Annotated in this window: 47 protein-coding genes and 1 pseudogene; 25 read left to right on the forward strand and 23 right to left on the reverse strand. The window is 72.4% G+C overall.

The features are described 5' to 3' along the window. Positions 1 to 94: 94 nt before the first annotated feature. The 3 genes and pseudogenes from ACIBJF_RS20640 to ACIBJF_RS20650 all read left to right on the forward strand — a co-directional run. Positions 95 to 373, forward strand: a pseudogene (locus tag ACIBJF_RS20640) (TIM barrel protein); the annotation flags it as partial. 180 nt (positions 374 to 553) lie between these two features. Beyond that, entirely contained in the window at positions 554 to 1,735 is a 1,182-nt protein-coding gene (locus ACIBJF_RS20645) for an acyltransferase family protein (RefSeq protein WP_399175444.1), read from the forward strand. 251 nt (positions 1,736 to 1,986) lie between these two features. Further along, a complete protein-coding gene (locus ACIBJF_RS20650) occupies positions 1,987 to 2,757 on the forward strand; it encodes a class I SAM-dependent methyltransferase (RefSeq protein WP_399175446.1) in 771 nt (256 codons plus the stop codon). 148 nt (positions 2,758 to 2,905) lie between these two features. Here the strand turns inward: ACIBJF_RS20650 and ACIBJF_RS20655 are convergent, their stop codons facing one another. From ACIBJF_RS20655 to ACIBJF_RS20690, 8 genes are all read right to left on the reverse strand, one after another. After that, positions 2,906 to 3,148: a chaplin gene (locus tag ACIBJF_RS20655; RefSeq protein WP_399175448.1), complete on the reverse strand. Its 243-nt coding sequence runs from the start codon at positions 3,146 to 3,148 to the stop codon at positions 2,906 to 2,908. A 140-nt stretch (positions 3,149 to 3,288) separates the two neighbouring features. Then, complete coding sequence (locus ACIBJF_RS20660) at positions 3,289 to 5,568, reverse strand: catalase (RefSeq protein ID WP_399175449.1); 2,280 nt, start codon at positions 5,566 to 5,568, stop codon at positions 3,289 to 3,291. A 496-nt stretch (positions 5,569 to 6,064) separates the two neighbouring features. Beyond that, entirely contained in the window at positions 6,065 to 7,528 is a 1,464-nt protein-coding gene (locus ACIBJF_RS20665; RefSeq protein WP_399175451.1) for an aminotransferase class I/II-fold pyridoxal phosphate-dependent enzyme, read from the reverse strand. Between the two features lie 167 nt (positions 7,529 to 7,695). After that, a complete protein-coding gene (locus ACIBJF_RS20670) occupies positions 7,696 to 9,867 on the reverse strand; it encodes a discoidin domain-containing protein (RefSeq protein WP_399175453.1) in 2,172 nt (723 codons plus the stop codon). Between the two features lie 110 nt (positions 9,868 to 9,977). Beyond that, a complete protein-coding gene (locus tag ACIBJF_RS20675) occupies positions 9,978 to 11,333 on the reverse strand; it encodes an FAD-binding protein (RefSeq protein WP_399175455.1) in 1,356 nt (451 codons plus the stop codon). A 129-nt stretch (positions 11,334 to 11,462) separates the two neighbouring features. Then, positions 11,463 to 12,278, reverse strand: a complete 816-nt coding sequence (locus ACIBJF_RS20680; RefSeq protein WP_399175457.1) for an inositol monophosphatase family protein — start codon at positions 12,276 to 12,278, stop codon at positions 11,463 to 11,465. Positions 12,279 to 12,355: 77 nt separating this feature from the next. Continuing rightward, positions 12,356 to 14,149, reverse strand: coding sequence for an RICIN domain-containing protein (locus ACIBJF_RS20685; protein WP_399175459.1), 1,794 nt, complete (start codon positions 14,147 to 14,149; stop codon positions 12,356 to 12,358). Positions 14,150 to 14,297: 148 nt separating this feature from the next. After that, positions 14,298 to 15,479, reverse strand: coding sequence for an FAD-dependent oxidoreductase (locus tag ACIBJF_RS20690; protein ID WP_399175461.1), 1,182 nt, complete (start codon positions 15,477 to 15,479; stop codon positions 14,298 to 14,300). Positions 15,480 to 15,583: 104 nt separating this feature from the next. Between ACIBJF_RS20690 and ACIBJF_RS20695 the strand changes: the two genes are divergently transcribed. The 8 genes from ACIBJF_RS20695 to ACIBJF_RS20730 all read left to right on the forward strand — a co-directional run bounded on the left by ACIBJF_RS20695 (position 15,584) and on the right by ACIBJF_RS20730 (position 22,704). Further along, positions 15,584 to 15,907 (forward strand): ribosomal protein L7/L12, encoded by a 324-nt coding sequence (locus ACIBJF_RS20695; RefSeq protein ID WP_399175463.1) that lies wholly within the window; start codon positions 15,584 to 15,586, stop codon positions 15,905 to 15,907. A gap of 80 nt (positions 15,908 to 15,987) precedes the next feature. Further along, positions 15,988 to 16,995 (forward strand): Ppx/GppA family phosphatase, encoded by a 1,008-nt coding sequence (locus tag ACIBJF_RS20700; protein ID WP_399175464.1) that lies wholly within the window; start codon positions 15,988 to 15,990, stop codon positions 16,993 to 16,995. Positions 16,996 to 17,135: 140 nt separating this feature from the next. Beyond that, positions 17,136 to 18,086, forward strand: a complete 951-nt coding sequence (locus tag ACIBJF_RS20705) for an ABC transporter substrate-binding protein (protein WP_399175466.1) — start codon at positions 17,136 to 17,138, stop codon at positions 18,084 to 18,086. Beyond that, on the forward strand, positions 18,083 to 18,883 hold the full coding sequence (locus ACIBJF_RS20710) for an ABC transporter permease (RefSeq protein ID WP_399175468.1): 801 nt from the start codon (positions 18,083 to 18,085) through the stop codon (positions 18,881 to 18,883). Before ACIBJF_RS20705 ends, ACIBJF_RS20710 begins: the two co-directional genes overlap by 4 nt. Beyond that, entirely contained in the window at positions 18,880 to 19,725 is an 846-nt protein-coding gene (locus tag ACIBJF_RS20715) for an ABC transporter permease (RefSeq protein WP_399175470.1), read from the forward strand. Before ACIBJF_RS20710 ends, ACIBJF_RS20715 begins: the two co-directional genes overlap by 4 nt. Continuing rightward, positions 19,722 to 21,329: a benzoylformate decarboxylase gene (gene mdlC, locus ACIBJF_RS20720; protein ID WP_399175472.1), complete on the forward strand. Its 1,608-nt coding sequence runs from the start codon at positions 19,722 to 19,724 to the stop codon at positions 21,327 to 21,329. The genes ACIBJF_RS20715 and mdlC overlap by 4 nt, the downstream gene beginning before the upstream one ends. 3 nt (positions 21,330 to 21,332) lie before the next feature. Further along, entirely contained in the window at positions 21,333 to 22,085 is a 753-nt protein-coding gene (locus ACIBJF_RS20725; RefSeq protein WP_399175474.1) for an ABC transporter ATP-binding protein, read from the forward strand. Positions 22,086 to 22,395: 310 nt separating this feature from the next. Further along, on the forward strand, positions 22,396 to 22,704 hold the full coding sequence (locus tag ACIBJF_RS20730) for an acetyl-CoA synthetase (RefSeq protein WP_399175476.1): 309 nt from the start codon (positions 22,396 to 22,398) through the stop codon (positions 22,702 to 22,704). Positions 22,705 to 22,746: 42 nt separating this feature from the next. Here ACIBJF_RS20730 and ACIBJF_RS20735 read toward each other — a convergent pair whose 3' ends face one another. From ACIBJF_RS20735 to ACIBJF_RS20745, 3 genes are all read right to left on the reverse strand, one after another. Then, the gene (locus ACIBJF_RS20735; RefSeq protein WP_399175477.1) at positions 22,747 to 25,386 is read right to left on the reverse strand and encodes a glycosyl hydrolase; all 2,640 of its coding nucleotides are present in this window, start codon (positions 25,384 to 25,386) and stop codon (positions 22,747 to 22,749) included. A gap of 106 nt (positions 25,387 to 25,492) precedes the next feature. Beyond that, on the reverse strand, positions 25,493 to 26,617 hold the full coding sequence (locus ACIBJF_RS20740) for a GNAT family N-acetyltransferase (protein ID WP_399175479.1): 1,125 nt from the start codon (positions 26,615 to 26,617) through the stop codon (positions 25,493 to 25,495). Between the two features lie 286 nt (positions 26,618 to 26,903). Next, positions 26,904 to 27,776 (reverse strand): helix-turn-helix transcriptional regulator, encoded by an 873-nt coding sequence (locus tag ACIBJF_RS20745; protein ID WP_365331127.1) that lies wholly within the window; start codon positions 27,774 to 27,776, stop codon positions 26,904 to 26,906. A gap of 140 nt (positions 27,777 to 27,916) precedes the next feature. Here ACIBJF_RS20745 and ACIBJF_RS20750 point away from each other — a divergent pair, with 140 nt between their 5' ends. The 8 genes from ACIBJF_RS20750 to ACIBJF_RS20785 all read left to right on the forward strand — a co-directional run bounded on the left by ACIBJF_RS20750 (position 27,917) and on the right by ACIBJF_RS20785 (position 36,024). Next, positions 27,917 to 28,705, forward strand: a complete 789-nt coding sequence (locus ACIBJF_RS20750; protein WP_399175481.1) for an SDR family oxidoreductase — start codon at positions 27,917 to 27,919, stop codon at positions 28,703 to 28,705. A gap of 58 nt (positions 28,706 to 28,763) precedes the next feature. Continuing rightward, the gene (locus ACIBJF_RS20755; protein WP_399175483.1) at positions 28,764 to 29,693 is read left to right on the forward strand and encodes an SDR family oxidoreductase; all 930 of its coding nucleotides are present in this window, start codon (positions 28,764 to 28,766) and stop codon (positions 29,691 to 29,693) included. Positions 29,694 to 29,719: 26 nt separating this feature from the next. After that, complete coding sequence (locus ACIBJF_RS20760) at positions 29,720 to 29,935, forward strand: tautomerase family protein (RefSeq protein WP_356311786.1); 216 nt, start codon at positions 29,720 to 29,722, stop codon at positions 29,933 to 29,935. A gap of 47 nt (positions 29,936 to 29,982) precedes the next feature. Beyond that, positions 29,983 to 30,414 (forward strand): PaaI family thioesterase, encoded by a 432-nt coding sequence (locus ACIBJF_RS20765; protein ID WP_399175486.1) that lies wholly within the window; start codon positions 29,983 to 29,985, stop codon positions 30,412 to 30,414. A 263-nt stretch (positions 30,415 to 30,677) separates the two neighbouring features. Next, positions 30,678 to 33,239, forward strand: a complete 2,562-nt coding sequence (locus ACIBJF_RS20770; protein WP_399175488.1) for a TIM-barrel domain-containing protein — start codon at positions 30,678 to 30,680, stop codon at positions 33,237 to 33,239. A 124-nt stretch (positions 33,240 to 33,363) separates the two neighbouring features. Then, the gene (locus tag ACIBJF_RS20775; RefSeq protein WP_399175490.1) at positions 33,364 to 34,572 is read left to right on the forward strand and encodes a carbohydrate-binding protein; all 1,209 of its coding nucleotides are present in this window, start codon (positions 33,364 to 33,366) and stop codon (positions 34,570 to 34,572) included. A 128-nt stretch (positions 34,573 to 34,700) separates the two neighbouring features. Next, on the forward strand, positions 34,701 to 35,471 hold the full coding sequence (locus ACIBJF_RS20780) for a polysaccharide lyase family 7 protein (protein WP_399175492.1): 771 nt from the start codon (positions 34,701 to 34,703) through the stop codon (positions 35,469 to 35,471). Positions 35,472 to 35,562: 91 nt separating this feature from the next. Next, positions 35,563 to 36,024: a hypothetical protein gene (locus ACIBJF_RS20785; RefSeq protein ID WP_399175493.1), complete on the forward strand. Its 462-nt coding sequence runs from the start codon at positions 35,563 to 35,565 to the stop codon at positions 36,022 to 36,024. Positions 36,025 to 36,057: 33 nt separating this feature from the next. On the opposite strand, the gene ACIBJF_RS20790 is transcribed toward ACIBJF_RS20785, so the two are convergent. Next, on the reverse strand, positions 36,058 to 39,432 hold the full coding sequence (locus ACIBJF_RS20790) for a pyruvate carboxylase (RefSeq protein WP_399175495.1): 3,375 nt from the start codon (positions 39,430 to 39,432) through the stop codon (positions 36,058 to 36,060). A gap of 171 nt (positions 39,433 to 39,603) precedes the next feature. Continuing rightward, positions 39,604 to 40,458 (reverse strand): hypothetical protein, encoded by an 855-nt coding sequence (locus ACIBJF_RS20795; RefSeq protein WP_399175497.1) that lies wholly within the window; start codon positions 40,456 to 40,458, stop codon positions 39,604 to 39,606. Between the two features lie 751 nt (positions 40,459 to 41,209). Here ACIBJF_RS20795 and ACIBJF_RS20800 point away from each other — a divergent pair. Continuing rightward, positions 41,210 to 42,199, forward strand: a complete 990-nt coding sequence (locus ACIBJF_RS20800) for an aldo/keto reductase (RefSeq protein WP_399175499.1) — start codon at positions 41,210 to 41,212, stop codon at positions 42,197 to 42,199. Between the two features lie 126 nt (positions 42,200 to 42,325). Beyond that, entirely contained in the window at positions 42,326 to 43,462 is a 1,137-nt protein-coding gene (locus tag ACIBJF_RS20805; protein ID WP_399175500.1) for an iron-containing alcohol dehydrogenase family protein, read from the forward strand. Between the two features lie 63 nt (positions 43,463 to 43,525). Here the strand turns inward: ACIBJF_RS20805 and ACIBJF_RS20810 are convergent, their stop codons facing one another. Next, entirely contained in the window at positions 43,526 to 43,888 is a 363-nt protein-coding gene (locus ACIBJF_RS20810) for a DUF6343 family protein (RefSeq protein WP_399175502.1), read from the reverse strand. 377 nt (positions 43,889 to 44,265) lie between these two features. Between ACIBJF_RS20810 and ACIBJF_RS20815 the strand changes: the two genes are divergently transcribed. After that, entirely contained in the window at positions 44,266 to 45,525 is a 1,260-nt protein-coding gene (locus ACIBJF_RS20815; RefSeq protein ID WP_399175504.1) for an MFS transporter, read from the forward strand. A 177-nt stretch (positions 45,526 to 45,702) separates the two neighbouring features. Here the strand turns inward: ACIBJF_RS20815 and ACIBJF_RS20820 are convergent, their stop codons facing one another. The 3 genes from ACIBJF_RS20820 to ACIBJF_RS20830 are packed head-to-tail and all read right to left on the reverse strand — an operon-like array spanning position 45,703 to position 47,404. After that, entirely contained in the window at positions 45,703 to 46,446 is a 744-nt protein-coding gene (locus ACIBJF_RS20820) for a metallophosphoesterase (RefSeq protein ID WP_399175506.1), read from the reverse strand. Continuing rightward, positions 46,443 to 46,721, reverse strand: a complete 279-nt coding sequence (locus tag ACIBJF_RS20825) for a hypothetical protein (protein ID WP_399175508.1) — start codon at positions 46,719 to 46,721, stop codon at positions 46,443 to 46,445. Before ACIBJF_RS20825 ends, ACIBJF_RS20820 begins: the two co-directional genes overlap by 4 nt. Next, entirely contained in the window at positions 46,718 to 47,404 is a 687-nt protein-coding gene (locus tag ACIBJF_RS20830) for a hypothetical protein (RefSeq protein ID WP_399175510.1), read from the reverse strand. The genes ACIBJF_RS20825 and ACIBJF_RS20830 overlap by 4 nt, the downstream gene beginning before the upstream one ends. 304 nt (positions 47,405 to 47,708) lie before the next feature. Between ACIBJF_RS20830 and ACIBJF_RS20835 the strand changes: the two genes are divergently transcribed. After that, on the forward strand, positions 47,709 to 48,860 hold the full coding sequence (locus tag ACIBJF_RS20835; RefSeq protein WP_399175512.1) for a PP2C family protein-serine/threonine phosphatase: 1,152 nt from the start codon (positions 47,709 to 47,711) through the stop codon (positions 48,858 to 48,860). Between the two features lie 221 nt (positions 48,861 to 49,081). On the opposite strand, the gene ACIBJF_RS20840 is transcribed toward ACIBJF_RS20835, so the two are convergent. The 4 genes from ACIBJF_RS20840 to ACIBJF_RS20855 all read right to left on the reverse strand — a co-directional run bounded on the left by ACIBJF_RS20840 (position 49,082) and on the right by ACIBJF_RS20855 (position 52,116). Then, positions 49,082 to 49,582 carry a hypothetical protein gene (locus ACIBJF_RS20840; protein WP_365331157.1) on the reverse strand — a complete coding sequence of 167 codons (501 nt, stop codon included), beginning with the start codon at positions 49,580 to 49,582 and terminating at the stop codon, positions 49,082 to 49,084. A gap of 178 nt (positions 49,583 to 49,760) precedes the next feature. Next, a complete protein-coding gene (locus ACIBJF_RS20845; protein ID WP_399175514.1) occupies positions 49,761 to 50,246 on the reverse strand; it encodes an SRPBCC domain-containing protein in 486 nt (161 codons plus the stop codon). A gap of 143 nt (positions 50,247 to 50,389) precedes the next feature. Then, positions 50,390 to 51,181: an SAM-dependent methyltransferase gene (locus tag ACIBJF_RS20850; RefSeq protein ID WP_399175515.1), complete on the reverse strand. Its 792-nt coding sequence runs from the start codon at positions 51,179 to 51,181 to the stop codon at positions 50,390 to 50,392. 59 nt (positions 51,182 to 51,240) lie between these two features. Next, complete coding sequence (locus ACIBJF_RS20855; RefSeq protein WP_399175517.1) at positions 51,241 to 52,116, reverse strand: helix-turn-helix domain-containing protein; 876 nt, start codon at positions 52,114 to 52,116, stop codon at positions 51,241 to 51,243. Between the two features lie 488 nt (positions 52,117 to 52,604). Between ACIBJF_RS20855 and ACIBJF_RS20860 the strand changes: the two genes are divergently transcribed. Both ACIBJF_RS20860 and ACIBJF_RS20865 read left to right on the forward strand, forming a co-directional pair. After that, complete coding sequence (locus tag ACIBJF_RS20860) at positions 52,605 to 53,459, forward strand: ATP-binding protein (RefSeq protein WP_399175519.1); 855 nt, start codon at positions 52,605 to 52,607, stop codon at positions 53,457 to 53,459. 372 nt (positions 53,460 to 53,831) lie between these two features. Beyond that, complete coding sequence (locus tag ACIBJF_RS20865) at positions 53,832 to 54,485, forward strand: GNAT family N-acetyltransferase (protein ID WP_399175521.1); 654 nt, start codon at positions 53,832 to 53,834, stop codon at positions 54,483 to 54,485. A 115-nt stretch (positions 54,486 to 54,600) separates the two neighbouring features. On the opposite strand, the gene ACIBJF_RS20870 is transcribed toward ACIBJF_RS20865, so the two are convergent. Continuing rightward, the gene (locus ACIBJF_RS20870) at positions 54,601 to 54,864 is read right to left on the reverse strand and encodes a hypothetical protein (protein WP_399175523.1); all 264 of its coding nucleotides are present in this window, start codon (positions 54,862 to 54,864) and stop codon (positions 54,601 to 54,603) included. A gap of 37 nt (positions 54,865 to 54,901) precedes the next feature. Then, positions 54,902 to 57,070: an acetoacetate decarboxylase family protein gene (locus ACIBJF_RS20875; protein ID WP_399175525.1), complete on the reverse strand. Its 2,169-nt coding sequence runs from the start codon at positions 57,068 to 57,070 to the stop codon at positions 54,902 to 54,904. Positions 57,071 to 57,355: the final 285 nt, after the last annotated feature.

The following is a 57,355-nucleotide window of genomic DNA, read 5'->3' on the forward strand; positions in this document are numbered from 1 at the left end:
CCTCGAGGGTCTCCTCCGGTATCGCCATGACAGCCCATCTACCATGCCACACAGTGAAGTTGAGCCGACGCCAGCAGTTATTTGCTTACAACTCCGTGACAAGCTGCGGCACGTGCACATCGCGGACTCCTTCAACCACAAGGGGTCCTCCGGCCTGCGGTACATCCTGAACCCGCCGGGCACCCCGGCCCGGATCCACCAGCACCTGGACATAGGGCAGGGCGAGGTCGACTGGGACGCCTTCTTCGGCACCCTGCGCGAGCTGGGGTTCGACGGCGTGGCCACGGCCTGTGTGTTCGCCTGGGAGGAGCGGGCCAGGGAGTCCTCGGCGTTCATGCTGGAGCGGATCACCAAGGAACTGGCCGCGAGCTGATCAAGGCGGGACGTGGGGCGTCACTCGTACGGGTGCACCCGGTCCAGGCGTCCGTGGCAGAGGGAGGCCGCTGTCGTTCGGCAGCGAGTGTGATGTTTGCCATGTGACGTGATGGATCAGAGGCGAACGGGCAACATACCCCTTCACGCCCCACGCCAACCCTCTGCGGCAGGTGATTCGATGACAACGGCGACGACCCGGACGATCCGGACGACGCCGAACGCCAGTGCCGGCGACACGACCGCCAGGGATTCCCCAGCCGCCGCCATGCCCTCGCTGCCGTCCCTCACGGGACTGCGGTGGATGGCGGCACTGCTGGTGTTCGGACTTCATGTGAACAACTTCGGCTACTTCGGAGGCACCGGTGGCCGCCTCGTGTCCTGGGGATTCGGGGCCGGCGCCACCGGTGTGTCGTTCTTCTTCGTGCTCTCCGGCTTCGTCCTGACCTGGTCGGCGCGGCCCCGTGACAGAGTGCTCGCCTTCTGGCGGCGGCGCATCGCGCGCATCTATCCGGTGCACCTGGTCACTCTGGCCCTCGCCCTGGTCATGACGTACACGCTCGGGAACCAGCCGAGGCCGACGCCGAAGCAGACGCTGTCCAATCTGCTGCTGCTGCATTCCTGGTGGCGCCCCTGGTGGCAGACGCTGAACCCGGTCAGCTGGTCCCTCGCCTGCGAGGCGTTCTTCTACGCCTCCTTCCCGCTGCTGTTCCTGCTGCTGCGCCGGCTCGGCGCGCGCGGTTCGGCAGCGCTCGGCGCTCTGGCGGTGGTGGCGGTCTTCGTGCTGGCCCGGGCGGACGCCCACCACTGGTGGAGATACGCGCTGTACTCCTTCCCGGCGGTCCGGCTGCCCGAGTTCGTCCTCGGCGCTGTCACCGCGCGGCTGGTGCTGCTCGGCCGGTGGCGGGGGCCCGGTCTCGAGGCCTCGCTCGCCCTGGCCATCATCGGCTACTTCCTCGTCCCGCAGGTCGCACCCGGCTACTCGGCCACCGTGTGCACCATCGCCGGGTTCACGCTGCTCATCCCGGCCGCGGCCGTCGCGGACGTACAAGGGCTGCCCTCGCTGTGGCGGCGCCGGCGGCTGGTGCGGCTCGGCGAGCTGTCGTTCGCCTTCTACATGATCCATCTTCTGGTGCTGCAGTCCGCCACACGGTTGCTCGGGACCAAGCCGCACTTCGGTCTGCTGGCGGGGATCGCCGTGACCACGACCGCGTTCACGGTGTCGCTCGGGCTGTCCTGGCTGCTGTACGAGGCGGTGGAGCGCCCGGCGAGACGCCTGCTGCTGCGCGGGCGCCGCCGCCCGGCCGCACAGCAGGATGCGGCACAGGCCGGCGGCGAGGCCCCGGCCGCGAGACGGGACTGAGCCGGTCCCCCTGCCTGTCGCGGACGCTCCCGGGCAAGCGGACGGGAAAGTGCCCCCGGCTCGATCGAGGAAGGCCGCGTGCCGGTGTGCCGTGGGGCTCGCAAGGCCCGTCCGCCGCCCCTCTGGGGCAGGCCCCTCGCCTCTCCTGCGCCGGCCGCTCACAGGCCCGCCGGTGCCCTCGGGCCGAGCCCGGCGACCTGGCCTTCCGCCGTCGCCGTCCCTAGGTTCTGGGCATCGGGAAAGGGGGCCGGATGGACCGGGACATCCGCACGGTGGAAGACGTACTGCGACTCCTGGACGGGCTGTTCGCGCCGGAGGCCGACCGGTGGACGCGCGGCGCGGCCGCATGGTGGGACGGCTTCTATGCGGAACGGGACAAACCAGTGCCGTTCTTCGCGGCGAAGCCGGACGAGAACCTGGTGTCCTACCTGGAGCGCGGTCTGATCGCGCCGGGGCGGGCCCTCGACCTGGGCTGTGGCCCCGGCCGCAATGCCTCGTACCTCGCCGCGCACGGCTTCGAGGTGGACGCCGTCGATCTCTCGCCCGCCGCGATCGCCTGGGCCGAGGAGCGGGCGCGGGAGGTGGGGCCGGGCGCCGCGGGAGCAGGCGCCCGGGTGGGAGGCGTCCGGTTCCACTGCGGGGACGCGTTCACCCTGACGGCGGACGGCACGAGCGAGCTGCCCGGCCCGTACGACCTGGTCTACGACTCCGGCTGCTTCCACCACCTGCCACCGCACCGCCGGGTCAGCCATCTCGCGCTGCTGGAGCGTGTGCTGGCGCCCGGCGGGCATTTCGCGCTCACCTGTTTCGCCGCAGGGCGGATGGGGTCCGAGCTCCCCGACGCGGCCTTCTACCGCGAGCCCGGCCTGCACGGCGGTCTCGCCTACACACCCGAGTCACTGCGGCGGATCTTCTCCGATCTTCAGGAGGTCGAACTGCGCCCCATGCGGCAGGAACCGGCGGGCTCCGCGCTGTTCGGGGAGGAGTTCCTCTGGACGGCGCTGTTCCGCCGTCCCACCTGACCGGCGTCCTTCCACCCCCGGGGGTGGTGCCGGCCGGCGCTCGACGAGTTGCCCGCCCCCATCGCGCCAAACGTGCGGTGAGCATCTTCCCGGGGCCCGAACAGCCGTGCGCCGGCTCCCGCGCATGGGAGCCGGCGCACGGGCGGCGTCACCGGTTGGCGCAGGCGCTGCCGGCGGCCGGGTTCAGCAGCCCGATGAGATTGATGCTGTCGCCGCACGCGTTGACCGGGATCTCGACCGGCACCTGGATGACATTGCCCGAGACGAGACCAGGGCTGTTGACGGCGCTGCCGGTCGTCGGGTCCGGGTCCGCGGCGAAGGCGGTCGCCGAGCCACCCATGGCAAGGACACCCGCGAGAACGGCCGTTGTGGCGAAGCTGCGAAGACGCATGATCTGCCTTACTGGTTGACGGAGGGGCGCTTCCATCGGACCCGCGACCCACGCCGTCCGCCTGTTCTGGTACGCCGTTCGGGGCCGGACCAGGCGGACAGCCGCGAAGTGCCGTTCGGTGACCCCTGCCTGGGGGACCGTCAGGCGGTCGACGGGAAGCGGTCCCAGACCCGGTGGGAGCCGAGCAACTGGGTGAGCTGCTGCAGGACCGTCGTGGCGCCGTCGCCGGCGATCACACCGGGCGCGTCGGCGGGGATGCCGGCCGCCTCCAGCGCGGTCTCCCCGCCCTTGGCGGCTCCGATGGCCTTGCCGTGCCGGTACGCCTCCGTCAGCAGCAGGCCCACCCGCGGGTCGGGAGTGCCGTTGCCGCCGGTGGGCAGGCCTGCCTTGGCGTCCCGGGCGCCGTAGGCATCGACGCCGATGCCCGGGGCACCGGCCACGAGCAGCGCGTCGAACTCAACGGAGCGTGCCGTCGCATAGGTCCGCTGGACGGCCGGGCCGTCCGGGCCGGAGCCGAGGGTGCCGCCCGTGGGTGCGACGACGAGCGGGACCATGCCCCCGTCCAGCACCTCCTGGCGTACGGCCTGTACGCCGTCCAGGTCGCCGTCGGGGCCGGTGATGATGCCGATGACCCGGCCGTCGGTGGGCCAGGTGCGCCCGACCTGGGACAGGGCGGGGCTGGGCTCGACGTCGGCCAGGGGAACGCTGGGTGCGGGGGCGGGCAGGCCGAGGCCGGTGGCGACGCCCGCGCACAGGTCCGGGTCGATGTTCGCCAGCACCTGCAACGCCCGTTCCCTGATGGCCTGTTCGTAGCACTTGGCGAGTTCGAAGGTGTAGGCGCCGATGATGTGCTCGCGCTCCACCGGGCTCATGCTGAGCCAGAACCGGCGCGGCTGGCTGAAGTGGTCGTCGAAGGACGCCGGTGCCTCGCGGACCTTCGTCGCCTCCGGCACCCGGACCGGCGCCTCGACGAACGCGCCCGCGTCGGCGCCGGCCGTGAACGGGCAGCCGCCGTCCAGGGAGTTGGGCCGGTAGGGGGCCACGCCCTGGTGCACGGCCGTCTGGTGCATTCCGTCGCGCAGCATGTCGTTGACGGGCGCGTGCGGACGGTTGATCGGGATCTGCGCGAAGTTGGGGCCGCCCAGCCGGGTGATCTGGGTGTCCAGGTAGGAGAAGAGCCGGCCCGCGAGCAGCGGGTCGTCGGTGATGTCGATGCCGGGGACGAGGTGGCCGGGGTGGAAGGCGACCTGCTCGGTCTCGGCGAAGAAGTTGAGCGGATTACGGTTGAGGGTGAGCAGGCCGATGGGCTGCACGGGGGCCAGTTCCTCGGGGACGATGTTCGTCGGGTCCAGCAGGTCGATGCCCTCGAACGTCTGGTCGGGGGTGTCGGGGAAGGTCTGGATGCCGAACTCCCACTCGGGGTAGGCGCCCGCCTCGATGGCGTCAGCGAGGTCCCGGCGGTGGAAGTCCGGGTCCACGCCGTTGATGATCTGGGCCTCCTCCCACACCAGCGAGTGCACGCCCAGCTTCGGCTTCCAGTGGAACTTCACCAGGGTCGTGCCGCCGGCGGCGTCGACCAGGCGGAAGGTGTGGATCCCGAAGCCCTCCATGGTGCGGAAGGAGCGCGGGATGCCACGGTCGGACATGTTCCAGAGGGTGTGGTGCGTGGCCTCGGTGTGCAGGGTGACGAAGTCCCAGAAGGTGTCGTGGGCGCTCTGGGCCTGCGGGATCTCCCGGTCGGGGTGGGGTTTGGCGGCGTGGACGACGTCCGGGAACTTGATCGCGTCCTGGATGAAGAAGACCGGGATGTTGTTGCCGACCAGGTCGAAGACGCCCTCGCTGGTGTAGAACTTCGTCGCGAATCCGCGGGTGTCGCGGACGGTGTCGGCGGAGCCCCGGGAGCCGAGCACGGTGGAGAAGCGGACGAACACCGGCGTCTCCACGCCCTCGGCGAGGAAGGCCGCCTTCGTCACGTTCGCCGCCGTGCCGTAGCTGCGGAAGATCCCGTGCGCCGCGGCGCCGCGGGCGTGGACCACGCGCTCGGGGATGCGTTCGTGGTCGAAGTGCATGACCTTTTCCCGCAGATGGTGGTCCTGCAGGAGGACCGGGCCGCGGGGTCCCGCCTTGAGCGAGTGGTCCGTGTCGTACAGCCGCGTGCCCTGGGCGTTGGTCAGCCGGCTGCCGCTCTGCGCCATCCGTGCCTGGTCGGCGCCGGTGGGCTGACCGGTGGGCGAGACGGTCTCCGGGCCGGTCTGGTCGGGCTTGGGCGGGAGTGGCTCATGGGGTTCGGTCGGCTCGGCGACCGACGGGGACCGGGCACCCGGCTTTCCGGGGAGGCCCTGCTCCGGGCCCGCGCCGTCGCCCCGCAGGACGTCCGTCGCCTTCTCCGCCGCTCGCTTCAAGGGGTTCGTCTCGCTCATCGCTCTGCTTCCTTCGCTGGTCACGGGGTGGGCCCGGCACCGGCGAAGCGGGGCGTGCGACGCGCGGTGGCCACGCCCGGACATACGGCCGACGACCTGAACAAATGTGGTGAAAGAGGTCGACGCGGTCCTCGTACCGAGGTCCCCGGGCCGGAGCGTCCGAAACCGGGAATCGCGGCGGATTTCCGGTCGGGGTGAAGTCGGGCCGTCTCCCATCGAGTTGCCGGGGCGGCAGGCCCGCCGGACGCGTCGTCCGGGCCCGGGGACCGTCGAGCAGGGCCAAGTGCCCCCTGCCGAGGGTGTCTTCGTCAGGAGGGCCGCCTTCTTGACCCGGCAGGCAGGCACCCGGCCGCCCGCACACGCCACCTTAGGCGCTGGCCCCGGCCCCCGCAGTCCGAAAGGGCCCGGTCACGGGGCACGGACGGCGGGGCAGAGGACCGCCGGCGGCCGGCCAGGGAGCATCCCCGGCCGCGCCCCGGCACCCGGACGGGACCGGTCACGGTCGCGGTGTGACGCGCAGGGTCTCCAGCGACGGGTCCGCCGCGTCGGCGATGAGGAAGCCGTGCGCCACTCCGCTGCGCAGGTAGTCCAGCACCTCCTTGGTGATCACCTCGCCGGGCGCCACGACGGGCACCCCGGGCGGATAGGGACTGATCATCTCGGCGGAGATCCGGCCCACGGCCCGCTCGGCGGGCACCTGTTCGGTGGGACCGAAGAACGCCTCGCGCGGCAGGACGGCCTGTTCCAGTTCGAGCGTCCGGGGCTCGGGCAGCCGGACGGCGGGCCGCCGTTCGATCGAACCGGCGTTGTCGACCAGCGAGCGCATGGCGTCCAGCAGGACCTTCTCGGTCTCGTCGTCGTCGGCGTGGGTGATGGAGGCGCTGATCCGGCAGCTGTCCGAGCCGCCCACGTCGACGTGCCGGTGCGTCCGCAGCCACTCGGCCGCCTGCATGCCGCTGATGCCGAGGTCCCGGACGTCCACGACGATCTTCATCGGGTCGAACTCGGCCGCCAGGCCCTCCTCGATCACCTCGCCCCCCATGATCCGCAGCCCCGGCAGTTCCCGCAGCTCCGCCCGGATGCGCTCGGCACGGTGGACGGCCGCCTCCAGCAGCTCATGGCCCCGCTCGACCATCTGCCGCCGCCAGCCGTCCAGGGCGCCGTACACCAGGCAGGAGGCGCTGGTCGTGCCGAGCAGGTCCTCGCGCTGCTTGAGCACCTCGGGCTGCACCCGGTCGTGCTGGAGGTGGAAGACCGAGCTCTGCTCGATGGCACCGCCCATCTTGTGCACGCTGGTGACGACCAGGTCGGCGTCGGCGTCCATGCCCCAGGCCGGGAGGTCCGGGTGGAAGGGCAGATGGGCGCCCCAGGCCTCGTCCACGATGAGCGGTACGTCGTAGGCGTGGCAGGCGTCGGCGACGCCCCGGATGTCGGCGCAGGTGCCCCAGTCGGTGGGTGTGATCAGCAGCATGCCCTTGGCGTCGGGGTGCTCGCGCAGCCGGGCGCGGACGTCGTCGGGCTCCGGCGGATGGGCCATGTGCCGCTCGGTGTCGAACTTCGGGTGGACCCAGATCGGCTCCACACCGTTGATGATCACCGCCGCGACGACCGACTTGTGCGCGTTGCGCGACAGCAGCAGCTTCTCCCCGGGGCCCGCGACCGAGCACATCGCGGTCTTCACGGACAGGGAGCTGCCGCAGGTCGAGAAGAAGGCGTGCTCGGCGCCGACCGCGTCGGCCATCAGCTCCTGCGCCTGTGACAGCACGCCCTGGGACTCCCGGCGGTCGTCCAGGCCGTTGAGGTTCAGTACGTCCGAGCGGAAGACGTCGATGCCGAGGACCTCGGCGACCCTGGGGTCGGTGCCGCGGCCCTGCTTGTGCCCGGGCGGTCCGAACACCACGTCTCCGCGGCGCCGGAACTCCTCCAGGGCCTCGAGTACGGGTGCGCGCGAGTGATCCATGAGTGTCCTCTTCCTCGGCGGGCATGCGGAGGGTGCGGCTCCGTCCGTACGGGCCGCACCGTCCGTGTTGCACTCGCGGCGCACTCGAAACCCCCGGGCACCTCCTCGGCCGCCCGGGCGGGCAGCTCATGACCTGCGCGATCAGGAGCTGCCCGCCCCGGCACGGGTCACGGGAACGACGTCACCTTGGAGGGGACGGTGCTGGTTCCCGAGGTGGGTGCGCCGGTGCTGTCGACCACGTGGGCGTACTGGCCCTTGCCGCCGAGGGAGATCACCAGCAGATCGTGCATCCTGATGCCCGGGCCGGTCGGGACCTGGAAGCCGTGGGCCTGGACGATGGACGGGTCGGCCGTGTAGTTGCAGTAGCTGCCGAGTCCCCAGGCCTCGTGGGCGGTGACGGAGTCGGCGACCTTGTAGGCCGCGTAGCCGACGATGCCGTCATGGGTGATGGCGGCGGCGTCGGGGGCGTCGTACGCCTTCTCGTTCTGGAAGAAGATCGTCCGGCCGCGTTCTCCGTTCCAGTAGACGTCGTACTTGTTGAAGTGTTCGACGAACAGGCCGGTGGCGAGCACGTCGTCGCCGTTGACCCGCAGGCCGTAGTCGGCGCGGTTGGTGTCCCAGCCGACGCCGCTGCCGTGGTCGGCGCGCCAGATCCAGGTGTGGTCGATGATCGCGTCGTCGCTGTCGACCACGAGCGAGTTGGTGGCCAGGCCGGGCCCCGCGCCGCCGATGCGGAAGAACACGTCCTGCACGGTGGTGGGGTCGGCCGAGTGGTCGGCGGTGGAGCCGGGCGTGCCGATGCGCAGCAGCGTGTCGGAGTCGACCGGGCCGGCGTCGATGAGGAAGCCGGCGAGCCGTACGCCGTCGACGTCGGCCACGTGCATCGCGTCGACGCCGTTGTCCGGGACGAGCGTGGCCAGTCCCAGGCCGAGGACGACGGTGTCGGGGCGCGTGACGTCGATGGTCCGGTCGAGGTGGTAGACGCCGGGCGTGAAGAGCAGGTTGAGGCCCTGGGCGAGGGCCGCGTTGATGGTGGCGGCCGTCGCTCCCGGCTTGACGACGTAGAACCGGTCGAGCGGGAGGGAGGTGCCCGGCGTGTTCGGCCAGGAGACGCCGCGTGCGTTGGTGCGTCTGCCGGGGACGAACACCTTGTAGCCGTTGCCGTCCAGGTAGAGGAACGGCTTCTCGCGGGAGACCGGGGTGGTGTCCAGGGTGGTGTACGGGCCGCTGTCGAAGTCGGTCGCGGGGGCGCCCTGGACGCCGGAGAAGGTCATGTTCCAGACGCCGTTGGTCCAGCCGCCGACCGAGCTGTCGCGGGTGTACCACTGCTGCTGGGAGTACGGGCCCACCGTGCCGTCGATCTTCGAGTCCGCGATGTAGCCGCCGGAGGCCCAGCCGTAGCCGGTCGGGGCGAGGTTCATGCCGCCCTTGACGTGGATGCGCCGGAAGGGCGCGGCCTGGGCGACGGCCCAGCGGTCGGTGCCGTTGGAGGGCGTGATCGCGAGGTTCTCCGCCGAACGCCAGAAGTTCTGCGTGGCGTTGCCGTTGGACCAGCCGGCGTCGACGGTGACGTCGCCGTTGATCTGCGTGTCGTCGGGGTTCAGGCCCAGTCCGGAGATGGAGGTGTAGAAGCCGAGCTGGGCGTTGATGTTGTCGTACGTGCCCGGCTTGAGAAGGAACTGGTAGCGGCCGGTGCCGAACTGGGCGGACTCCTGCTGATGGAAGACGTCGTCGAACTTCTGCTGGAGGTCGGGCGTGGAGGGGTCCACGACGATGACGTTCGGGCCGAGGTCGCCGCCGCCCTGGATCGGGCCGGTCGCGGTGGTCGTGGTGTGCACGGCCATCTCCCAGAGGGAGTAGCCGTACCCGGTGCCGCGTGCGGTGCCGTACATGCGGACGTACCGGCCGGTGCCGCCGACGTCGTACGACGCCGTTCCTCCGCTCGCGCCGGTGACGGTCTTGAGGGTGGTCCAGTTCTGGCCGTCGGTCGAGGCCTGGAGCTGGAAGTCCTTGCCGTAGGCGGTCTCCCAGTTCAGGTCGATCCGGCACAGGTCCGTGACCGCGCCGAGGTCGACCTGGAGCCACTGCGGGTCGCTGAACCCGCTGGACCAGCGGGTGGAGGTGGTGCCGTCGAAGGCGGCGGAGGCGGGTGTGCCGGCGTTCTCGGTGGAGGACGCCGTGGCCGGCCGTCCCTGGGCGGCGTCGGCCGTGTCGCAGGTCTGCGTCCCGGCCGCGGCGGCCTGGGTGTGGGCGAGGGGCGGGGTGATCAGCGCGGCCAGGGCGGCCAGGGCGACACCCAGGTGTCTCGGTCTCGTGCGGCTTCCGTTCCGGCTTCTCATCTGGCGGCTCCCATGGAAAAGCGGCTCAACTGGGCGACCTTACAGCTTAGTTCATGTTTTGATTTAAGTGGTGAGGCAAGCGGGCGGCAAGCCTTCGGAAGTCAAAACCTTCAGAACCGCAGGCCGTGTCCGCGTGCCAGGACGAGATGCGGGTCGAAGCGCCGTTTCGCGGCGGCGAAGGCCGGCCGGCTACTGCCGTAGTGGTCCCGCCAGTCGGCGTCCGACATGGGCAGGGCGTTGACGGGATAGGCGACTGCACCCCGGGAGCGGGCCCGTTCGTACGCGGCGCGGTTGGCCGCCACCATCGCCGCGACCGCCTCGGGACTGCCGGGCGGTGCCGTGCGCAACAGGGCGAACAGATACAGGACTTCACCGGAGGGACGACGGAAGAGGGGCGCCCTCAACCGGTCGGAGAGCAGCGGGTACAGCAGGACGAGGCCGGTGTCACGCAGATCCCGGAAGGCGGGGTCGGCGAGCACGGCGCGGACGACGGACTCGGCGCTGTCGTGCGGAGGCAGCAGATTGAGCCACGGGTGCGGATACAGCCACTCCCCGGTCTCCCGCAGGACTTCTTCGTCGGTGTCCACGCGAAGGGCGAACTCGCCGTATCCCAGGTCCTCCGTCTCCAGCGCGGCGCGGTCGTGCCCGAGTCCGTCGAGAAGGGCGGCGTCGTCGGGCGGGCAGGGGCCGTCGTACGGGGCCACGGCCTCGATCATGTACTGCCAGCCGTGCTTACCGGCCGGCCGCGCCTGGCCCTCCAGATGGGTGAAACGCTGTTCCTCGGCGAGTCTTCGCTGGTCGGCGAGGTAGTGGGCGAGGCCGGCGTAGTACAGGCAGTAGCGGCGGACCCGGTCGGGGGCCGGGACGAGGCGCAGGGTGGCGGCCACGATGACGGCACACTGGCCGAGTCCGGCGAGCACGGCGTGGAACAGCTCCGGATCCCGGTCCGGTGAGCAGACCCGGTGCTCCCCGGCCCCGGTCACCACCTCCAGCTCCAGGACCTGGTCCGCGACCAGGCCGTGCCGGTGACCGGCCCCGCCGAGTCCGCCCGCCGACAGGACACCGCCGACACCCGCGCCGAGGTAGTCGGTGAGGACCGGCGGGGTGCGGCCGTGCGGCAGGGTGGCGGCCAGCACCTCCCGCCACAACGCGCCTGCCTGCACGGTGACTTGGCCGTGGGCCACGGGACCGACCCGGTTCATCGCCCGCAGGTCCAGCACGATCCCGCCGCCCGCCTGCCCCTGCCCGTACATCGAGTGGCCGCCGCCGCGCACGCTCACCGGGACACCCCGGGGTCCGGCGAACTCCAGCAGGTCCCGGATCTCGGCTGCGGACCGTGGGCGCAGGACCGCCAGCGGCGGGGCCGACACGATGTGCCCGAAGTCCTGGGCGGCCTCGCGCAGGGTCTCCGAGCGGGTGTCCAGGGCCTGTTCGAAGCGGGTGGCGAGGTCGGCGGCCAGGGTCATGCGGGCATCACACCAGACGAGCGGCGACCGAGTCGAGAAGGCGCGGCGGGCTCGGCCGCGCCTGTCCGCGCCTCGGCGGAGGGTTTCAACTCGGCCCGTATGCACGTCCCTTGACGCCGAGCACCTCGGCTAACTCCCCTCGCCCCTCTGGTTCTTGACGAGCTCCAGCAGCGCGGCGTGGGTCTCCGCGTCGGCCGCCGCGACGAGCCCGCCCGCGCCGCTGAGCACGGGCTCGCCGTACAGGCCGGTCACCGTGCAGCCCGCCGCCCGGCACAGGGCGATCCCCGCCGCGAAGTGCACGCTGTCGCGCAGGTCGCCGTCGGTGACATAGGCGGCCCGGCGTCCGGCGGCCACCCAGGCCACCGCGAGGGTGCTGGAGACGACCCTGGGCCGGAACCGCTCGGCGAAACCCGGGTCGGCCAGAAGCCGGACCGCCTGGAAACCGGGGGCGTTGGGGAACGGCGGATCGAGGTTCACGTCCACCAGCGCGGATCCGGCCCAGGGCGTGAGCCGTTCGTCCGCGCCCTCCCTGCGGACCCAGGCCGTCTCGCCGTCGGTCCAGAACACCTCGCCGCTGAACGGGTCGGCGGTCGCGGCGGCCGTGACCTCGGTTCCCTGGCGCAGAGCGACGTTCACGCCGACGAGCATGTTTTGCACCGCGTAGTTGAGGGTGCCGCACAGCGGGTCGACGAGCCAGCGGCGGTGCGCGTCGGCGGCGCCGGAGCGTCCGCTCTCCTCGCCGGTGACGGCGTCGTCGGGGTGGGCGGCGCGCAGTACGTCCAGGATGGCGCGCTCGGCGGCGAGGTCCGCCTCGGTCGCGAAGTCCCCGGCGGACTTGTCGTAGCGTTCGAGCCGGCTGCCGTAGAGGTCACGGACCACGGCTGCGCCCGCCTGGGCCGCGCGCACGGCCAGCTGGGCGTCGGAATCCCCGTTGGTGATCGACATGGCCGCAGGATAGACGGAAGTCTCCTGGCCGCCGGGGGGAGTTGGGCCCCGGCCCGTGCGGGTCGGGGCCGGTTCGGCTAGCGGCGTGCGAAGCCGGTCGCGGTGAGGGACAGGGTCTGTTCGGCGGCGGTGCGTCCGCCGCCGGCGGAACTTCCGCTGCGGTCCGTCCAGGTGCGCAGCGGCGTGGTCTCGGCGAGCCGGCCGGAGGTGGCGGAGAGGCCGAGCACGAGTCCGCTGTAGCGGTTGACCAGACGGTAGGTGCCGCCGGAGGCGTTCGGGATCACGAACCACTGCCGGCCGACGGAGGGACCGCCGTTCCGTGCGGCGGTGACGGTCGGCCTGGCGCCCCAGACCCGGCCGGCGGCGGAGGAGGAGTCGACGCCGAGCAGCCGGCCGCTCGCCGCGTTGGTGAGGGTGAAGGCGCCGTCGCCGGTCGGGGTGGAGACCCAGATGTCGCGGCCGGTTGCGGTGGGCCGCGTCAGCGAAGTGGTGCCGGTTCCGCCGGCCGCCTGGGCGAGGATCCGGCCCGCGTCGCTCGCGATGCGGTAGCGGCGGCTCGTGTCCATCGGCGGGGCCGCCGGTGTGCCGGGGTCGACGGTGATGTCGACGTACTCGCCGGAGGCGTCGTGGGAGCAGCCGAAGGCGCAGTAGGAGCGGAAGGACCTGCCGACGATCGTGGAGCCGGTGCGGTTGGCGCTGTCGAGGAACCAGCGGTACCAGGAGGCGTTGGTGTAGCTGCCGGTGTCGCCGATCAGGCGCCACTTCTGGGTGCTCAGGTCGTCGGTGGCGTAGAGGTACTGCGGTGAGCCGCCGCTCTGGTCGACGGCCTGCGGTTCGCCGATGTACAGCCCGAGATGGGCGTCGTAGGCGATGTTCATCACGAACAGCGGCGAGGTCGGGGGCATCGTGCCCGCCGTGATCTGCTGGGCGGCGGTGCCGGTGTTGGCCGGGTCGTACTCGGCGGAGGCGGGGGTGTATCCGGTGGGGTGGTCGGCGTCGACCGGGACGATGTCGCTCTCCCTGCCGCCGGTGCCGGGCTGCGACCAGGCGCCGTCGTACCACTTGCGCCAGGAGCCGGGCGCCATCTTGGCCGAGATCGGAGCGCGGGCCACGTGCTCGTAGAAGGCCCTCCAGCCGCCGCTCTTGTCGATGATCCGGGAGCCGTAATAGACGTAGAAGTAGCCGGAGGCGGTGTCGACGAAGAGGCGCTGGTCGCCGTCGCCGTAGGAGTACGTCTGGTTCGGGAAGGCCGTGGTGTCCCCGCGCTCGGTGCTGTAGGGGGACGTGATCACGTGGTCCTCGATGGTCCAGGTGCGGCCCCGGTCGGTGGAGACGGCGTAGTCGATGGCGTCGTAGTGCAGTCCGTCGCCGAAGGGCTGCGGGGTGAACTCGTTGTGCACCAGGCCGTACCAGTCGCCGGTGTCGGGGTCGACCCACACCCCGGACAGGTCGCAGTAGTTCTTCTGGGCGTAGCCGGAGCCGCTCGGCGCGTACGTCGCCTCCCGGCCGGTGGGGCTGTTGTTGCAGCGCCAGGTGGTGTCGTCGTTGCGGTCGGCGGGGTTGGCGGGGTTCACCGCCTCGCTCAGGGTCTTGTCGAAGGTCGCGGAGTCGAAGTCCTTGCCGGTGTAGAAGTCCCAGGTGCGCGGGTCCCCGGCGCCGTACAGAGCGGCGGACTGCTGGTAGTGGAAGGTGCCGTCCCGGTCGAGGTAGGGGCTCGCGGGGGTGTCCGTGGGGTGGGTGAAGGGCACCGGGGTCCCCACGGTCACGGTGTAGCCGGCATCGCCGGGTGCGGCGGCCGGTGCCGGGGACGCGATGCCACCGCCCAGGACCAGGGCGGCGGTCGCGGCCGCCGCGCCGCCTGCTCTGCTCAAGAGTCGCAACTGTGCTCCTTGTTGCCGAAGGGCCGGTTGCACGGAACGATCCGGCCCCGGCGGTCTCCCCGGCAATGGACTCCGGTGCGCCGCCTCTTGCACTTTCGCGCGCGTGCGCCCTCGTAGGAGTCCCGGTCGGAGCTCCCGGTCAGTCGTCCTCGGGCGGGTCCGCGGACAGCGGGCTGTCCCAGGCCAGCTGGCGGATCAGCGTCTGGTCCGGCTCGGCGGGACGGGCCACGACGGGAGCGGGACGGGACGGGTTCCGGCCGCCGCGGGAGATACCGCCGCTGACGGTGATGTTGTGCTCCACCCGTGGGCGCCGGTGCCATTCGTAGGCGGTGAACGCGCTCTGCGCGTCGGGCAGGTCGCGCAGCGCCTTGGCCAGGACGACGGCGTCCTCCAGGGCCATCGAGGCACCCTGCCCGGTCGCCGGGGAGGCCGCGTGCGCCGCGTCGCCGATGAGCAGGATCCTCCCGCGGTGCCACATCGCGCCCAGCGGCATCTCGGTGGCGTTGGTGACCATGACGGGCCCCTGGGAGGCGGCGACGACGTCCGCGGCGGGTGTGAAGTCCTTGCGCAGCAGCGGCAGCAGCTCCTCGCGCCACGGGGCGCGGTGCGCGGAGCCGCCGGCGGGCAGCGGTTCCGTGCTCACGCGGGCGAACCAGTACGGCTGCCCGGCCGGCGACACCGCGTATCCGACCGTGGTCTCGCTGCCCCGGACGAAGGTGATGACGCCGGTGCCGTCCGAGCCGGCCGCGGTGCCGGAGTAGCCGTAGAAGATCCGCTGGCCCGCGTACCTGGGCCGGACCCCGGGGGTGAGGAGCCGGCGCACGGTGGAGTTCAGCCCGTCGGCGCCGACGAGGAGGTTCGCGTGGGCGGTGCGGCCGTCAGCGAACCGTGCGGTGACGCCGTGCGGGCCGTCCGTGACGGCGACCAGACGGGCGCCGTGGCGCACCCGGATGCCGCGCCGGGCCGCCTCGCCCTGCAGGGCCGCGTTCAGCTCGCCGGGCCGCAGACAGCGGTAGCGCAGTGCAGGTTCGGCGACCTCGCCGAGCGGTGCGTGCGTCAGCTCGGTGCCGTCGCCGTCGAGCAGCCGCAGCGAAGTCAGCGGAAAACCGACGGCCGTGACGGCGTCCGTGGCGTCGAGCTGGGCCAGGGCGCGCATTCCGTTGCTCGCCAGGGTCAGGAACGCCCCGATGTCCTCGGCCGTGTCGGGGTGTGCCTCGTACACGGTGACGTCGTATCCGGCCCTGTGCAGCCCGAGCGCGGCCGCGGTTCCCGCGATGCCGCCGCCGACCACCAGTACCCTCGTCGCGTCCGTCCCGCTCAAGTGCCGCTCCTCGCACCGACAGTGGTGATGACCGTCTAAGGGCAGGAGCCGGGTCGGTGGCGGGCTGGGGGCCGGGATCAGGACAGGTGCCGAGGGGGTGCCGGATGGAGGAGCCACCGTTCGCGGTGGTGCTCACGGGGGTCGGGGACCGCAGGACGGACGTCGTGCGGGTCCTGCGGACCGTCACTGGGCTGGGTGCCTGGCGCAGCGCGCGGTTGTGCGCGGCCGTTCCGGTGCCGGTGGTCGAGAACACCTGGTTCGAGGCCGCCGACGGGGCCGCGGCACGGCTGCGGGCGGCCGGGGCCGAGGCGGACGTGGTGTGCGGGTCGTGTACGCGCACCATCCCGCTGGACGGGCGCCCGGTGGACCCCGGCCCGTGCGCGGCCGGCGCCTGGTTCGGCTCCGACTGCCCCGCGAGCCGTTCCTGAGGGAGCTGCCGGTCGGTGCCGTGCGCACACTCGCCCTCTGAATGACGGGTTCCTGGCGGGAAAGTGGGTACCTCCCGGCCATGCGGGTGAGTGTGCTGGATGCGGGGTCGAACACGGTTCGGTTGGTGATCGCGGATGTGGAGGGTGGCGTTCCGCTGCCGGTGCACACCGTCAAGTGGAAGCTGCGCCTGTCCGAACACGTCGGTCCGGACGGCACCATCGCCGAGGAGGCGGTGGAGGCGCTGGTGAAGGCGGTGGCCGCGGCGGGGGCCACCGCCCGGCGCTGGCATGCCTCGGGGCCCATGGCCTTCGCCACCGCCGTGGTGCGCGCGGCCCCGAACCGGCAGGAACTGCTGCGCCGGGTCGCGGCCGGGACCGGGATCCGCATGTGCACCCTGCCGGGTGAGATGGAGGCCGAGCTGACCTTCCTGGCGGCCCGTCGCTGGCTGGGCTGGCACGCCGGCCCGCTCGCGGTGCTCGACATCGGCGGCGGCTCCCTGGAGGTGGCCTTCGGCCGGGGCCGGCTGCCCGACTTCGCCGCGTCCCTGCCGCTCGGCGCGCGGCGCCTCACCCAGGAGTACCTCGCGGTCCAGGATCCGCCGGGGCCGGAGGAACTGAAGGAACTGCGCCGCCGGATCCGCCATGAACTGCGGGACGTGGCCTCGCGGATCCGCTGGGAACGGCCGCGCACCGCCGCGGTCAGCTCCCGTACGTTCCAGCAGCTGGGCCGGCTGTGCGGGGCGGCGCCCGGGCGCTACGGGCCGTTCGTGCAGCGGGAGATGCGCTGCCGGGATCTGCGCGAGGCGGTCCGCACCCTCGCCGCGCTGCCCGTCGCCGAGCGGGCCCAGCTGCCCGGGATCTCCGCGCCCCGCGCCGAACAGAGCCTGGCGGGAGCGGTCGTCGGGCACACGGCGCTCAAGCTCATGGGGCTGCATGGGGCCGTCGTCTGCCCCTGGGCGATCCGCGAGGGCGTGCTGCTGCGGTACATCGAGGACGGCGCCGACTGGTGGACGGACGCCACCGCCACCACCGACGCCCCGGCCCCCACCCCCGCACCCCCCTTGCGCATCGCCCACCCACGGGCCTGACTCCGGCCTCAGACGGGGGGCCGACCGAGCGCTCGGTTCGTATTTCTCCAAAGACCCCGAAACCCACCACCAACCTGTAGCGATCATGACAATTGCTGGGTAGTCATGCCCCTATGCCTTTACGTCGATCACGACCGGGAATGACGCGAACGAAACGCCTCGCCGCACTCGTCGCCGCGGTGGCGCTGACCCTCGTGGGCTGCGACAGCGGCGGCGAGCCGCACTCCGGTGACGGCCGGCAGCAGCTGACCGTGGCGGCGCTGCCGCTCACCGACTCCGCCGCCCTCTATCTGGCCCGGGACCGCGGGCTGTTCGCCAAGGAGGGCCTGGACGTGCGCATCCAGCCCGTCCAGCAGAGCATCCAGGCACTTCCCGCACTGCTCAAGGGCCAGGTGAACGTGATCGCGAGCGCGAACTACGTCACCTATTTCCAGGCCAACGAGAAGGGCACCCTGGACCTGCGCATCCTCGCCGAGGGCGTCCGGATCGCCTCGCACATGATGGACGTCCTCGTGCCCAAGGACTCGGCACTCAGGAAACCCGCCGATCTCGCGGGCAAGAAGGTCGCCGTGGCCGTCCTCAACAACATCCAGTCCCTGACCCTGAATGCGATCCTGGACGCCCAGGGCGCCGGCCGGCCCGTCTACCGGCAGATCCTCTTCCCGCAGATGGGCCCGGCCCTGCAACGGGGCCAGGTGGACGCCGCCCACGCGGTCGAGCCCTTCGACACCGCCGTACAGGGCGAGTTGGGCGCCCGGGTCCTGCTGGACGGCGGCTCGGGGCCGGCGCGAGGCCTGCCCGCCAGCGGGTACGTAACCACCGCCGACTTCGTGAGGAAGAATCCCAAGGCCGCGGCGGGCTTCCGGCGTGCCGTCGAGGCGGCCTCGAAGCTCGCCGCCGAGGACCCGGGAGCGGTACGCACCGAGCTGCCTAAGTATGCCAAGGTGACCGCGGACCAGGCCAAGGCCATCCACCTGCCCGCGTATCCGGCGTCCGCCGACCCGACCGCACTGCGCCGGCTCATCAAGCTCATGCGCGCCCAGGGGCTGCTGAAGAAGGACGTCGATCCGGCACCCCTGCTGGTGAAATGACACGACGTCAGGAGCTGCTGCTCGGTCTGCTCGGCGCGGCGGTGGCCTTCGGGATCTGCGAGGCAGTCTCCCGCACCGGGATCGTACGGCGCAGCTATCTTCCGCCCGCCTCCGAAGTCCTGGACCGCGCCGCCCGGTTGGCGGGCGACCCGGCCTTTCTGGACGGAATCGGGGTGACCCTGCGGGCGTGGGCGCTGGGCCTCGCCCTGGCCTGTGCGATCGCCGTACCGCTCGGGCTGCTGCTGGGCGCGGTGCCGGTGGTGGAGGCCGCCGTACGCGCGGTGATCGAGGTTCTGCGGCCCCTGCCGTCGATCGCGCTGATCCCGCTGGTGTCGCTGCTGCTCGGGCCGGGCACGCGGACGGAGGTGACGCTGATCGCCTACGCCTCGCTGTGGCCGGTGCTGTTCAACACCGTCTACGGCCTCGGCGAGACCGATCCGCTGGCCAAGGACACCCTGCGCGCCTTCGGGTTCGGGCGGCTCGCGGTGCTGCTGCGGGTGGAGTTGCCAGCCACCGCCCCGTTCATCGCCGCCGGTGTGCGGATCTCGGCCGCGGTCGCCCTGATCCTGGCCGTCGCGACGGAGATCCTCTCCGGCTTCGGCCAGGGCCTCGGCATCTTCATCGCCCAGGCCCAGACGGAGACGGACGGCACGCGGGACGTGCTGGCCGGGGTGGTGTGGGCGGGTGCTCTCGGACTGGTGATCAACGGCGTACTCGTCGGCGCGGAACGGCGGTTGTTCGCCTGGGCGCAGGAACCCCGCCCGGAGGCGGCGAAGTCGCGGCGGAGCCGGCCGTGACCCGGGCACAGGGCAGCGCTCCGTCCGGAACCGCGCCCGGCGCGCCCCGGGCCACCGCCGTCCCCTTCCTGCTGCGCTGGTCGGTGCTCCTCGGCGCCGTCGCCTGCTGGGAACTGGCCGCCCGCGCCCAGCGCAGCGTGTACTTCCCGCCGCCGCTGCGGATCGCCCGGCACGCCCGTGACCTGTGGTTCTCCGGGCCCGTCGGCCATCTGTTCCTCACCCCGGCCGCCGTCGACACCATCCTGCCGAGCCTGGGCCGGATGGCGGCCGGGTTCGCGCTCGCCAGCGTCGCCGGGGTCACCCTGGGGATCGCGGTGGGCCGCTCGCGCCGGGCGTACGCGCTGTGCAACCCGGTGCTGCAGTTCGCACGGGCCGTGCCGCCGCCCGCGCTGGTGCCGGTGTTCGTCGTCGTCTTCGACTTCGGTACGCCCATGCAGGTGGCGTCGATCGTGTTCAGCGCCGTGTGGCCGGTGCTGATCAACTCGGCCGAGGGCGCCCGCGCCACCGACCCGCTGCGGCTCCAGGTGGCGGCCGTGCTGCGGCTGACGGCGCCCGAACGGCTGTGGTTCCTGATCCTGCCCTCGGCGCTGCCCCGGATCTTCGCGGGGCTGCGGCTCAGTCTCTCGCTGTGTCTGATCCTGATGGTGTTCTCGGAGTTGCTGCCGGGCAGTGACAACGGCATCGGTTTCACGCTCACCGACGCCCAGACGCGCTCCGATCTGCTCACCGTGTGGGCCGCGTTGCTGCTGCTCGGCGCGCTCGGGTATCTCCTCAATACCGGTTTGCTGGCGGTCGAGAAGCGGTTCGCCGGCACCAGGACGTCCGCAGGGAGGACGGCATGACGACGGCCACGGTCCGCGAGGCGGTCGTACGGTTTCTGCGCGACACCGGCATGACCACGGTCTTCGGCAATCCCGGCTCCACGGAACTGCGGATGTTCCGCGACTGGCCGGACGACTTCACCTATGTGCTGGGCCTGCAGGAGTCCGTCGCCGTCGGCATGGCGGCCGGGCACGCGCTCGGCACCCGGCGTGCCGCGTTCGTCAGCCTGCACTCGGCCGGCGGGGTGGGGCACGCGCTCGGCGCGGTGTTCAACGCCTTCCGCGACCGGGTGCCGCTGGTGATCGTGGCGGGACAGCAGGCGCGCTCGCTGATCCAGCTGCGGCCGTTCCTCGGCGCCGACGAGCCCGCCCAGTTCCCCCGCCCGTACGTGAAGTCGGCCCGCCAGCCGGAACGGGCCGAGGACGTGCCGGCCGTGCTCGCCGAGGCGTACCGGATCGCGATGACCCATCCACGCGGCCCGGTGTTCGTGTCCGTGCCCGAGGACGACTGGGACCGGCCCGCCGAGCACGTCACGCCTCGCACGGTGCACTCGGCGTTCACGGCCGCCCCGGAAGCCGTCGACGCCCTCGCCGCCCGTCTGGAGACCTGCCGCCGCCCGGCGCTCGTGGTGGGGCCGGGCGTGGACGACGAGGACGCGCTGGACGAGGTCCGGACGCTGGCCGAGCGGATCCGGGCCGGGGTCTGGATCAGCCCGCTCTCCGGCCGCTCCGGCTTCCCCGAGTCGCATCCGCTGTTCCAGGGGTTCCTGCCGCCGATCGCCCGGCACCTGGCGGCGCGCCTCGCGCCGTACGACGTGGTGGTCGCCCTCGGCGCGCCGCTGTTCACCTATCACGTGGCGGACGACGGCCCGCCGCTCGCGCCCGGCACCGAGCTGTTCCATCTGGACTGCGACCCGGGCCAGGCCGCCTGGCTGCCCACCGGCACCAGCATCGTCACCACCCTGCGGCCCGCGCTGGCCCGGCTCACCGGGCTGCTGAAGGGACCCGACCGCGATCCGCCGCCGCCCCGGCCCTCACCCGTCCCGGCCCCCGCCGAGGGACACATCACCCCGGAGCTGCTCTTCGATCTGCTGAGCGCCCGGCTGCCGCGCGACCGGGTCCTCGTGGAGGAGGCGCCGAGCCACCGCGACACGCTGCACGCACGCGTGCCGATCGAGTCGGGCGGAGGCTTCCTCACCACGGGCAGCGGGGCTCTCGGCTGGGGCCTGCCCCTCGCGGTGGGCCGGGCGCTCGCCGACCGGCGCCGGGTGGTGTGCGTGGTCGGCGACGGCTCGGCGCTGTACTCGGTGCAGGCCCTGTGGAGCGCGGCCCGGTACACGGTTCCGGTGACCTACGTCCTTCTGGACAACGGCGGTTACGCGGCCGTGCGCGCGCTGGGCCGCCGGATCGGCATCGCGCCCGTCCCCGGCACGGACATCACGGGCATCGACTTCGCGGCCCTCGCCGGGTCCTTGGGCTGTCCCGCGGCCCGCGTCGAACACCCCGACGAGCTGCCGGCCGCCCTGGACCACGCCCTGGGCCGGGGCGACGGCTCGGGCCCCTTCCTGCTGCACCTGCGGGTCGCCGGCAGCGCGGGTACCCTGTACGAGCCCTGGGCCGGGTGAGGGATGCTGCGCCTCGACTCCGTCAGCCGGCACTTCGGCGACACCCGCGTCCTGGACGGCATCAGTCTCACCGTGCCGGACGGCCAGCTCCTCAGCGTGGTCGGCCCCTCCGGGTGCGGCAAGTCCACACTGCTGCGCACCATCGCCGGGCTGCTGCCGGCGCAGGAGGGCACGATCACGATCGACGGGACGGCGGTGACCGGCGTACCGGAGCGGCTCGCGGTGGTCTTCCAGGAGTACGGGCGCTCGCTGCTGCCCTGGCTCACCGTGCGCGACAACGTGGCCCTCCCGCTGCGCCGCCGGGGCCTCCGGCGGGCCGCCCGCCGGGCCGAGGCCGAGACCATCCTCGAACGGGTCGGCCTGCACGGGGTCGCCCGGCGCCGTCCCCGTGAGCTGTCCGGCGGTATGCAGCAGCGTGTCGCCATCGCCCGCGCCTTGGTCTGCCGGCCCTCCCTGCTGCTCATGGACGAGCCGTTCGGCTCGCTGGACGCGGGCACCCGGGCGGACCTGGAGGACCTGTTGCTGGAGGTCCACCGGACGAACGACACGACCATCGTGTTCGTCACCCACGACATCGACGAGAGCGTGTACGTCGGCGACCGCGTCGTCGTCCTCTCCCCCGGCCCCGGCTCCCGCGTCGTCCGCGACCTGCCGGTCGGCCTGCCCGGTGACCGGGATCAGCTCACCACCCGGAGCCTGCCCGGATTCGTGGCTCTGCGCACCGAGGTCGGAAAGGCGGTACGCGGCAGGGGCTGAGGCATCCTGGGAGACGTACGCACGAAGGCCGGGAGGTGCTGTCATGCGGTGGTGGGCCGGTGGGTGCGCGATCGCCGCGGTCGTCGTACTGGCGGGGTGCGGGGCGTCGACCGGGCGGGAAGCGGGAGCCGGTGCCGGAGCCTCCGGGAGCCGGCCGGCACGGCCGTCCGGGTCGCCCCGCACTTCGGAGGCCCCGAGCGGCCCGGTGTCCCCCGGCAGGACGGACGCGCCCTCCGGTCGGGCGGTCACGCCCTCGGGTACGGGATCCGGGCCCTCGGGCAGCTGCGTCGCCGGGCACGCGGACGTCTCCGTGGCCCCGGGTGACCCGGTCCGGCGCCGGCTGTGCGTGCGCCCGGGGACGACGGTGACCCTCACCCTGCGACCGCGCCTGGACGACAAACGGTGGACGGGCGTGCTGAGTTCGGCACCCGCGCTCGTGGTCGCATCGGGCTGGCGGCTGGACGCGGACGGCACCGCGCACGCCACCCTGCGCTGCGCGGGCACCCGGGGCGGTACGGCGCACGTCACCGCCGCCGCCAAGGCACCGGACATCGCCGGCGCCGCCCGCACGGTCTTCACACTGGACATGGACGTGGTGCCGTACGCGCAGGAGGGGTGACCCCCGAAGGCTCGGGAGCCACCCCTCCGATTCGGCGGGCGGTCAGCGCAGGTCGCACACCTTGACGGTGTAGATCCCGCGGCCGTGCGTGGCGGCGTACAGCGTGCCGCCGCCGGGGCTCGTCTTGAGCTGGAGCACGGCGACGGCCGGCAGGCTGCCGATCCGCTGCCAGGTGGTGCGGCCCGGCGCACGGTAGACGACACCGAGGTCGGTGGCGACGGCGAGGCCGCCGTCCGCCGTCACCAGCGCGGAGTCGGTGGGCACGTCGGGCAGGTTGGCCGAGATGTCCTTCCAGGTCGTCCCGCCGTCGGTGGACTCGAAGACGTGGCCGACGCCGGCGCCGGGGCCCTCGGTCCAGTGCCGGGAGAAGCCGTTGACGGCGAGGAAGACGTGGTCGGCGTTCTTCGGGTCGACGGCGAAGCCGCTCAGGTAGCGGTTGGGCACCGTGCCGGCGACCGGCAGGCTGATGTCGTGCCAGCCGGTGCCGTCCGCGTTGCCGACGGCGATGCCACGGGCGAAGCCCTGGTTGTTGCAGGGGCCGCACCAGGCGGCGTAGATCTTCCCGCCGGACGCGGCGACGGCGGTCGCGACCCGGCCGGCGCCGAAGTCGTGGACGCTGGTCCACTCCTTGCCGCTGCGGATGGCGTAGCCGTGGGTCTGGACCCAGATGTGCCGGCCGCCGGCCACCCAGGTGTTGCCGTCCTTCATGTCCGCCGCGAGCGGGGCGATGAAGCGGGCCTCGCTGGTGGCGTTGTCGGGCGGGGCGACGGAGTACGAGGTGGCCTTGCTCGCATCGGTGACCCAGCTTCCGTCGTTCACCGCGCAGTTCTGCGTGACCTGGACCGCGAGGTAGACGTACTCCTGGGCGATGTTGCAGCCGTTGGCGGGGTCGGTGAGGGTGTCGCCGCCGTCGCCGCCGAAGTTGGAGCCCATCACCTTGTCGTTGCCGCGCAGAATCGACTGGCCGTTGTCCTGGAGCCCACCGGTGACGGACAGGCCGCCGTGGTCGAGGTCCTTGCCGATGCCGACGGAGTAGTACTGGAGGGTGTCGATGGTGCCGTCGTTCAGCGAGGTCCAGTCGGTGGCGTGGCCGGAGGCGTCCTGGGAGCCGGTCACCGGGCGCTTGTAGACGCCGCCGTCGTTGCCGACGTACACGAAGCTCTTGCCGTGGTAGCGGCCGATCGCGACGCCGTGCTGGTCGGAGTGGGTGGTCGGGTTGCAGTCACCGGTCTGCTTGGCCGGGTCGATGTTCCAGCAGGAGAAGGTGAAGTTCCAGTATGGGCCGACCGTCGACCAGTCGGCGCCGCCGTCCTTGGTCTCGTAGACCTCCTCCAGGCCCGCGTACACGTGCTGCGGGTCGCTCGGGTCCACGGTGAGGAACTGGTTGTACCAGGCCTGCACGCCGGGCATGTAACCGGCCGTGTTGAGCGCCGAGTTGTCGGCGGCCAGACCCTTGTAGTCGGCGATCTTCGTCCAGGGGCCGGTCGGTGAGCCGGACTTGGAGACGTAGATGCCCTCCAGGCCGCTGTCCGGGTTGGTGTTCAGCTGCTCCGGGGACTGGTCGATGGCGTAGTAGCGGGAGCCGTCGGCGGAGCGGGCGAAGGTGACGTTGCCGACGTTGTCGGGGTCGGCCGGGAGATCACCGAGGCCGCCGGTGATCCGGGTCCAGGTGCCGCCGACCTTGGTGTAGAAGCCGTTGTAGTCGTCGCCGCTGCGCCACCCGACGGCGAGGACCACCTTGGACGGGTCCTTGGGGTCGATGGCGATGTCGTTGGCGATGTTCTTGTACGGCGCGGTCGGGTCGCCGGCCTTCGAACCGCCCGGCAGGAAGTCGGGGTTGGGCGCGTACTCCAGCTTCCAGCGGCCGCTCAGCTTCTTCGTGGAGTGGCTCCACACGCCCTCGCTGGTGGCCGCCCACACCTTGCCGCCGCCGAACCGCAGCTCGTGGATGGTGGTGCTCTCCAGCTCGTCGCCGCCGACCCGACTGCGCGTGGAGAAGTTGCCGTGGTGCGGGTGCGTGAGGACGTAGACGCCGCTGCCGAGGTAGGCGTCGGCGTTGGTGGTGGCCTCGCCCGTGCCCAGCCACAGCCGGCCGGTGCCGTCGAGGGCGAGGGCGCCGGTGGACTGTGCGGGCAGCCGGTCGCTGATGGGCTGCCAGTGTCCGCCGCCGCTGTGCGAGCGCCACACGCCGCCGCCGGCGCTGCCCGCGTAGACGTAACCGTCGTCGTCGGCGGCGATCGCCGCCATCCGGCCGGTGACGTTTCCGCTTCCGCCGCTGGAGTTGGAGTCGATGTCGCGGTAGCGCGGGTCGTCGGAGTTGTACGGCAGGTCGGTGATGTTGCGCCACCTGCCGCCCGTGCTCCTGAGGTTGGTGAGGTCGTGCCAGGCCGCGCCGTACGCGCCCGGTGCGACGACACCCGGAGAGGTGCGGGCCTCGGCGTACTGGTCCGCGCCCTCGGCGATCTCGTCCGCCTCGTTCCCGTCGTCGTCGTCCGCCGCGACGTGCGGCGACATGGCACCCACGGACTGCGCGCGCTCCTTGGCGAGTTGGCCGAGGACCCGCACGCCGAAGGGGCTCGCCGATCGCCCCGAGGCGGCGGACGGGGGTATGGCGACCAGCGCGGCGGACGCGGTGAGCGCACAGACGGTGAACCACCGTCTTCTGCGGGTTGGTACGGACACCAGGGGCCTCCCGAAAGGCATCGACACTGCCGATGCAGGAGACCCGATCACGTGGGTGCGAAAACATCCGCCGCTTGGCGAACTTTTGACGAGAACCTGCCAGTAACTACCGCTCCGTAAGGCGATTCTTCCGGGCGGCGGGGGAAGCGGCCGCGCCCTGAGTGCGCACCCTGCCCACCGTCTTCAGCAGCCGGTCGGCCGGCGCGCGCAGCTGCGGATGGGCGTTGACCGTGTTCCGCAGCCCCCGCACCGGTCTGCGCCACAGCCGCTGGGCGAGCGCCACCGGGTGCGGACGGGCCGCGAAGCCCTCGGCGACCCGCAGTTCACGCGTCTTGAGCCAGTCCTTGTACTCCTTGTCCCCGCGCCCGAGGTCCACGAGGGTCACCCCGTGCCGGGCCGCCGCCTCGGCGGTGCGCAGATGCATCATCAACCCCGGGGAGTAGTAGTGCAGTTCGGGGTCGTAGGCGGTGAACCAGGCCGCCAGCACGGTGCTCGACCGGGGGCCGAAGTGGGCCGCGACCGGCCGGTCACCCGCGTACAGCACGGACAGCACTCCGGTGAAGTGCTCCTCGTGGACGCGGAAGAGATGGTCGACCAGGCCGACGATCCACGGCCGGGAGAACCGGTCCATGCGGCCGGTCCTGCGGTACTGCGCGGACTTCCACCGCATGAGGGTGCGCAGCGCCTCCGGGTCGCGCTCGTCGAACTCGAACCGCACCTCGCCGATGTCCCGGCCGAGCCGCCGTTCCTTCTTCAGCGTGGTCTTGGCCAGGCCCGGGTAGGTGCTCCGCAGCCACTCGGGGTAGCCGCCGTCGCCGGGCTTCACATCGATCACCGGGGAGGCGAAGGTGCCGGTGACGTGGGCCGCGAACGGTCGCTGCTCCTGGACGAGGTGGTCGAACTCGAAGATGCTGAGCCCGCAGGCCCGCAGCAGTTCCTGGGCGTTCCAGGTGACCCCGGGCCGGTGCACGAGGGCCTGGCAGTCGGACAGTCCGAGCCCGATGGCCCGTCCGGTGCCGAACGGCCCCCGCTCGTACGGGAAGAACCCGGCGGGCTCCCCGCCCTCGCGCAGGACGGCCACGCGTGCCCCGCGCCGGTACCGGCCGACGCCGATCGCGAACTCCGGCGCGAGGAAGGGGTTGGAGTACTCGGGCGACTCGTCCATCGCGTGGTGCCAGGCCCGGCGCAGCTCGGGCGTCAGCTCGCCGGGTCTGTGGATGGTGATCTCCACCTCAGTTCGACCGCCCTTCCGCAGGCTCCGCAAGCGGTGTGCCCGAGGCGGCACAGACCGGTGAGGCGTGTGGATCATGGCTCATGGATCGCATGGGCGACCGCTCCCCCCATGACGCGCCGGGCGCGTCCTGCCGCTCGTTCCGATGTGCGCCGCATCCCCTCCGCACGCGACTGCTCAAACGTCGCGAATCAGGGCGCACACTGTCAAGGGTGCCTCAGGCGACGGATGATCCGCCACGGGTCTTCCGACTTCGTGACAAGTCCGGTGCTGTCCCGCTGCTTCCTCAGCGGGACCGGTGCCCCGGCTCTTCCGCTGTGGCGCCCAGGTCCTGAGTGCCGATCACCGAGAGCAGCTCGAGCTGGGCGGCTCCCTCGGTGCCGGGCGGGGCGCTGAACCACAGCAGGCGCTGCCGGCCGTCCTCGCTGAAGAGGTTGTGACAGTCCAGCTCGATGACGCCGAGCGAGGGGTGGACGATCCGCTTGTGGTCGGTGCGGCGCAGGGCCACCTCCCGCTGCTCCCACAGCTCGGCGAACTCCGTGCTGCGCCGCAGCAGCGTGGCCACCAGCCGGGTGACGTCGGCGTCCTTGGCGCGCCGGGCCGCGACCGCCTGCAGGTCGGCGGTGAACACCCGGGAGTGGTGCGGATGGTCCTCGGCCGGGTAGAGCCCCCGGGCGGCGGGGTCGGTGAACCAGCGGTAGACGAAGCTGCGGTGGGGCCCGCGCCCGCTCGGCATCGCACCGAGCAGCGCCACGGCGAGGGGGTTCTGGACGAGCGGCTCGTGCAGGTCGGTGATGACCTGGGCGGGGGTCGTGGTGAGCCGGTCCAGCAGGCCGAGCAGGGCGGGCTGGACGAGCGCGGTGGGTCCGGACGCCTCGGCCGGCAACGGGCGGTCGGCGAGGTGGAACAGATGGTCGCGTTCGTCGCCGCCGAGCCGCAGGGCACGGGCGAGGGCGGCCAGGACCTGCGCGGAGGGCTGGGCGCCGCGGCCCCGCTCCAGCTCGGTGTAGTAGTCGGCCGACAGGCCGGCCAGCTGGGCCACCTCCTCGCGGCGCAGGCCCGGGACCCGGCGCCGCGGACCCGCGGGCAGGCCGACGTCGGCGGGGCGGACCCGGTCGCGCCGGGACTTCAGGAAGGCGGCCAGCTCGGCATGGTTCACGCCCTCCATGGTCGCGCGCCGGAGGATGCGTATCCAGGGGTTGCCGGCCCCAGGGTGAGCGCAGCCGTGGCTGGCCCGGACACGGCGGCCCAGGCTGAAGGAGCACTTCCCGCACCGCCCCGTCCGGCAGGAGACCGCTCATGTCCGCTCAGGAAACAGCCACCCAGGAAACGACCGTCCAGGAATCGGAACCGACTGCCCGGCCCCGCGTGGCCGTGGTCACCGGAGGCTCGCGCGGCATCGGCCGGGCGACGGTGAGCCGGCTCGCCGCCGAGGGGTACGCCGTGGTGGTCGGGTACGCCGGCAACCGCGAGTCGGCCGAGGCCGCCGTCAAGGAGGTCACCGCGGCCGGCGGCAGCGCGGTCGCCGTGCGCGCCGACGTCGCCGACGAACAGCAGGTCGCCGAGTTGTTCGGGACGGCCGCCACGCGGTTCGGCGGGGTCGACGTCGTGGTCCACGCGGCCGGCCGGATGTATCTCGCGCCGATCGCCGAGCTGGACCTCGCGGAGCTGGACGCGATGCACCGCACCAACGTCCGCGGCACGTTCGTGGTCGCCCGTGAGGCGGCCCGCACCCTGCGCCGGGGCGGCTCGTTCGTCGCCTTCTCCACGTCCGTGGTGGGCCTGGCCTTTCCCGGCTACGGCGCCTACAGCGCGAGCAAGGGCGCGGTCGAGGCGCTGACCCTGGTACTGGCCCGCGAGCTGCGCGGCCGGGACGTCACCGTGAACACCGTCGCCCCCGGGCCCACGGCCACCGAGCTGTTCCTGGACGGCAAGGACGAGGACACCATCGCGCGTCTGGCCGCCCAGCCGCCGCTGGAACGCCTCGGCACGCCCGCCGACATCGCCGAGGTGGTGGCGTTCCTCGCCTCCCCGGCCGGCCACTGGGTCAACGGCCAGGTGGTACGCGCCAACGGCGGCATCGTCTGACCCTTCCCGTCCCGGCCCCGCCCCGATCCCAGCCCGATCCACACGCCATCGAGGAATCATGACTGCGGACACTCCCCGAACGACCACCGACACGCCCCGGACCATCCTGGTCACCGGCGCCTCCAGCGGCTTCGGCGCGCTGACCGTGCGCGCCCTGGCCGACGCCGGTCACACCGTCTACGCGGGCATCCGGCAGACGACCGGCCGCAACGCACCCGCCGTGGCCGGCCTGGACCGGTACGCGGCCGAGCACGGCGTGTCCCTGTACGCCGTAGAGCTGGACGTCACCTCCCAGGACTCCGCCGACGCGGCGGTGGACCGCGTGCTGGCCGCCGAGGGCCGACTGGACGTGGTGGTGCACAACGCGGGCCACATGGTCACCGGGCCCGCCGAGGCCTTCACGCCCGAGCAGCTCGCGGACCTGTACGACGTCAACGTGCTGGGCGCCCAGCGCGTGAACCGGGCCGCGCTCCCCCGGCTGCGGGAACGGGGCGAGGGCCTGCTGATGTGGATCGGCAGCTCCAGCACGCGCGGCGGCTGCCCGCCCTTCCTGGGGCCGTACTTCGCGGCCAAGGCGGCGATGGACGCGCTGGCGGTGAGTTACGCCGGTGAGCTGGTCCGGTTCGGCATCGACACCGCGATCGTCGTGCCGGGCGCCTTCACCTCCGGCACGAACCACTTCCTGCACGCCGGCACCCCCGCCGACATCGGGCGCGCTGCGGCCTACGACGAGCGCTACGGCACCCTGCTGGCGGAGCTGGACAAGCGGCTCGCGGCACTGATCCCGCCGGACGCGGACCCGGCTCAGGTCGCGGAGGCCGTCGTACGCCTGGTGGAGCTGCCCGCCGGCCGCCGACCGCTGCGCACCCATGTGGACCCCGCCCGTGACGGCAGCGAGGTCGTCTGCGCGGTCGCCGACCGCATCCGCGCGGAGTTCTTCCGCCGCGCCGGCCTCGACGACCTGCTCATGCCGGGCAGTTCCCTCTGACACCCCTCGACCAAGGAGGAAAAACCATGCCGTTCGCGAACTTCAAGGTTCCCGCCGGAAGCCTGGACGACGAGCAGAAGGAGCTGATCGTCACCCGTACCACCGAGTTGTACGTCGAGATCTACGGCGAGCGGGCCCGCGCCGGCACCATGGTCCTGGTGGAGGAGGTGGCGGACGGCGGCTGGGGCATCGGCGGCGGTGTCCTGAAACTCGCCATGCTCCAGGAGCCGGCCGGGGGCTGACTGGCACACTGCCCGATCATCGTGGCACTCACGAAAGGCGGTACACCATGTCGACCACTACCCCGCGCGGCGTCCCCGAGCCCGCCGAGCTCCTGGCCGTCATGCCGTTCGCTGCCGCGTTGGGCATCGAGCTGCGCGAGGCCACGGCCGAGCGGGCTGTCGGCAGCCTGGCCTGGTCCCCAAAGGCGTGCACGGCGGGTGGCGCCCTGCACGGCGGCGCCCTGATGGCGCTGGCGGACTGCGTCGGGGCGGTGTGCGCCTATCTCAACCTGCCCGAGGGGGCGACCGGTACGTCGACGGTGGAGTCCAAGACCAACTTCCTGCGGGCGGTCACCGGCGGGCACGTCGATGCCACCGCCCGGCCGCTGCACCTCGGCAGCACGCTCATCGTGGTGCAGACGGACCTGCGCGACGACCGGGACCGGCTGGTCGGCCAGACCACGCAGACCCAGATCGTCCTCCGGAAGAACGCGGACTGAGCGACCCGCGCGCGAAGGCCGGCCCCCGCTGTCGAGGGGGCCGGCCTTCGTCGTGTCCGGCCGGGTTCGAGGCCCGTGTCCGGCCGGCTTCCGGGCCCCGCGCTCTTGGCATGAACCTGCGTCAACCCCGAGGTTCCTGCTTGAAGTTGCTCGATTGAAGCTTGTTTCGAGCGCTTGTGAGCACAGGAGCAAGAACAGTCAGTCCGCAGTGCTGCGAGGGGAGCTGTTCCGCCGTGCAAAGACCGCGAAGACTCCGCCATCGTGTGCCGTGGCCGGCCTGGGTACCGCTGGGGCTGGCGACCGCCCTGGCGGGAACCCTGCTCGCCGCCCCGGTGCCCGCCCAGGCCGCCGCCACCGCCTCGGGTGCCGTACTCGACCCCGCTCACAGCAGCGTCGGCTGGCAGGGCCCGGTCTACGCCAAGGGCACCGGCGGCGGCACCGAGAGCTGTCCCGACCCGGCCGCCGACCCCGACGACAAGGTCTGCGACCGCTTCGACCTGACCGTCCCGGTGCCGGACGGCTACTGGGACGACAACCCCGAGGGCGGCGTCCCGCTGTCGATCAAGTGGGAGAGGCCCTCCGACGACTTCGACCTGTACGTCTACGACGACCACGGCAAGCAGGTGGCGTCCAGCGCGGGCACCGCCGACCCGGAGGCCACGGTGATCCCGCGGGCGTCGGGGACGTACCACGTGGTGGTCGTGCCGTACGACGTGCACGACAACTCCTTCACGGGCACCGCGTACCTGCCCGCCACCACGGACGCCGGCGATCTCACGTCCTTCTCCGGCGCCGACGGCACCTACACCGTCAAGGCCGGGCAGCTCACCGCGCGGGCCGATTTCCTGACCGGAGGCCAACTGCGTCTGCAGGCCGACCCGTCCGGCTCACCGAGTGATCCGGCGGGCACCGCCATCGTGCGCGAGCTGCCCCCACCGGAGCGGCGCACCTCGTCCTTCGACGCCGGTGACTACTACGGCATCCGCTCACCGCAGGCCGTGCTGCGCGTGTACAAGAAGCCGCTGCGCTGGTCGACCGGCGGTATGCGGCAGAGCCTGGTGCGGGGTGCCGACGAGCAGTTCTTCGGCGGCGGCGAACAGAACGGCGGCTTCTCGCACCGCGGGCAGACGATGTACGTGGCCAACAGCTTCGACTGGAACGAGGGTGGTTACAACAACTCCCAGCCGTTCTATCTCTCCAGCGCCGGCTACGGCGTTCTGCGCAACACCTTCGCACCAGGCGTGTACACCTTCGGCTCGCCGGTCACCACCGGGCAGCAGGAACGGCGCCTGGACGCCTACTACTTCCTCGGGAACGCCAAGCAAGTCATCGGCAAGTACACGGCGTTGGTCGGCAGGCCCTTCATGCCACCGGTGTACGGTCTCGAACCCGGCGACTCCGACTGCTACCTGCACAACGCCAACCGCGGCGAGCGGCACACCCTGGACGCGCTGAGGATCGCCGACGGGTACACGGACAACCAGATGCCGCTGGGATGGATGCTCGTCAACGACGGGTACGGCTGCGGGTACGAGAACCTGGAGCAGACCGCCCAGGGCCTGCGGGACCATCACGCCCAGCTCGGCCTGTGGACCCAGGACGGCATCGACAAGCTCGCCGACCAGGTCAGGGCGGGCCAGCGGGTCGCCAAGCTGGACGTGGCCTGGGTCGGCAACGGCTACAAGTTCGCGCTGGACGCGTGCGACGCCGCCAAGAAGGGGATCGAGGACAACAGCGATGTGCGCGGCTTCGTGTGGCTGCCGGTGTCCTGGGCGGGCGCCCAGCGCTGCGGGGTGCTGTGGAGCGGCGACCAGAAGCTGTCCTGGGACTACATCCGCTGGCAGATCCCGACCTATGCCGGGGCGACGATGTCCGGGATCGCCTACAACACCGGTGACGTGGGCAGCATCTACCGCCACGACGCCACGATGTACGCCCGCGACCTGCAGTGGAAGGCGTTCCTGCCGGCCATCATGACCATGGACGGCTGGGCGACCGACCTGACCACCAAGAAGCCCGCCGATCAGCAGCCCTGGCTGGACGGCGAGCCGTACACCTCCATCAACAGGAAGTACCTGCAGCTGAAGGAGCGGCTGCTGCCGTACATGTACACGCTGTCCGCCGAGGCGACGAAGACCGGTGTCGGCGCGATGCGTCCGCTGTGGCTGGAGTACCCCGACGACCCGAACACGCTGTCCGACCAGGCGAAGTACGAGTTCCTGTCCGGCCCCGACTTCCTCGTCGCCCCGGTCTACCAGGACTCCGACACCCGCGACGGCATCTACCTGCCGAAGGGCACCTGGACCGACTACTGGACCGGCCGCACCTACCAGGGCCCGACCACGGTCGACGGCTACCACGCCCCGCTCGACACGCTCCCGCTGTTCGTGCGCGAGGGCGCGATCGTTCCGATGTGGCCGAAGGGGACGACGAGTTGGCAGACCCGGGACCGGCACGAGCTGGACTGGGACCTGTATCCGGCGGCCCACGGCACGAGTCGCTACACGCTGTACGAGGACGACGGGGTGACCCGCGACTTCGCCGAGGGCGCCGCCGCCACCCAGCGGGTCTCCCTGCACGCCGACGGCGGCGGGACGACCGTCTCGGTGGGGGCGAGCAGGGGCGACTACGCCGGCAAGGCGGACGCCCGCTCCTACCGGTTCACCGTGCACGGAGGCGTGGCGCCCGCACGTGTCCTCCTCGACGGCCGCCAACTGCCCGTCTCCGCCTGGTCGTACGACGCCGGCACGCAGGTCACGACCGTCACCGCACCGAGCCTGCCACTGGACCGGGGTTTCACTGTGCGACTGGTCGACGGGAGGTAAAGAGGTCGTATGGTCTAGTCCAAAGAGAGCGTTGGTCTAGTCCAACTTCTTGACGTGACCGCAACAGCTCCCGGAGGGTGGGGCTCCCCGCCCTGGGGACTCCCCCACCCTCTGGAGGCACGCAGTGAGACGTCTTCGGGCATGTCTGGGCGCGGCGGCGGCCGTCACGCTCGCCGCCGCCGGCACGACCGCGCTCGTTTCGAGCAACGCCTCGGGCGCGACGAGCGCGCTGAGCAACCGCTGGTACGCCGCCGCCCCCTATCTGATGCCGCTGGACAACGACCCGCCGGACCCGGCCGCCATCATGGACGCCACCGGGCTGAAGGCCCTCCAACTGGCCTTCGTCCTCGCCCCCAACGGCGGCGGCTGCTCACCCACATGGGGTGGCACCGCGCCCGTCCCCTCGGACACGGCCGTGCAGTCGCTGATCAACACGATCCGCGCCAAAGGCGGTGACGTCTCCGTCTCCATCGGCGGCTACGGCGGTACGAAGCTCGGCCAGGCCTGCGCGGACGCGGCGTCCACGGCGGCGGCCTACCAGCAGGTCATCACCAAGTACGGGCTGCACGCCATCGACTTCGACCTGGAGGAACCGGAGTACGAGAACAGCGCGGCCATCAGGAACGAGATCGGCGCGGCCAAGATCCTGCAGCAGAACAACCCGGGGCTGTACGTCTCGGTGACGACGGCCGGCACCGCGGAGGGCACCGGCTGGTTCGGCAAGCAGATGCTGCTGGAGGCCAAGTCCCAGGGCTTCACCCCGAACAACTTCTCCATCATGCCGTTCGACGGCGGCTTCAACGGCGCGGCGAGCCAGACCAGCGCGCTGGCCAATTTCAACTCCATCCTGCAGTCGACCTTCGGCTGGGACCAGGCGACCGCATACGCCCACGAGGGCTTCTCCGGCATGAACGGCCGCAGCGACACGGGCGAGTACTTCACCCAGGCCGACTTCCAGACGGTGCTGGACTACGCGACGAGCCACAACATGGACCGCTTCACGTTCTGGTCCCTGAACCGCGACCGGCAGTGCACCCCGCCCGACAACGGGGGCCGCACGTCCGGGACGTGCTCCAGCGTCACGCAGAACTCCTGGGACTTCGCGAAGTACTCGGTGCAGTTCGCCGGCGTCACCCCGCCCACCACCACACCGACGCCGACCCCCACCCCGACGCCGACCTCCTGCAAGCCCGCGTGGAGTTCCACGGCGGTGTACACGCAAGGCAACGAGGTCTCGTACAACCAGCACAACTGGAAGGCCAAGTGGTGGACCCAGAACGAGGTGCCGGGCGCCTCGGAATGGGGGCCGTGGCAGGACGAGGGCGCCTGCTGAGCGCACTTGACGTGTCTGGTTCAGACCTCTAGCTTCTCGGGTCATCAGCGACCAAGGATGCGTTCAGCGTTCATCATGCTGAACGCATCCGCTGTGTCCGGCCTTCGCTTCCAAGAAGGAACCCCCACATGACCCGATCCCGGCTCCTCGCGGTGCCGACCACCGCGGGCCTCGCTCTCGCCCTCCTCGGCAGCCCCAGCGCGGTCGCCGCCGACCCGCATGTCGCCCCCGGCGGCAACTTCGACCTGTCGGTCTGGGAGCTGCAGGAGCCCGTCGGCTCCCCCGGCAGTCCCACCACCATCTCCTCGTCCCGGCTCCAGGGCCCGAACGGCTACCAGGACGCGTACTTCTACACCGACACCCGAGACGGCGCCATGACCTTCTGGGCGCCCGAGAAGGGCGTGACGACCCCGAACTCCAACTACGCCCGCTCCGAGCTGCGCGAGATGAACCGCGACGGCAGCACCGCCGACTGGGCGCTGTCCGGCTCACACAGGATGAGCGCGACCCTGCGCGTGGTGTCCGTCACGAAGAACGTGTGCGTCGGGCAGATCCACCTCGGCAGCGGCGGTTCCTCCACCAAGCCGCTGCTGGAGCTGTACTACCACGCGAACGGCGACATCGTCCTCGGCACGGAGAACTCGCCGTCCGGCGGACAGACCGCGCACACGGTGGGGCACGTGTCGATCGGCAAGACCTGGAGCTACACCATCGCCGTATCCGGCGGGAACACCATCGACCTGACCGTCAACGGCGCCACCACCCACTACGGCGTCCCGTCGTCGTTCCAGCAGTACAAGCAGTACTTCAAGGCCGGCTCCTACAACCAGTCCTCTTCGGACAGTACGACCAACGGCGCCCGTGTCGCGTTCTACGGCCTGACCGTCGTACACGGGTGACACGCCGCACGACCTGCGCGATTGGTGGAAACGGCCGCACGGTCGTAGCGTCGAGTGGACGGTCGAACACAGCACGACGGTGGGAGCGGCCATGCGCGGAGCACTGGTGGGAACGGCGGTCACCCTGGCGGCAGGAGCCCTGCTGACCACGGCAATGACGACGGCCTCGGCCAGTCCTCCGACCTCTCCCGGGACCGGCGTGGAGGCCAGTACGGCCCGGCCTGTACTGGTGGACTGCTTCTTCCACCGGAACGTCCGCCCGACCGACTTCATCCTGGCCTGCGGCGACGGCAACAGCCGGCTCACCGGACTCCACTGGACCCAGTGGGGTCCGGAGGGGGCGAAGGCCGAGGGCGTGAACTGGGTCAACGACTGCAAGCCGTACTGCGCGGCCGGCACCTTCCATCAGTACCCGGTCGTCATCCGGCTCAGCGGCGAGCGGCAGTGGAAGAAGCATCCGTCCTTCGAGCGCTACGCGCAGATCAGCCTGACCTACACCGGCGCCCGGCCGGAGGGCTTCAACCAGGTCATGACCTACCCGCTCTGGGACTGAGGTCCCACGAGCGGGTAGGTGCCGGGCGCCTGGTCAGGCGAGTTCCACCAGGAGGTCGCCGCCCTCCACCTGCTGGATGCGGTTGATGGCCAGGCGGGACACCCGGCCCGCCTTGGGTGCGGTGATGGTGGCCTCCATCTTCATCGCCTCGATGGTGGCGACGGTGGCGCCGGCGGCGACCTCGTCGCCCTCGGTCACCGCCAGGGTCACCACACCGGCGAACGGCGCCGGCACATGGCCGGGGTTGGCGCGGTCGGCCTTCTCCGTCACCGGCACGTCCGAGGCCGCGGCGCGGTCGCGCACCTGGATGGGCCGTAGCTGGCCGTTGAGCGTGGACATCACCGTGCGCATGCCCCGCTCGTCCGCCTCACCGATGGCCTGCAACTCGATCAGCAGCCGGACGCCGGGCTCCAGGTCGACGGCGTACTCCTTCGCGGGCCGCAGGCCGTAGAAGAACGCCTTGCTGTCCAGGACGCTGGTGTCGCCGAAGCTCTGCCGGTGGGTGTCGAACTCTCGCGTGGGGCCGGGGAACAGCAGCCGGTTCAGGGTGGCACGGCGGTCCTTGGCCAGCCCCTCGCGGTCCTCGCCGGACAGCTCGGGCGCCGGCTTTGCCGTGGCCCGTCCCTGCAGGGCCTTGGTGCGGAAGGGCTCGGGCCAGCCGCCGGGCGGGGTGCCCAGCTCACCGCGCAGGAAGCCGATCACCGAGTCCGGGATGTCGAACTTGTCGGGGGTCTCCTCGAAGTCCTTCGGCGACACGCCGGCACCCACCAGGTGCAGGGCGAGGTCGCCGACGACCTTGGAGGACGGGGTGACCTTGACCAGGCGGCCGAGGATGCGGTCGGCGGCGGCGTACATCGCCTCGATGTCCTCGAAGCGGTCGCCGAGGCCGAGGGCGACGGCCTGGGTGCGCAGGTTGGACAGCTGGCCGCCGGGGATCTCGTGGTGGTAGACCCGGCCGGTCGGCGAGGCGAGGCCGGCCTCGAAGGGGGCGTAGATCTTGCGGACGCCCTCCCAGTACGGCTCCAGGTCGCCGACGGCCTGCAGGTCGAGGCCGGTGGGACGGTCGGAGTGGTCGGTGGCGGCCACCAGCGCCGACAGGGACGGCTGGGAGGTCGTACCGGCCATGGAGGCCACCGCGCCGTCCACCGCGTCGGCGCCCGCCTGGATCGCGGCGAGGTAGGTGGCGAGCTGGCCGCCGGCCGTGTCGTGCGTGTGCAGATGCACGGGCAGATCGAACTCGCGGCGCAGCGCGGAGACGAGCTTGGCGGCGGCCGGGGCGCGCAGCAGGCCCGCCATGTCCTTGATCGCGAGGACATGGGCGCCGGCCTCGACGATCTGCTCGGCCAGCCGCAGGTAGTAGTCGAGGGTGTAGAGCCGCTCGGCGGGGTCGCCCAGGTCCGCGGTGTAGCAGAGGGCGACCTCGGCGATCGCGGTGCCGGTCTCGCGTACGGCGTCGATGGCGGGCCGCATCTGGCCGACGTCGTTGAGGGCGTCGAAGATGCGGAAGATGTCGATGCCGGTGGCGGCGGCCTCCTGCACGAAGGCGTCGGTCACCTCGGTCGGGTACGGCGTGTAGCCGACGGTGTTGCGGCCGCGCAGCAGCATCTGCAGGCAGATGTTGGGGACGGCCTCGCGCAGGGCGGCGAGCCGCTCCCAGGGGTCCTCGGCGAGGAAGCGCAGGGCGACGTCGTAGGTGGCGCCGCCCCAGCACTCCAGGGAGAGCAGCTGCGGCAGGGTGCGGGCGACGACCGGGGCGACGGCGAGGAGGTCCTTGGTGCGCACGCGCGTGGCGAGCAGGGACTGGTGGGCGTCGCGGAAGGTGGTGTCGGTGACGCCGATGGTCGGCGACTCGCGCAGCCGGCGGGCGAAGCCCTCGGGGCCGAGGTCGACGAGCAGCTGGCGGGAGCCGGCGGGCGGCTCGCCGGCCGGGAGCGGCGGCAGCTTGGTGACGGGGTCGAGCAGGTCGGGGCGTTCGCCGTGCGGCTTGTTGACCGTGACGTCGGCGAGGTAGGTGAGCAGCTTGGTGCCGCGGTCCGCGGAGGAGCGGGCCGTCAGCAGGTGCGGGCGCTGCTCGATGAAGGAGGTGGTGACGCGGCCCGCCTGGAAGTCGGGGTCGTCCAGGACTGCTTGCAGGAACGGGATGTTGGTGGCCACACCGCGGATGCGGAACTCGGCCACGGCACGCCGGGCGCGGCCGACGGCGGCCTTGAAGTCCCGGCCGCGGCAGGTGAGTTTGACCAGCATCGAGTCGAAGTGCGCGCTGATCTCCGTACCGGCGTGGGTGGTTCCGCCGTCCAGGCGGATGCCGGAGCCGCCCGGGGAGCGGTAGGCGCTGATCCGGCCGGTGTCCGGGCGGAAGCCGTTGGCGGGGTCCTCGGTGGTGATACGGCACTGCAGGGCGGCGCCGCGCAGGGTGATGGTGTCCTGGGCGAGGCCGAGGTCGGCGAGGGTCTCGCCGGAGGCGATCCTCAGCTGGGCCTGGACCAGGTCGACGTCCGTGACCTCCTCGGTCACGGTGTGCTCGACCTGGATGCGCGGGTTCATCTCGATGAAGACGTGGTTGCCGGCGGGGTCGAGGAGGAACTCGACGGTGCCCGCGTTGCGGTAGCCGATCTCCCGGGCGAAGCGCACCGCGTCGTCGCAGATCCGCGCCCGCACCTCGGGGTCGAGGTTGGGTGCGGGGGCCAGCTCGATGACCTTCTGGTGGCGTCGCTGGAGCGAGCAGTCGCGCTCGTAGAGGTGGATGACGTCGCCCTCGCCGTCGGCGAGGATCTGCACCTCGATGTGGCGCGGGTCGACGACGGCCTTCTCCAGGAAGACGGTCGGGTCGCCGAACGCGGCGTCGGCCTCGCGGGACGCGGCCTCGATGGACTCGCGCAGTTGGGCGGGGTCCTCCACGCGGCGCATGCCGCGCCCGCCGCCGCCCGCGACGGCCTTGACGAAGACGGGGAAGCCGATCTCCTCGGCGGCGCGCACCAGTTCGTCCACGTCGGTGGAGGGCTGGGACGAGCCGAGCACGGGTACGCCGGCCGCCCGGGCGGCGGCGACCGCGCGGGCCTTGTTGCCGGTCAGCTCCAGGGTGGCGGCGCTCGGGCCGACGAAGGTGATGCCCGCCTGCTCGCAGGCGCGGGCCAGTTCCGGGTTCTCGGACAGGAAGCCGTAGCCCGGGTAGACGGCGTCCGCGCCGGCCCGGCGGGCGGCGCCCACGATCTCCTCGACGGAGAGATAGGCGCGCACCGGGTGCCCCGGCTCGCCGATCTCGTACGCCTCGTCGGCCTTCAGCCGGTGCAGTGAGTTGCGGTCCTCGTGCGGGAACACGGCGACGGTGCGCGCGCCGAGTTCGTAGCCCGCCCGGAACGCGCGGATCGCGATCTCTCCACGGTTGGCGACCAGCACCTTGCGGAACATCCTGGATTCCCTTCAGCTGCCCTGCCGGCGACGAACACCATGGTGTCAGCCACGCCCTGCCGTACCTCGCGGGCCACCTTAGGGGGTGGCCGCGCGTGTCCACGTGCGAAAACCATCACACTGACGGGGTGGGCGGCGCCACAGGGGCGGGCGTTGGGACCAGCAGTCCCATCAGCAGTCCATGGATGTCATGGCCGTGTCCTTCGACCGCTCGGCGTTCGCCTGCGCGGGCACGGGCCGGGGCGGCACGGACACCGGAATCACGCCGGGCGCCGTGGGCGCGGACCCGCCGCCTTGGACGGGCAGCAGGAGCAGACGGGCCCGCAGTCGTGCGCGGCGGCCGTGCAGCAGGCCGAGGACGATCGCGGAGGCCACCGCGATCAGATGCTCACGGCCGGCCAGGTTGGGGACGGCGATGGACTCCCACACCATCGAGCCGCCGGTCAGGGTGAACACCACGGGCGCGCGTTCGACCACCGAGAGATAGGTGAACAGGCCGACGACGGCCGCGGAGGGGCCGGTGTCGAGCACCTGGCCGTACGCGTGCGGCAGTCCGAAGCCGCACCGGCCGGGGCCCGTCGCGATCATCACGCGGGCGGTGAGCGTGCCGGCCAGGGTGGTGGCGTAGGAGATCGCCAGCGTACGGGCCCGGCCCAGGGCCAGTTCGGCCCAGGCGAAGGCGAGGAACAGCTGGGTGATGCCCGCCCACACCGGCAGATCGAGTGCCGGCACGTACAGCGACACGGGCGTGCGCAGCAGCGACAGCCACAGCGGCAGGTCGGCCCGGACGCCGCCGAGCCGCGTCACCCACAGCGCGCCGAGCCGATGCTGGGCGATCGCGTGGAAGAAGATGACACCTGACGCGGCGACGAACGCCAGCAGCAGCCCGGACACTCCGCGCCGCGTGAGCCGCCGCACCGGATCGACGACGATGGCGTGCCACTCGCCGCGCAACGTGCGCCCCGTGAAGCGGACCAGGCGTGCGAGCAGTGCGCGGCACCACTCGATGCGCGCTTCAGTCGTCATGAGACACGGCAGTCCATCGCCTTCGGCTCCCCCGTCATGTCCATCGCCCCCTTCACCCGGATCCCGGCGTTTCCGGGTCGCCGCGCCCGAGCTTTCAGCCGCCGGTGCCTTCTTCGGTTCCGCCGAGTGCGATCAAGGGGACACGGCGTCCGGCACGCTCCCGCTGGTTGCGTAGGTGTCGTCCGGCATACGCCCGGTCCCTCCCCTGGTGAGGGCCTCTGTGGTGGTGAGACCCGATCGGTGACAGTTCAGCGAGCCGGGAGGCGGGCGTCAAGATCCTTTGCGGAGGGGCGGGGGTGTGGGAAGACCCACAGGTCCCCGACGGCGGAATCCGGGCCCGAGAGGCAACCTTCACCCCCTCGGAGCCGTCCTCCCCTATAGGCCACTCCACCGGCTCGGCGCGGCACGCGGGTACAGCCGCCGAGGTCGTGGAACGAACGCGGAACCTCTCCCTTTCGATCACGAAGTCCCGCGCAGGGACGGCCAGTTCGGCACCGAGTGTCACGGCGGCCTTCGCCGCCGGCCCAGATCACGGCCGAGACGGGGGCCGAGCTGTGCGACGAGCCAGGAGTCACCCAGAACGACCTGTACGAGGTGCCGGTCGGGCTGGATTCCCGGTCCGTCCCGGAGCGTTGCTTGACTTGGAGAGCGCTCCAACTCGTAGCGTCGCAGACGTACGGCACGGCGGGGGTTCGTACCCGTGTGCCGTACGGGACGACGATCGAGTGTGCAGGAAAGGCTGGTACATCACATGCAGAAGCGCAGTCTGCGGGACCTCCAGGTATCGGCCATCGGCCTCGGATGCATGGGGATGTCCGCCTTCTACGGCTCCGCCGACCAGGAGGAGGGCGTCGCCACCATCCGACGGGCCCTGGAACTGGGGGTCAACTTCCTCGACACCGCACAGGTGTACGGCCCACTGACCAACGAGTCGCTGGTCGGCGCGGCGATCCGGGGACACCGCGACGAGTACGTGATCGCGACCAAGTTCAACTACCGGATGGACGACGCCGTACCCGGCGACATGAGCACGATCGGCCGGCAGGACGGCTCGGCCGAGCACGTGCGCAGTTCGATCCACGGTTCGCTGCAGCGGCTGGGCACCGACCACATCGACCTGTACTACCAGCACCGGGTCGACCCGAACGTGCCCATCGAGGAGACGGTCGGCGCGCTCGGCGAGCTGGTCGCCGAGGGCAAGGTGCGGCACATCGGGCTGAGCGAGGCGAGCGCGGAGACCATCCGGCGGGCGCACGCCGTGCATCCGATCACCGCCGTGCAGAGCGAGTACTCGCTGTGGACGCGGGACGTGGAGGCCGAGGTGCTGCCGGCCTGCCGGGAGCTCGGCATCGGCTTCGTGCCGTACTCCCCGCTCGGCCGCGGCTTCCTCGCGGGCCGCTTCACCTCGCCGGACGAGCTGGACGAGAACGACTTCCGGCGCAACAACCCGCGCTTCACGGACGCCAACCTGCAGGCGAACCTGCGGCTGGCGGCCAAGGTGAAGGAGATCGCCGCCGAGAAGGACGTCACGCCGGCCCAGCTGGCCATCGCCTGGGTGCTGGCCCAGGGCGAGGACCTGGTCCCGATCCCGGGCACCAAGCGGCGCACCTACCTGGAGCAGAACGCCGCCGCGGTCGGCATCGAGCTGACCAAGGAGGACCTGGCCCGCATCGACGCGGAGCTGCCCGAGGCGGCGGGTGAGCGGTACGACGAGGCGGGGATGCGGGCCGTCAATCGCTGAGCGCCGTGTGGGGAACTGCCGTCCGGCCACCGCGGGTTCGTCGTGGTCGCTCGCGCAGTTCCCCGTGCCCCTTTCAGGGCGCCGGCGTCCGTGCCGCCCTTGCCAGATCCAGGTCCGTCGTCTCCGGTGCCAGGAACTGGGAGACCAGAGCGCCGACGGCGAGGACTGCGGCGCCCACGAACAGCACGACTGATCGCGGACACCGGTCACCACCGCGCCTTCGTCGTCACCGACCGGGGGCTGCGCGTGGCCGGTGTCGCCGAGTGCGTTGTGAAGATCCTGGACGCGGCGGGCGTGCGGCACACCGTGTACGCCGAGGTGGCGCCCAACCCGTCCACCGGGAACGTCGACGCGGGCGCCGTCCGGGCCCGTGCCTTCGGCCCGGCGACGGTCGTCGCGCTCGGCGGCGGATCGGTGCTGGACGCCGCGAAGGGCATATCCCTGCTGGTGGGCAATCCCGACGCGGTCGCCGCCGACGCCGACCACCTCTGGGAGGCGGCCGATGGACTGCCCCTGATCGCGGTGCCGACGACCGCCGGCACCGGCGCGGAGACCAACGGTTTCGGCGTGATCGAGGACACGGCGGCCTGCCGCAAGGTGTACATCGGCCACCCCTCCGTCAAGCCCCGCATCGCCCTGCTCGACCCGGAGCTGACGCTCGGCCTGCCGCCGGCGGCGACGGCCGCGACCGGTGTGGACGCGCTCGTGCACGGCATCGAGTCGCTGGCCTCGCGCGGCGCGAACGCCTTCTCCGTGGCCTTCGCCACCCAGGCGGTCGGCATGATCAGCCGTGCGCTGCCGGCCGCCCGCCGGGACGGGTCGGATCTCGACGCACGCGCCGAGCTGATGATGGGCGCCCATCTCGCCGGCCAGGCCCTGACCCTGTCCGGGCTCGGCCTGGTCAACGGCATCGGCCATGCGCTCACCGCCCACACCGGCACCCCGCACGGCGTCGCGCTCGCCGCCGTCCTGGAGGAGGTCATGGAGTTCAGCGCGCCGACGGCACGGGAGGCGAACGAGCAGGCGGCCCGGGCGATGCGCGTGCCGGCCGCCGCCGACGGCGACTGGGCGCGGGCAGCGGTCACGGCGGTACGGGAGCTGTCCGGGGCGCTGGACATCAAGCGCCCCCTGCGCGAGCTGGGCGCCGACCGCGCCCTGCTCCCGGCGATAGCGGCGGGCGCGGTCGCGGACGCGGTGACGAAGAACGCGCCTCGGCTGCCGGAGGAGGCGGAGGTGCTGGAGTTGCTGACGCGGGTGTACTGACAGGGCACCGGCAGGCTCAGTGCCGGCGGGTCTGCCGAGCGGACGCGATCGGCGGGGCCCGGCTCACCGGTGGGGGCCGGGCTCTGCCGTGTCCGTGTCGGTATCCCGCTCCCGGTGCCTCCGCCCCCTCACCACCGCGAGATCAAGCGCCGCGGCCAGCGCGAGAACGCCGCACACCACCGCGAGGGTGGTCAGCGGGCCGCTGCCCGGGCTGTCGCCGGGGCCCGAGCGCGCCGCCCAGACGGCGAAGCCGGCCGTCGCCGCGGCGAACAGCGGCAGGAAGATGGCGGACAGCAGCTGCCGCAGCCGAAGTGCGCTGCGTGCGGTGGCCGGTTCGGTGCCGGTGCGCGGGAAGCGGTGACCGAGCGCTCCGGAGCGTGACCGAGGCGCCGGAGCCGCCGTACGTCCGTGGTGTTCGTCACGCATGGAATGCCTCCTTCGGCGGGACGACACGGTCTGGCACCGACCGCGTAGCCAGGACCCGGGACCGGGAAACCAGGAGCCTGTGAGGAAGCACACGCGCGCCTCAAGTGCCCTGCCGCCACCGGCCTTTGGGCCTCTCGCCGCCCGCCCGAAAGACGCCACGCCGACCACCGTGCACTCCCGTCTGCCACGATTGGGCCACGCCCTGACCGGGCGGCCCGGCCGTGCAGTGCAGCCGGCCCGACGGGATCCGCCGGTCTCTCCCCGACTCCCTTGGTTGTCGAGTACCGCCTGTGTCTGCTGCCCCTGCCCTGCCCACATCCGTGCCCGATTCCGCGTCTGTCTCGCGCTCCCCCTGGCGGTCCCTGCGACACCGCGGCATGCGCTGGTGGTCGGCCGCGAACTTCGTCTCGAACGCCGGTACCTGGATGCAGCTCACGGTGCAGAACCTGCTCGTGCTGCACATCACCGGTTCCGCCGCGGCGACCGGCCTGTCGATCTCGGTGCAGGCGGCTCCGGCGCTGTTCGTGAGCCTGCTGGGCGGCGCGGCCGTGGACCGCTGGCCCCGGAAGCTGACGGTCGCGGTGAGCCAGGCGCTGCTCGGCGCGGTCGCGTTCACCACGGCGCTGCTGGTGGCGCTGGACCGGATCAACATGCCGGCGCTGCTGGTGCTGGCCGCCGTGACCGGCATCATCGCCACCGTCGACGGACCGGCGTGTGCGCTGCTCGGCAACGACCTCGTGCCCAGGGAGGACGTGCCGTCGGCGATCGGTGTGGGCGCCCTCGTGCACAGCGCGGGCCGGCTGGCGGGCACCGCGCTCGCCGGTGTGACCGTCGGTTTCCTCGGCACGGGTGCCGCCTACGCCGCCAACGGGCTGTCCTTCCTGTTCGTCGCCTCGGTCGTGCCCTTCCTTCGGCCCGTTCACGGGGCGGTGGCGGAGCCGGCGGCACAGACGCGGACCGCCCCCGCCCCCGCCCCGGCTCAGGCGGAGATGAGCGTGCGCGAAGGCCTGCGGTTCTTCGTGCGCCGGCCCCGTCTGATGGCCCTCGCCGGGATCACCGGGATCAGCTCGGTCTTCGGCCGCAACTACGGCCTGACCCTCGCCGTCCTGGTCACCGGTCCGCTGGCGGGCGGCGCCGGGTCGTTCGGCACCGTCTCCACGGTGCTGGCGGTCGGCGGCATCATCGGCGCGATCCTCGGCGCCCGGCTGCGCAAGCCCTCCGTACGGACCGTGGGTCTGCTCGCGGCGGCGGGCGCCCTCCTCCAGGTCGTCGCGGGCCTGTCGCCCTCGCTTGCCGTGCTGATGGTGCTGGTGCTGCCCATGGCCGTGGTGGAGTCCGTCTCCGACACCGCGGGGACGGCCGTCCTGCAGACCGACCCGCCGGCCCATCTGCGCGGCCGCGTGCTCGGGGTGTGGAGCAGCATCGGCACGGTGTGGAGCCTCGGCGGGCCGCCCCTGCTGGGCCTCCTCATGGAGTGGGCCGGTGCGCGCGGCGCCCTGGTCGCCGGTGGTCTCCTCATCGCCGCATCGATCGGCGCGGGCCTACTGGTCCAGCGACGCGGTGGCCTGATGCCGGTGACCGTGGCCGCGAAGGACGGCGACATGACCGCCCGCGAGGCGCTGGGTACGTGCGCCTGACCGGCCCGGAGGCGCCCGGTACGGCCACTTGACCGGTCGGGTGGCGCGCACTCGGTATCGCCCCCTGCCCCGCCTGGAGACGCCCGGTATCGCCGCCTGACCCGCAGGTATGGGCGCTGCGTGGGCCCCCGACCGACCGGCAGGCGCACGGTCCAGCTGCCCGACCGTCCCGCCGGCTCACCCCTGCTCGTGCTCCTCGCCGCCCGCCAGGTTGTACACGTGGAAGGCCTGCCCGATGACCGGCTGGGCCACGTTCCGTACGCGGACGCCGCCGCTGGTCATGCCGTGCTCGGTGCCGGCGTGGGCGTGCCCGTGCACGGCGAGGTCGGCGCCGGCGGTGTCGATCGCCTCCGCGAGGAGATAGCTGCCGAGGAACGGATAGATCTCCTGCGGCTCCCCGGCGAGGGTGTCCGGAACGGGCGAGAAGTGGGTCAGGGCGATCCGGACGTCACAGTTCCGGTCGGCCAGGTCCTTCAGGGCGGCGTGCAGACCGTCGGCGCACCGGCGGCTGTAGCGGACGAACTCCTTCATGAGGGGTTCGCCGAACTCCCCGGCACAGCGTCCGACGAATCCGCCACCGAAGCCCTTGGTCCCGGCGACCCCGATCCGGGTCTCGCCGGTGCCCACCACGGCGGCCTCTCCCTCCAGGACGTGGGCCCCGGCGTCCCGCAGGATCGCGGTGACCTCCTCGGGCCGTTCGTCGTGGTGGTCGTGGTTGCCCAGCACGGCGACGACCGGCACCCCGAGATCCTTGATCTCCCGTGCGACGACCGCGGCCTCCTCGGTCGTGCCGTGCCGGGTGAGGTCGCCGGCGAGCAGCAGGACGTCGGCACACTCGCGCAGCGTCTCGAAGGACGAGCGCAGCGTGCCCTGGCTCTCGGGGCTCATGTGGATGTCCCCGACGGCCGCGACGCGGATCATGTCAGATCCTCTCCGTGGTCGGGCGAGGAGGTCCCGGCGACGAGGATGTCGCAGTGGACGGGGTGCCCCGCCAGTTCTTCGCGTGCCATGTGGCAGATATCGTCCCGGCACTGGCTGGACGGCACGGTGCCGGTCAGCAGGATGGCGTCGCCGCGCAGCTCCAGCCGTACGCCGAGTTCCCCGAGGTCACCGGTGGCCAGGCGCTCGGCGAGGTGGGCGACGCGGTAGTCCAGGTTGCCGGCCGCCTGCGGGGGCGGCGGGCTCGTGTCGGTCATGGCTTCCCCTCCTGGGGGTCGATCACGTTCAGCCGTTCGAGGAGGAAGAGGAAGGCGGCGGGCATGGGCTGGTCGCCGCAGGCCGTCCGCAGCTCCTCCCAGTCGACCTTCTCGCGGACGGCGCGGGCCACCGGCAGTACGGCCCCGAAATCGCAGTAGTGCTCCGAGAAGGCGCTGATCAGGCTGTGCATCAGGTCGGTCGGGGAGAGCACGGGCATCATCACCGAGTCGACCGGCAGGACATGGGCGCGGTCGAGCATCTCCTCGGTGACGGGCTGGTGCGCGAGGGCGAAGATGATGTCGATGTTCTGCCCGCGGCAGGTGGTCTTCAGCAGCCAGTCCTCGGGCGGGGTCCGGATCGGCAGGCCGGCCTCGCGCAGGGTGCCGGCGACCGCCGTGGCCTCGTCCCGCAGCACGCAGAAGTCGGCGTCGTGCTGGAGGTAGCGGCTGCCGCCGTGGGCGTAGACGGCCACGCTGCCGGCGAGTGCGAAGCGGTGGCCGGCGCGTTTGAGCAGGGCGCCGATCTGCTTGGTGGCCTCCAGGATCGCCTGGCTGCGGTCCTGCGGCAGGTCCGGCTGTCCCGACCCGGTCCCGGTGGGCTGGTCCGGTCCGCCCGCGGCGAGGCGCAGCTCGGTGACCTCCGGTCGCCGGAGGGGAGCGGTGTCCTCCCCGTTGTGTGTCATGGCGGCTCCGTTCGCGGCCCGGGGCCCCGGGCGGCCGGTCCGGACCCGGGGGCCGTACGGGTACCCGGCGCGATCGCACCGACACGGCGCACGGTCGGGTGGTTCCTGGCGGCTCGGTCGTCCGCGACCAGCGGGAACAGGCGGTAAGGATCTCACCGCGGCGAGCGGCGGGACCGCGGTGCCCACATGATCAGCATGCCGCGGCCCGTGCTGCGTACCGTCTCACCGACTCACCGGACGCCGCGTGCTCGGCCCGCGGCCGCACTGGCGTGCGTCGTGTCCGGCCCGGGAGCACGCTGGAAAGATGACGCCTTGGCCCAGAGCGGGTTCACGGCAGCCGTGGCAGTCGGTGCACGCTCTGCTGCTGCTCCCGATCACGCTCATCGTGGTGATCACTGTGGTGGACATGCAGGCCCCCACCAACATCCACCTGGGCCCGGCCCTGGTGATCGCCCCCGCGATCACCCCTTCCTTCGCCGGGCCACGGACCACGGCCGCCGTCGGAGCGCTGGCACTGGCCGCGCAGACCCTCATCGGCTTCACCCACGGCGGCATCGGCACGTCGAACCACATCGTGCAGATCATCACCCTCGCGGTGCTGACGGGGACGCTGGTGCTGTACAGCGCCCTGCGGGAGCGCCGGCAGGCCCAGCTGGCCCAGGTCCGCACGGTCGCCGAGGCCGCGCAGCACGTGCTGATGTGGCCGCTGCCCGAGCAGATCGGCCCGCTGCGGATCGCCTCGCTGTACCTGGCGGCGGAGGACGAGGCGCAGATCGGCGGCGACCTGTACGCGGCGACCCGGTGCGACGGCGCGGTGCGCGTGCTGATCGGTGACGTGCGCGGCAAGGGGCTGTCCGCGATCGGTGAGGCCGCGCTGCTGCTGGGCGCCTTCCGGGAGAGCGCCCACCGGCACATCCCGCTGGAGGAACTGGCCATCCTGCTGGAGCAGAGCGTCACCCGGTACGCGGCGGATCTGGACCCGCCGGAGGAGGCGGGCGAGCGGTTCGCCACCGCGCTGCTGGTGGAGATCCCGGACCGGGATCCGGTGACCCGGATGACCAGTTGCGGGCATCCGCCTCCGCTGCTGCTGAGCCCCGGCCACGCCGTCACGGTCCCGAGCCTGCACCCGTCCCCGCCGCTCGGGGTGCACGGCAACTGCGAACACACGCTGGACGTGTTCTCCTTCGAGCCCGGTGACACCCTGCTCCTGTACACCGACGGCGTGGTGGAGGCGCGGGACGCCCGCGGCCGGTTCTATCCGCTCACCGAGCGGGCCGCGCTCTGGACGGACGACGCCCCCGAGGCGCTGATGCACCATGTGCGGCGCGACCTGCTCACCCATGCCGGGGGCCGGCTGGACGACGACGCCGCGCTGATCGCGCTGCACCGCACGACGGTCGACCGGCGCCGCCACCACGGCCGGGCCACCGGCACGAACAGTCTCCGGCAGCCGTGAGGGCGGCCGGCCACCTGCCGGAAGGCCATGGACGGGTGAAGGCCGCACCCGCCCGAAACCCGCGCACGCTCAGCAGAAGTCCCGGCCCGTACCTGCCTTGCCGCCTCCACGCGGGTGAGGGTGAACCAGTGCCCAGTTCGCCGACCGGCCCGCCCGGGACCCGGTGAGCAGGCGTGAGCCCCGCCCCGAGTGGGGGCGGGGCGGGACCGCACGCCCCCCGGTCAGCGGACCGACTTGAGGTCGGTGATCTTCAGGGTCTTCAGGTCGGACTGGACGTCGATCTTGCTGACCTCGGCGTGCGGCCCGTCGCTCCAGGTGAGCGTGACCCGGCTGGTGGCGTGGCCGGCGCCGGAACCGGTGTAGGTCACCTTCCACTTCACCGGCACGTTCTGCGCGAAGAGGATGCCGTCGGCGTGCTCCTTCTTCTCGAAGGCGGCGACCTTCTTCTGCGCGGCGGCGGAGAGGTAGAAGGCCCGCAGCGCCTTGGCGGCGTCACCGGCGGACTTGTCGTCGATGGACCAGACGGCGTCGATGTAGGCGCCGTAGAAGTCCGCCACGTGCTGGGTGACGTTGCGCGGGTCGCCCTGGGCGGAGGACACGGCGGCGGCACGGGTGGTGCGGCTCGCGCCGGCGCCCGCGAGGGCGGGCGTCACGGCGGCCAGGGTGAGGCCGCCGGTGAGGGCGACGGCGGTGATCAGGGTCTTGCGGCTGCGGACGGACATAGGTCTCATTCCCCCGGTTTCGTTACGACCGGGCTGATCCCGGCCGTCGACGGACCTTAAGACCTCATTTCCCTCGCACCGGTTCCGCTTTCTCTCGGCTTTTTCCCACTCCGTTCCCGGAACATGAGGCAGCCGGATGGTTGTGCCGAATTCCGGTCGCTTTTCCGCGCCCTTTCGGTCATTCCGCCTCGGACGGCCGGCGGGCGTACGGTCCCTCGACGAGCCGGGCGAGGTTGTCGAGGGCCATGCGGGTGCCGAGTTCGTTGTCCTCGCGGGGGATCTCGTCGGGGATGCCCTCGTGCAGGATCTGCACGTCCGTGCCGCCGTCGGCCGCAGTGAGCGTGGTCGTCATGGTCATCGTGCCGTGGACGGAGTCGTCGTCGGTCTCGAACTCGAACACCTCCACCACCAGCGCGTCGGGCACGAGTCTGGCGAAATGGCCGTGGTAGGTGTCCGTGTGACCGCCCGACTTGCCCGTGGCGGACGCGTCGTCGTAGGTCAGGGAGACCCGGAAGGTACCGCCCTCCCGGACGTCGAAGGTGTGGACGCGGGCGGTCATGCCGGCCGGTACGCGCCAGGCCGCGACGGCGTCGGCATCGGTCAGGGCCCGGTAGACGGCGTGCGGGGGCGCCTGCACGTGCCGGGAGACTCGGGTGGCGTACATGGGCCCACGCTAGCGGCCGGGGAGCGGCGCGACGCGCCGTATGCAAAGAGGCGGGGCCGGGGTCCGGGAGGTGGGTGCGGATCCCGGCCCCTGGTCTGTCGGGGCCCGGCGTCGGTGTGTCAGGGCTTACGGGCGACCGCGCCCTACATCGCGATGTCCTCGTCGCGGATGTTGCGCTCTCCGCTTCCGTCGGGATGCCACTTGTGGACCTGGACGATGCCCGGCTCGACGAGCTGAAGGCCCTCGAAGAACTCCTGGGCCTCGTCGAGGGTGCGCAGCCGCATCGGCATGTTGCGGGCCGCGTACTCGCGGGCGACCCGGCCCACCTCCTCGGGCGCGAACTCGGCGGTGCCGATGGACATCGCCAGATGGCTGCCGGACGGCAGCGGCTCCAGCAGCCGACGTACGACACCGACGGCGTCGTCCTCGTCGAGCATGAAGTGGACGATGGCGATGACGGTGAGCGCGACGGGCTTGTCCAGGTCCAGGGTCTCGCGCAGCTCCGGGGCGTCCAGGATGGCCGCCGGGTCGCGGAAGTCGGCCTCGATGTACGAGGTGCGGCCCTCGGGCGCGCTGGCCAGCAGGCCCTGGGAGAGGGTGAGGACGATCGGGTCGTTGTCGACGTAGACGACCCGGGACTCGGGCGCGACGGCCTGGGCGATCTCGTGCAGGTTGGGCGAGGTGGGGATGCCGGTGCCGATGTCCAGGAACTGGCGCATGCCCGCCTCCTCGGCGAGCCAGCGCACGGCGCGGTTCATCCAGTCGCGGTTGGCGCGCATGTGGACCGGGAGCGCGGGCCACTCCCGGGCCATGGCGTCACCGGCCTCCTTGTCGGCGGGGTAGTAGTCCTTGCCGCCGAGGATGTAGTCGTAGATGCGGGCGGAGTGGGCGTTCTCGGTGTCGATCCGGTCGGCCGGCCATCCGTTGTCGGACAACGCCGTTCTCCATTCGGTCGAGGGGGTGGGGGTCTCGCGTACGGGGATGCGGAGGGGTGTCACAACTCCCTGCGGATCGCGGCGAGCAGGGCCTCGGTCTTCCTGGCGGGCGCGGCCTGGGCGCCGAGCCGGTCCAGCGCCTCCCGGTACACCACGACGTCGTCGGCCTTGTCGAGGTAGACGGCCCCGACCAGGCCGTTGAGGTAGACGATGTCGGGCAGTTCGCGGGCCCGGAACCGGAAGAGGTGGTAGGCGCCCGCCCGCATCGCCGGGTGCGGGCCGTTGGCGAACGGCATCAGCTGCAGGGTCACCTGCGGCAGCCGGTTGACCTCGACGAGGTGGTCGATCTGCGCCCGCATCACCTCCGGTCCGCCGACCGGCCAGCGCAGCGCCGCCTCGTCCATCACCACCCACACCCGCGGCGGCGACTCGCGGGCCAGCAGCTCCTGGCGGCGCATGCGCAGCGCGACCCGGCGCTCGGTGGCCTCGGCGGAGACGTGCGGGTTCTCGGCGCCGAGCAGGGCGCGGGCGTAGTCCTCGGTCTGCAACAGGCCGTGCACGAACTGGTTCTCGTACGCGCGGATCTGCAACGCGGCCTGTTCCAGGCTGAGATACGCGGCGAACCAGTCGGGCATCACATCGCGGTAGGTGTGCCACCAGCCGCGCTTGTTGGCCTCCCGCACGGACTTCAGGAAGGTGTCGATCTCGTCCCGGTCGGCGACGCCGTAGACCTGGAGCAGTTTCTCGGCGTCCGCGAGGCGCAGCCGGGCCACCTTGTCGGCCTCCATGCGGCGGATGGTGGAGTGGCTGACGCCGATGGCGGCGCCCGCCTCGGCGTAGCTGAGGCCGGCCCGGATCCGCAGCTCCTCCAACTGGCGGCCGAGGATCATGCGCAGGACGGAGGGGGCGCCGCCCCACTCGGTCTCCGCGGTCACGCCCCACCCCCTCACCAGGTCACGGGAACACCGTCGCACACGGTCGCTCTCCCGGGCCCATGCGATCAGGTTCCGACCGGAGCAGCATGCACTTCACGACTTGCAAATTTCAACTTGCCTGTTGCAGAGCGTTGTTGGCGGGTGCGACAGTGGATCCACTGCTCCGGCCGACCCAAGGAGCAGGCGGCGTGGCCGGGTTGGGGGAGACCGGGCCGCGGTACGGCCTCGTGGGAGGCGTGTCGTCTGCTGCGTGCGGTCGGCCCGACACGGCGACCCCCCACGCGAGGCCGGACGAAAGGCGCACGGCGATGGCTCCGCCCTCCCTCCCCCGACCGCTCCACCACCCATCCGAGAACCGGAGTCCTGCCCGAGCATCCCTGTCTCCCGCCCCGTCACAGCTGCCGGCCTTACCTCGCCAGAACCGGTCCGGGGACAGCCCGGACCGCGCCCCCGCCTCCGTGCGGCACCCGCACCGGTCCCCCACCGACGTGGACCGGGCACCCCTGGTGCCGGACGGCGAGAGCCGGCCGGACCGGGCTCCGGACAGCGAGAACCGGCCGGATCGGGCTGAGGACGACACGGACCAGCCGCACGCGGCGCCGGACGGTGCGGACCACCCACACCCGGCCCCGGAGGGCGAGAACCGGGCACACCCGTCTCCGGACAGCGCGCAACGGCGAGACGGGTGGACGCACGCCGCGGACGGACCGTGCCGGTGCGCGGACACGGCGAACGCACCGCACCGTGCCTCGGACGACACCGAGAACCGCCCACGCCCGGCCGCGGACGACACCGAGGAGGGCCCGCACCCCGCCCCGGACACCCTGATGCACCCGTACCGGCCGCCGGTCCCGGCCGGTGTTCCGAGACCACCCGGAGGCGGGCGCCTCGGTCGACTCCCTGGGCCCCTCGGCCCCGACCGGCTCGCCTCCGGGGACCCGCTTCCCCGCTCCGCCGCCGCGTTCGACCTGCCCGCGCAGCCGGCGGCCGTCGGCACGGCCCGGCGTGTCGTACGGGCCCTGCTGACCGCCTGGGGAGTGCCGGACGGCACCCGGGACGACGCGGTCCTGGTGACCTCGGAGCTGGTCACGAACGCGCTCGTGCACACGGCCGGTGAGCGGATCGCCTGCCGGCTGCACGGTACGGCGGACCGGATACGGATCGAGGTCGAGGACCAGGACGGCGGCCCCTCGCTGCCGACGGCGCTCCGTGCCGGACCGGACGACCAGCACGGGCGCGGGCTGCTGCTCGTCGACGCCCTGAGCCGTGGCTGGGGCGTGACGCCGCTGACCGGCCGGCCCGCCCAAGTCGTCTGGGCGGAGCTGCGGTCCGACCGCGACTGACACCACACCCGCCGCGCCCCGACTCGACCACCACGGACCATCCCCCACCAGTCCGAAGGACGCACATGCACATGCCCACGCACCCCGTCGCCCCCACCCCGGCCCCCGCCCTGTCCGCCGACCCGTCCTGGACCCGCACCACCCGCCCCAAGCCGGGCTCCCAGGAGCAGGCCGGCTGACCCCGGCCACCCCGCCGCTCCCCCGCTTCACTCCCCCGTCCCAAAACCACCCCCGCCCAGACCCCACCCGCGCCCGAACCCCGGTACATTCGCCGCCGGTGCGGGTCGTCCGCATCCCTCGGGGCCCGGGTCCGTACGGGTTCCGTGGCCGTCGCGCTGGGCCGTTCCGTCGGGGGTGTGCGTGGTCTGGTCGGTGATCCGCGGGAGGCGGGCCGCCACGTCCGGCCTTCCCCTGCCCGGGCGGTGCGGGCCCGAGGCCGGCCGGCACGTCCTGGCCACCGAGCGGCTGCTGCTGTTCACGCCCCGGACCCGGCTGGACGTGGCCGCGGCCCTCGCCGCCTGCGCCGATGCCGAGGCGCAGCGCTGGCTCGGCACCCTGGCGGACCAGGTGTTGCCCGACCCCGGCACCCGCAAGGCCCTGCTGGCCTGGCGGCCGGCCGGGGAGGACGGCCGCCGGATGCCGCGGAAGCTGGCCCAGCCGTACGCACCCGGCCCGGACGATCCGCTGCTGCTCGTCTGCGTGCGCAGGTCGGACCTCGGCTATGCCGGCGCCCTCGAGCTGGAGCACCGCACGGGCGAGATGGGCGGCTGGCTGGCGCCGGCCTGCCGTGGCCAGGGCCTGGGCGCGGAGTTGTTCCGCGCGGGCGTGGCTCTCGCGCACACCCATGCGGGACTGAGCACGGTCCGGGCGGGTGCGGAGCCCGGGAACACCGCGAGCCGGCGGGCCCTGTCCCGGGCCGGCTTCGTACCGGACGAGGGGCCGCCCCGGCACACGCTGCCCGACGGCCGTGTGGTCGAGGCCGTCTGGCACCGCCACGACAGCGCGGCGGCCTCCCGCTGCCGCTGACGATCGCCCGATCCCCCCACCCCTCCCGGAGAGCCGACGTGACAGACACGGATTCGGCCCGGAACGGATCGACTCTGGCAAGTCGCACTCGGCACGGATGTACGAGCTGGACGGCTCAGTCCGCGGTGCGCGCGTGGGTGTCCAACGCCTCGGCGGCGGTGCGCAGTTGCTTCGCCGCCGTGGTGCAGGCGGCGGCCTGCCGCTTCAGGGTGGGACGGCTCCAGTCGGGTGCCGCCGGGCAGCCGCTCAGGGTGGCCGCGGTGGCGAGGAGCCGACGGGCGTAGCCGTCCATGAGGTCGGCGTCGGCCCGCAAGGTGGCGGCGTGGGCGAGGAGGTCGTCGGCCGAGGCCGTGGTCGCTCGGGGGGACTCGGTCACCATGGCGGCTCCCACTCGACTGGGGTTGGGGCGGGGGGCTTCAGCGCGGCAGGAGGGCGCCGGCGCTGCGGTGGAGCAGGAACTGGGGGCAGCTCAGGACGAACCGGGGCCGGGCCCGGTGGATGCCGAGCCGGCGCAGTTGTCCGGCGAGGGGTTCGGCCGCCGCGGTGTCCAGCCGCAGCCGCACGCCGGTGCCGCGGTGCAGCCGCAGCCTGCCGTGCGCCCGGACCAGGGTGCGTACGGTGCTCGCGGCCCGGCGGCCGTAGAGGATCCAGTCGGACTCCGGGCAGCGGACGCCCGGTCCGAGCCGGCCCTCGACGGTGAGCCCGAGGTCCCGGGACCGGACGTCGATCCGCCGGCCCGTCAGGTCCGCCTCGGCGGTGGTCCGCATCGCGGGCTGGCCCCAGATCTCCCGGGCGACCACGCGGGCCTCGTCGCTGGTGACGGCGAGGGAGAGGACGTAACGGCCGGTGCGGCGCAGGTCGACGCGGCGCAGCAGGTCCGCGGCGACGTCGTACGGGCGCGGCCGCCACAGGTCGTCGACCACGAGCGACAGGGCGATCTCGGTGTACGGGCCGATCGTGGAGCAGCGGTGCTCGTAGAGCGAAAGCACGGCGAGGGCCCGTCGGCCCAGCCTGCTCGGGGTCAGCCAGGTGGCGCCGGGCAGCAGGCCGCGCGCCGCGTCGGCGGCGACGGGGAAGCAGAGGTGGGCGGCGGAGGAGTCGTAGTAGCGCACCGGCACGTCGACCGGGCCCGCCGTCGTCGGGATCGAGGTGGTCGGCAGGGTGAGGAACGGGTATCCCTCGGGCGGGTGGGCGCGGTCCTTGAGCTGGTAGGCCTGGGTGCGCACGATCGGGCCGCGGTACGGCGTGAGCGCCGCGTCGACGTCCTCGCGGGCCTCGGGCACCACCGTGCGCAGATGCTCGATGTACTCGCGGAGCATGTGGCACAGCGGGAACTCGCGGGTGGGCCCGGTGTAGTCGACCCGGTACCAGTGCGGGTGCGGGTCGAACAGGGAGTCCGCCCTGCGGCCGTCCGGGACGGGCACGATGTCGTGCTGGTTGGTGATGCCGGCGACCCAGGTACGCGGGTCGGCGGGCTTCATGGTGTCGATCGGAGAGCCGACGGCGACGACGTGCGTGACCCGGTAGGTGCGGCAGAACTGCTCGTCCTGGGCGAGGTTCATCAGCGCGAGCCCGCCCTCGCCGTGCCCGATCAGCGCGAGCTCGGCGCCGCGCGGGATGCCGTAGTGCGCCAGGGCGAGCAGGACCGATCGGGTGTAGGGCGAGTCGGTCGTGAACAGGTTCCGCCAGGCGCCGACGACGTCCTGCGGGGAGTGGTTGCGCGGCCGGCCCGGCGTCATGCCGGGTGCCTGGACGACATAGCGGACGACACCGTCGGGACCGCGCACGTTCTGCACCAGGATCCGCCCGTCGGTGGACAGCACCTCGATGTTGCGCAGAAACCCGAGGAGGGAGCCCTCGATGGCGATGAACTGCTTCTCCTGGTCCGTGAGGTCGACCGCCTCGGCCGCGCCCTGCTCCTCGTCGGTGTGCGCGAGACCCGAGGCGTCGATCCCCTGCGGCTGATCGACGGACGGCTCGCGTCCCACCGGGGGCGCCCAGGCGGTCTCGCCGTTGTGCGGGTCCTCGTCCAGCAGGGCGCGGACGGCGAGCAGTTCGCCCATCAGCGGGGCCAGCCCGGACAGGACCCGCTGGGCGCCCTGGTCCCGGAACAGCGCGCGCAGCGCCCGTACGGCCTCCAGGTCGCGGTCGGCGGTGACGGCCTCCATCAGCCGGCGCATGCCCGGGTCGCGTGCGAACTCGGGGTGGTCGGCGAGCACGGCGGCGATCCTCAGGCGCAGCGAGGTGACGGCGACCCGCGCGGCCAGGTTCTCCCGGCCCAGCACCTCACCGGCCGCGCCGAACACCTGGCCGATGCCCTTCGGCGCGCGTGTCGGCGGGCCGCCGAGGCCCTCCTTGTTCGTCAGGGCCCGCAGCAGCGCCCACTGGGCGGCGAGGCCGGTGCGCGGACGGCGGCGCGCGGAGGCGGCCAGGGGTGGCGCGGACAACGCGGCGCCGGTGCGCGCGGAGACCGCGCGGACGCCCTCTGCGACGTCCATCACGTCCCGTGCGCACCGGCGCAGCAGCTCTCCGGCGTCCTGGCCGCCCGGCGCGCGCCGTCCGGGTGCGTGGCCGTCCGCTCGCATCCGACGCTCCCTCGTTCGACGACGTACGACGACACATGACAGGGTTCGGCCACGCCGGAGGGCGCGACCCTGGTCCCATCGTCGGCCAGGGACACCGGGCCCGCACCTTGATCCGTCCAGGTAGTGGACAGCCGCCGACCGCATGTCGGCCACCGGGCCTGGGCGGCGCGGGCGTACGGCTGCCGTGTGATCGCGGCATATGCAGGAGGACGGAGCGGTCCACGGGGGGCTTCCGCCCACGCCGGTGACCGTGCGTGACCGCACGAAGATCACTCCAGTGGCCGC

The sequence above is a fragment of the Streptomyces sp. NPDC050743 genome (genome assembly GCF_044456925.1).
Taxonomy (GTDB): Bacteria; Actinomycetota; Actinomycetes; order Streptomycetales; family Streptomycetaceae; genus Streptomyces.

Excerpts from the sequence above, each read along its gene's own strand:
- ACIBJF_RS20645 (WP_399175444.1), top strand. The coding sequence starts at position 554 with ATGACAACGGCGACGACCCGGACGATCCGGACGACGCCGAACGCCAGT.
- ACIBJF_RS20650 (WP_399175446.1), top strand. The coding sequence starts at position 1,987 with ATGGACCGGGACATCCGCACGGTGGAAGACGTACTGCGACTCCTGGAC.
- ACIBJF_RS20655 (WP_399175448.1), bottom strand. The coding sequence starts at position 3,148 with ATGCGTCTTCGCAGCTTCGCCACAACGGCCGTTCTCGCGGGTGTCCTT.
- ACIBJF_RS20660 (WP_399175449.1), bottom strand. The coding sequence starts at position 5,568 with ATGAGCGAGACGAACCCCTTGAAGCGAGCGGCGGAGAAGGCGACGGAC.
- ACIBJF_RS20665 (WP_399175451.1), bottom strand. The coding sequence starts at position 7,528 with ATGGATCACTCGCGCGCACCCGTACTCGAGGCCCTGGAGGAGTTCCGG.
- ACIBJF_RS20670 (WP_399175453.1), bottom strand. The coding sequence starts at position 9,867 with ATGAGAAGCCGGAACGGAAGCCGCACGAGACCGAGACACCTGGGTGTC.
- ACIBJF_RS20675 (WP_399175455.1), bottom strand. The coding sequence starts at position 11,333 with ATGACCCTGGCCGCCGACCTCGCCACCCGCTTCGAACAGGCCCTGGAC.
- ACIBJF_RS20680 (WP_399175457.1), bottom strand. The coding sequence starts at position 12,278 with ATGTCGATCACCAACGGGGATTCCGACGCCCAGCTGGCCGTGCGCGCG.
- ACIBJF_RS20695 (WP_399175463.1), top strand. The coding sequence starts at position 15,584 with ATGGAGGAGCCACCGTTCGCGGTGGTGCTCACGGGGGTCGGGGACCGC.
- ACIBJF_RS20700 (WP_399175464.1), top strand. The coding sequence starts at position 15,988 with ATGCGGGTGAGTGTGCTGGATGCGGGGTCGAACACGGTTCGGTTGGTG.
- ACIBJF_RS20705 (WP_399175466.1), top strand. The coding sequence starts at position 17,136 with ATGACGCGAACGAAACGCCTCGCCGCACTCGTCGCCGCGGTGGCGCTG.
- ACIBJF_RS20710 (WP_399175468.1), top strand. The coding sequence starts at position 18,083 with ATGACACGACGTCAGGAGCTGCTGCTCGGTCTGCTCGGCGCGGCGGTG.
- mdlC (WP_399175472.1), top strand. The coding sequence starts at position 19,722 with ATGACGACGGCCACGGTCCGCGAGGCGGTCGTACGGTTTCTGCGCGAC.
- ACIBJF_RS20725 (WP_399175474.1), top strand. The coding sequence starts at position 21,333 with ATGCTGCGCCTCGACTCCGTCAGCCGGCACTTCGGCGACACCCGCGTC.
- ACIBJF_RS20750 (WP_399175481.1), top strand. The coding sequence starts at position 27,917 with ATGTCCGCTCAGGAAACAGCCACCCAGGAAACGACCGTCCAGGAATCG.
- ACIBJF_RS20755 (WP_399175483.1), top strand. The coding sequence starts at position 28,764 with ATGACTGCGGACACTCCCCGAACGACCACCGACACGCCCCGGACCATC.
- ACIBJF_RS20760 (WP_356311786.1), top strand. The coding sequence starts at position 29,720 with ATGCCGTTCGCGAACTTCAAGGTTCCCGCCGGAAGCCTGGACGACGAG.
- ACIBJF_RS20765 (WP_399175486.1), top strand. The coding sequence starts at position 29,983 with ATGTCGACCACTACCCCGCGCGGCGTCCCCGAGCCCGCCGAGCTCCTG.
- ACIBJF_RS20780 (WP_399175492.1), top strand. The coding sequence starts at position 34,701 with ATGACCCGATCCCGGCTCCTCGCGGTGCCGACCACCGCGGGCCTCGCT.
- ACIBJF_RS20785 (WP_399175493.1), top strand. The coding sequence starts at position 35,563 with ATGCGCGGAGCACTGGTGGGAACGGCGGTCACCCTGGCGGCAGGAGCC.
- ACIBJF_RS20790 (WP_399175495.1), bottom strand. The coding sequence starts at position 39,432 with ATGTTCCGCAAGGTGCTGGTCGCCAACCGTGGAGAGATCGCGATCCGC.
- ACIBJF_RS20795 (WP_399175497.1), bottom strand. The coding sequence starts at position 40,458 with ATGACGACTGAAGCGCGCATCGAGTGGTGCCGCGCACTGCTCGCACGC.
- ACIBJF_RS20800 (WP_399175499.1), top strand. The coding sequence starts at position 41,210 with ATGCAGAAGCGCAGTCTGCGGGACCTCCAGGTATCGGCCATCGGCCTC.
- ACIBJF_RS20810 (WP_399175502.1), bottom strand. The coding sequence starts at position 43,888 with ATGCGTGACGAACACCACGGACGTACGGCGGCTCCGGCGCCTCGGTCA.
- ACIBJF_RS20815 (WP_399175504.1), top strand. The coding sequence starts at position 44,266 with ATGCGCTGGTGGTCGGCCGCGAACTTCGTCTCGAACGCCGGTACCTGG.
- ACIBJF_RS20820 (WP_399175506.1), bottom strand. The coding sequence starts at position 46,446 with ATGATCCGCGTCGCGGCCGTCGGGGACATCCACATGAGCCCCGAGAGC.
- ACIBJF_RS20825 (WP_399175508.1), bottom strand. The coding sequence starts at position 46,721 with ATGACCGACACGAGCCCGCCGCCCCCGCAGGCGGCCGGCAACCTGGAC.
- ACIBJF_RS20830 (WP_399175510.1), bottom strand. The coding sequence starts at position 47,404 with ATGACACACAACGGGGAGGACACCGCTCCCCTCCGGCGACCGGAGGTC.
- ACIBJF_RS20835 (WP_399175512.1), top strand. The coding sequence starts at position 47,709 with ATGACGCCTTGGCCCAGAGCGGGTTCACGGCAGCCGTGGCAGTCGGTG.
- ACIBJF_RS20840 (WP_365331157.1), bottom strand. The coding sequence starts at position 49,582 with ATGTCCGTCCGCAGCCGCAAGACCCTGATCACCGCCGTCGCCCTCACC.
- ACIBJF_RS20845 (WP_399175514.1), bottom strand. The coding sequence starts at position 50,246 with ATGTACGCCACCCGAGTCTCCCGGCACGTGCAGGCGCCCCCGCACGCC.
- ACIBJF_RS20870 (WP_399175523.1), bottom strand. The coding sequence starts at position 54,864 with ATGGTGACCGAGTCCCCCCGAGCGACCACGGCCTCGGCCGACGACCTC.
- ACIBJF_RS20875 (WP_399175525.1), bottom strand. The coding sequence starts at position 57,070 with ATGCGAGCGGACGGCCACGCACCCGGACGGCGCGCGCCGGGCGGCCAG.